58 protein-coding genes and 1 rRNA gene (1 of these 59 running past the window's edge) are annotated in these 57671 nt (G+C 39.6%); 40 read left to right on the forward strand and 19 right to left on the reverse strand.

Annotation, left to right across the window (positions count from 1 at the left end):
• The first annotated feature begins 2 nt into the window (after positions 1-2).
• A 5S ribosomal RNA gene (gene rrf, locus H5120_RS15600) occupies positions 3-117 on the forward strand.
• A gap of 751 nt (positions 118-868) precedes the next feature.
• On the forward strand, positions 869-1462 hold the full coding sequence (locus tag H5120_RS15605; RefSeq protein ID WP_182675455.1) for a hypothetical protein: 594 nt from the start codon (positions 869-871) through the stop codon (positions 1460-1462).
• A gap of 2 nt (positions 1463-1464) precedes the next feature.
• On the opposite strand, the gene H5120_RS15610 is transcribed toward H5120_RS15605, so the two are convergent.
• Positions 1465-1845 carry a hypothetical protein gene (locus tag H5120_RS15610; protein ID WP_002959647.1) on the reverse strand — a complete coding sequence of 127 codons (381 nt, stop codon included), beginning with the start codon at positions 1843-1845 and terminating at the stop codon, positions 1465-1467.
• A gap of 98 nt (positions 1846-1943) precedes the next feature.
• On the opposite strand from H5120_RS15610, the gene H5120_RS15615 reads away from it, so the two are divergent.
• Positions 1944-2384 (forward strand): TerB family tellurite resistance protein, encoded by a 441-nt coding sequence (locus tag H5120_RS15615; RefSeq protein ID WP_002959645.1) that lies wholly within the window; start codon positions 1944-1946, stop codon positions 2382-2384.
• Between the two features lie 21 nt (positions 2385-2405).
• Here H5120_RS15615 and H5120_RS15620 read toward each other — a convergent pair whose 3' ends face one another.
• The gene (locus H5120_RS15620) at positions 2406-2972 is read right to left on the reverse strand and encodes an NADPH-dependent FMN reductase (protein ID WP_008138682.1); all 567 of its coding nucleotides are present in this window, start codon (positions 2970-2972) and stop codon (positions 2406-2408) included.
• A gap of 119 nt (positions 2973-3091) precedes the next feature.
• Between H5120_RS15620 and H5120_RS15625 the strand changes: the two genes are divergently transcribed.
• Entirely contained in the window at positions 3092-3991 is a 900-nt protein-coding gene (locus tag H5120_RS15625) for a LysR family transcriptional regulator (RefSeq protein ID WP_024594709.1), read from the forward strand.
• A gap of 21 nt (positions 3992-4012) precedes the next feature.
• On the opposite strand, the gene norR is transcribed toward H5120_RS15625, so the two are convergent.
• Positions 4013-5569 carry a nitric oxide reductase transcriptional regulator NorR gene (gene norR, locus H5120_RS15630; protein WP_024594710.1) on the reverse strand — a complete coding sequence of 519 codons (1557 nt, stop codon included), beginning with the start codon at positions 5567-5569 and terminating at the stop codon, positions 4013-4015.
• A gap of 279 nt (positions 5570-5848) precedes the next feature.
• Here norR and H5120_RS15635 point away from each other — a divergent pair, with 279 nt between their 5' ends.
• Together H5120_RS15635 and hmpA are read left to right on the forward strand one after the other, a co-directional pair.
• Positions 5849-7081, forward strand: coding sequence for an NnrS family protein (locus H5120_RS15635; protein ID WP_182675456.1), 1233 nt, complete (start codon positions 5849-5851; stop codon positions 7079-7081).
• 21 nt (positions 7082-7102) lie between these two features.
• On the forward strand, positions 7103-8284 hold the full coding sequence (gene hmpA, locus H5120_RS15640; RefSeq protein ID WP_024594712.1) for an NO-inducible flavohemoprotein: 1182 nt from the start codon (positions 7103-7105) through the stop codon (positions 8282-8284).
• A 69-nt stretch (positions 8285-8353) separates the two neighbouring features.
• Here the strand turns inward: hmpA and H5120_RS15645 are convergent, their stop codons facing one another.
• The 3 genes from H5120_RS15645 to H5120_RS15655 form a co-directional block, all read right to left on the reverse strand.
• Entirely contained in the window at positions 8354-8743 is a 390-nt protein-coding gene (locus tag H5120_RS15645; protein ID WP_182675457.1) for a hypothetical protein, read from the reverse strand.
• The gene (locus H5120_RS15650; RefSeq protein ID WP_182675458.1) at positions 8743-10350 is read right to left on the reverse strand and encodes a S41 family peptidase; all 1608 of its coding nucleotides are present in this window, start codon (positions 10348-10350) and stop codon (positions 8743-8745) included. The genes H5120_RS15645 and H5120_RS15650 overlap by 1 nt, the downstream gene beginning before the upstream one ends.
• 100 nt (positions 10351-10450) lie before the next feature.
• Positions 10451-11104 (reverse strand): endonuclease, encoded by a 654-nt coding sequence (locus H5120_RS15655; protein ID WP_029753119.1) that lies wholly within the window; start codon positions 11102-11104, stop codon positions 10451-10453.
• 231 nt (positions 11105-11335) lie between these two features.
• Between H5120_RS15655 and H5120_RS15660 the strand changes: the two genes are divergently transcribed.
• The gene (locus H5120_RS15660) at positions 11336-12304 is read left to right on the forward strand and encodes a DnaJ C-terminal domain-containing protein (protein ID WP_182675459.1); all 969 of its coding nucleotides are present in this window, start codon (positions 11336-11338) and stop codon (positions 12302-12304) included.
• Complete coding sequence (locus tag H5120_RS15665; RefSeq protein WP_182672557.1) at positions 12304-12624, forward strand: chaperone modulator CbpM; 321 nt, start codon at positions 12304-12306, stop codon at positions 12622-12624. Before H5120_RS15660 ends, H5120_RS15665 begins: the two co-directional genes overlap by 1 nt.
• A gap of 62 nt (positions 12625-12686) precedes the next feature.
• Here the strand turns inward: H5120_RS15665 and H5120_RS15670 are convergent, their stop codons facing one another.
• The gene (locus tag H5120_RS15670; protein ID WP_182672558.1) at positions 12687-13412 is read right to left on the reverse strand and encodes a hypothetical protein; all 726 of its coding nucleotides are present in this window, start codon (positions 13410-13412) and stop codon (positions 12687-12689) included.
• 313 nt (positions 13413-13725) lie between these two features.
• Here H5120_RS15670 and H5120_RS15675 point away from each other — a divergent pair, with 313 nt between their 5' ends.
• Positions 13726-14106: a hypothetical protein gene (locus H5120_RS15675; protein ID WP_024595094.1), complete on the forward strand. Its 381-nt coding sequence runs from the start codon at positions 13726-13728 to the stop codon at positions 14104-14106.
• Here the strand turns inward: H5120_RS15675 and H5120_RS15680 are convergent, their stop codons facing one another.
• Positions 14107-14547 (reverse strand): PaaI family thioesterase, encoded by a 441-nt coding sequence (locus H5120_RS15680; protein WP_002959621.1) that lies wholly within the window; start codon positions 14545-14547, stop codon positions 14107-14109.
• Between the two features lie 167 nt (positions 14548-14714).
• Between H5120_RS15680 and lexA the strand changes: the two genes are divergently transcribed.
• The 5 genes from lexA (at position 14715) to H5120_RS15705 (ending at position 19992) form a co-directional block, all read left to right on the forward strand.
• Entirely contained in the window at positions 14715-15332 is a 618-nt protein-coding gene (gene lexA / locus H5120_RS15685) for a transcriptional repressor LexA (protein ID WP_024595093.1), read from the forward strand.
• 484 nt (positions 15333-15816) lie between these two features.
• Positions 15817-16959 carry a cytochrome c oxidase subunit II gene (coxB, locus tag H5120_RS15690; RefSeq protein ID WP_024594300.1) on the forward strand — a complete coding sequence of 381 codons (1143 nt, stop codon included), beginning with the start codon at positions 15817-15819 and terminating at the stop codon, positions 16957-16959.
• Positions 16959-18551, forward strand: a complete 1593-nt coding sequence (ctaD, locus tag H5120_RS15695) for a cytochrome c oxidase subunit I (protein ID WP_182675460.1) — start codon at positions 16959-16961, stop codon at positions 18549-18551. The genes coxB and ctaD overlap by 1 nt, the downstream gene beginning before the upstream one ends.
• Positions 18551-19081, forward strand: coding sequence for a cytochrome c oxidase assembly protein (locus H5120_RS15700; RefSeq protein WP_182675461.1), 531 nt, complete (start codon positions 18551-18553; stop codon positions 19079-19081). Before ctaD ends, H5120_RS15700 begins: the two co-directional genes overlap by 1 nt.
• Positions 19082-19116: 35 nt before the next feature.
• Entirely contained in the window at positions 19117-19992 is an 876-nt protein-coding gene (locus H5120_RS15705; protein WP_182675462.1) for a cytochrome c oxidase subunit 3, read from the forward strand.
• On the opposite strand, the gene H5120_RS20280 is transcribed toward H5120_RS15705, so the two are convergent.
• Entirely contained in the window at positions 19895-20203 is a 309-nt protein-coding gene (locus tag H5120_RS20280) for a DUF2909 family protein (protein ID WP_076915320.1), read from the reverse strand. The two genes, H5120_RS15705 and H5120_RS20280, sit on opposite strands and share 98 nt — an antisense overlap.
• A gap of 14 nt (positions 20204-20217) precedes the next feature.
• Between H5120_RS20280 and H5120_RS15715 the strand changes: the two genes are divergently transcribed.
• The 13 genes from H5120_RS15715 to H5120_RS15775 all read left to right on the forward strand — a co-directional run bounded on the left by H5120_RS15715 (position 20218) and on the right by H5120_RS15775 (position 32301).
• Positions 20218-20958, forward strand: coding sequence for an SURF1 family protein (locus tag H5120_RS15715; RefSeq protein WP_182675463.1), 741 nt, complete (start codon positions 20218-20220; stop codon positions 20956-20958).
• Positions 20948-21442 carry a transmembrane cytochrome oxidase associated protein gene (locus tag H5120_RS15720; protein ID WP_182672560.1) on the forward strand — a complete coding sequence of 165 codons (495 nt, stop codon included), beginning with the start codon at positions 20948-20950 and terminating at the stop codon, positions 21440-21442. Before H5120_RS15715 ends, H5120_RS15720 begins: the two co-directional genes overlap by 11 nt.
• Before the next feature lie 28 nt (positions 21443-21470).
• Positions 21471-22460, forward strand: coding sequence for a heme A synthase (locus H5120_RS15725; protein ID WP_182675464.1), 990 nt, complete (start codon positions 21471-21473; stop codon positions 22458-22460).
• 12 nt (positions 22461-22472) lie between these two features.
• Complete coding sequence (cyoE, locus tag H5120_RS15730) at positions 22473-23402, forward strand: heme o synthase (protein ID WP_024606467.1); 930 nt, start codon at positions 22473-22475, stop codon at positions 23400-23402.
• Complete coding sequence (locus H5120_RS15735) at positions 23399-24016, forward strand: SCO family protein (protein ID WP_182675465.1); 618 nt, start codon at positions 23399-23401, stop codon at positions 24014-24016. The genes cyoE and H5120_RS15735 overlap by 4 nt, the downstream gene beginning before the upstream one ends.
• 151 nt (positions 24017-24167) lie before the next feature.
• Positions 24168-24440, forward strand: a complete 273-nt coding sequence (locus H5120_RS15740) for an STAS domain-containing protein (RefSeq protein ID WP_002959595.1) — start codon at positions 24168-24170, stop codon at positions 24438-24440.
• Between the two features lie 8 nt (positions 24441-24448).
• The gene (locus H5120_RS15745; protein ID WP_002959593.1) at positions 24449-24811 is read left to right on the forward strand and encodes a response regulator; all 363 of its coding nucleotides are present in this window, start codon (positions 24449-24451) and stop codon (positions 24809-24811) included.
• A gap of 10 nt (positions 24812-24821) precedes the next feature.
• Positions 24822-26912, forward strand: a complete 2091-nt coding sequence (locus H5120_RS15750; protein WP_002959591.1) for a chemotaxis protein CheA — start codon at positions 24822-24824, stop codon at positions 26910-26912.
• The gene (locus tag H5120_RS15755; protein ID WP_002959588.1) at positions 26909-27394 is read left to right on the forward strand and encodes a chemotaxis protein CheW; all 486 of its coding nucleotides are present in this window, start codon (positions 26909-26911) and stop codon (positions 27392-27394) included. Before H5120_RS15750 ends, H5120_RS15755 begins: the two co-directional genes overlap by 4 nt.
• A 45-nt stretch (positions 27395-27439) precedes the next feature.
• Positions 27440-29746: a methyl-accepting chemotaxis protein gene (locus H5120_RS15760; RefSeq protein ID WP_182675466.1), complete on the forward strand. Its 2307-nt coding sequence runs from the start codon at positions 27440-27442 to the stop codon at positions 29744-29746.
• A gap of 83 nt (positions 29747-29829) precedes the next feature.
• Complete coding sequence (locus H5120_RS15765; protein WP_182675467.1) at positions 29830-30654, forward strand: protein-glutamate O-methyltransferase CheR; 825 nt, start codon at positions 29830-29832, stop codon at positions 30652-30654.
• Positions 30644-31261, forward strand: coding sequence for a chemoreceptor glutamine deamidase CheD (cheD, locus tag H5120_RS15770; RefSeq protein WP_182675468.1), 618 nt, complete (start codon positions 30644-30646; stop codon positions 31259-31261). The genes H5120_RS15765 and cheD overlap by 11 nt, the downstream gene beginning before the upstream one ends.
• Before the next feature lie 8 nt (positions 31262-31269).
• The gene (locus tag H5120_RS15775; RefSeq protein WP_182675469.1) at positions 31270-32301 is read left to right on the forward strand and encodes a chemotaxis response regulator protein-glutamate methylesterase; all 1032 of its coding nucleotides are present in this window, start codon (positions 31270-31272) and stop codon (positions 32299-32301) included.
• On the opposite strand, the gene H5120_RS15780 is transcribed toward H5120_RS15775, so the two are convergent.
• Complete coding sequence (locus H5120_RS15780) at positions 32291-33328, reverse strand: polysaccharide deacetylase family protein (protein ID WP_182675470.1); 1038 nt, start codon at positions 33326-33328, stop codon at positions 32291-32293. The two genes, H5120_RS15775 and H5120_RS15780, sit on opposite strands and share 11 nt — an antisense overlap.
• A gap of 42 nt (positions 33329-33370) precedes the next feature.
• On the opposite strand from H5120_RS15780, the gene H5120_RS15785 reads away from it, so the two are divergent.
• Positions 33371-34642 (forward strand): MATE family efflux transporter, encoded by a 1272-nt coding sequence (locus tag H5120_RS15785; protein WP_182675471.1) that lies wholly within the window; start codon positions 33371-33373, stop codon positions 34640-34642.
• A 9-nt stretch (positions 34643-34651) separates the two neighbouring features.
• On the opposite strand, the gene H5120_RS15790 is transcribed toward H5120_RS15785, so the two are convergent.
• Together H5120_RS15790 and nfuA are read right to left on the reverse strand one after the other, a co-directional pair.
• On the reverse strand, positions 34652-34921 hold the full coding sequence (locus tag H5120_RS15790) for a hypothetical protein (RefSeq protein WP_002959572.1): 270 nt from the start codon (positions 34919-34921) through the stop codon (positions 34652-34654).
• 9 nt (positions 34922-34930) lie between these two features.
• Positions 34931-35506, reverse strand: coding sequence for a Fe-S biogenesis protein NfuA (nfuA, locus tag H5120_RS15795; RefSeq protein ID WP_002959571.1), 576 nt, complete (start codon positions 35504-35506; stop codon positions 34931-34933).
• Positions 35507-35652: 146 nt separating this feature from the next.
• On the opposite strand from nfuA, the gene H5120_RS15800 reads away from it, so the two are divergent.
• Complete coding sequence (locus tag H5120_RS15800; RefSeq protein WP_182675472.1) at positions 35653-38208, forward strand: M14 family zinc carboxypeptidase; 2556 nt, start codon at positions 35653-35655, stop codon at positions 38206-38208.
• 223 nt (positions 38209-38431) lie between these two features.
• Here H5120_RS15800 and H5120_RS15805 read toward each other — a convergent pair whose 3' ends face one another.
• On the reverse strand, positions 38432-39109 hold the full coding sequence (locus H5120_RS15805; protein ID WP_024596110.1) for a ComF family protein: 678 nt from the start codon (positions 39107-39109) through the stop codon (positions 38432-38434).
• Positions 39110-39183: 74 nt separating this feature from the next.
• Here H5120_RS15805 and bioH point away from each other — a divergent pair, with 74 nt between their 5' ends.
• The 3 genes from bioH (at position 39184) to H5120_RS15820 (ending at position 41179) form a co-directional block, all read left to right on the forward strand.
• Positions 39184-39921 carry a pimeloyl-ACP methyl ester esterase BioH gene (gene bioH, locus H5120_RS15810; RefSeq protein WP_182675473.1) on the forward strand — a complete coding sequence of 246 codons (738 nt, stop codon included), beginning with the start codon at positions 39184-39186 and terminating at the stop codon, positions 39919-39921.
• A gap of 90 nt (positions 39922-40011) precedes the next feature.
• Positions 40012-40320 (forward strand): hypothetical protein, encoded by a 309-nt coding sequence (locus tag H5120_RS15815; RefSeq protein WP_149594701.1) that lies wholly within the window; start codon positions 40012-40014, stop codon positions 40318-40320.
• Between the two features lie 4 nt (positions 40321-40324).
• On the forward strand, positions 40325-41179 hold the full coding sequence (locus H5120_RS15820) for a putative metalloprotease CJM1_0395 family protein (protein ID WP_182675474.1): 855 nt from the start codon (positions 40325-40327) through the stop codon (positions 41177-41179).
• A 72-nt stretch (positions 41180-41251) separates the two neighbouring features.
• On the opposite strand, the gene H5120_RS15825 is transcribed toward H5120_RS15820, so the two are convergent.
• From H5120_RS15825 to greB, 4 genes are all read right to left on the reverse strand, one after another.
• On the reverse strand, positions 41252-43579 hold the full coding sequence (locus H5120_RS15825) for a Tex family protein (protein WP_182675475.1): 2328 nt from the start codon (positions 43577-43579) through the stop codon (positions 41252-41254).
• 168 nt (positions 43580-43747) lie between these two features.
• Positions 43748-44329, reverse strand: a complete 582-nt coding sequence (locus H5120_RS15830; protein WP_024595749.1) for a CBS domain-containing protein — start codon at positions 44327-44329, stop codon at positions 43748-43750.
• Between the two features lie 50 nt (positions 44330-44379).
• Entirely contained in the window at positions 44380-44691 is a 312-nt protein-coding gene (locus tag H5120_RS15835; RefSeq protein WP_024595748.1) for a hypothetical protein, read from the reverse strand.
• Between the two features lie 116 nt (positions 44692-44807).
• Positions 44808-45287 carry a transcription elongation factor GreB gene (greB, locus tag H5120_RS15840; protein WP_002959554.1) on the reverse strand — a complete coding sequence of 160 codons (480 nt, stop codon included), beginning with the start codon at positions 45285-45287 and terminating at the stop codon, positions 44808-44810.
• A gap of 195 nt (positions 45288-45482) precedes the next feature.
• Between greB and ompR the strand changes: the two genes are divergently transcribed.
• Together ompR and envZ are read left to right on the forward strand one after the other, a co-directional pair.
• Entirely contained in the window at positions 45483-46202 is a 720-nt protein-coding gene (gene ompR / locus H5120_RS15845; protein WP_002959552.1) for a two-component system response regulator OmpR, read from the forward strand.
• Between the two features lie 5 nt (positions 46203-46207).
• Positions 46208-47524 carry a two-component system sensor histidine kinase EnvZ gene (envZ, locus tag H5120_RS15850; RefSeq protein ID WP_182675476.1) on the forward strand — a complete coding sequence of 439 codons (1317 nt, stop codon included), beginning with the start codon at positions 46208-46210 and terminating at the stop codon, positions 47522-47524.
• 19 nt (positions 47525-47543) lie between these two features.
• On the opposite strand, the gene H5120_RS15855 is transcribed toward envZ, so the two are convergent.
• Positions 47544-49586 (reverse strand): glycoside hydrolase family 97 protein, encoded by a 2043-nt coding sequence (locus H5120_RS15855; RefSeq protein WP_165724141.1) that lies wholly within the window; start codon positions 49584-49586, stop codon positions 47544-47546.
• A 158-nt stretch (positions 49587-49744) separates the two neighbouring features.
• Here H5120_RS15855 and H5120_RS15860 point away from each other — a divergent pair, with 158 nt between their 5' ends.
• The 3 genes from H5120_RS15860 (at position 49745) to H5120_RS15870 (ending at position 53256) form a co-directional block, all read left to right on the forward strand.
• Positions 49745-50368 carry a plastocyanin gene (locus H5120_RS15860; protein WP_024596788.1) on the forward strand — a complete coding sequence of 208 codons (624 nt, stop codon included), beginning with the start codon at positions 49745-49747 and terminating at the stop codon, positions 50366-50368.
• Positions 50358-51590, forward strand: coding sequence for a hypothetical protein (locus tag H5120_RS15865; RefSeq protein WP_182675477.1), 1233 nt, complete (start codon positions 50358-50360; stop codon positions 51588-51590). Before H5120_RS15860 ends, H5120_RS15865 begins: the two co-directional genes overlap by 11 nt.
• Positions 51591-51654: 64 nt before the next feature.
• Positions 51655-53256 carry a methyl-accepting chemotaxis protein gene (locus H5120_RS15870; RefSeq protein ID WP_182675478.1) on the forward strand — a complete coding sequence of 534 codons (1602 nt, stop codon included), beginning with the start codon at positions 51655-51657 and terminating at the stop codon, positions 53254-53256.
• Positions 53257-53436: 180 nt separating this feature from the next.
• Here the strand turns inward: H5120_RS15870 and speE are convergent, their stop codons facing one another.
• Positions 53437-54300, reverse strand: coding sequence for a polyamine aminopropyltransferase (speE, locus tag H5120_RS15875; protein ID WP_008138747.1), 864 nt, complete (start codon positions 54298-54300; stop codon positions 53437-53439).
• Between the two features lie 199 nt (positions 54301-54499).
• Between speE and speA the strand changes: the two genes are divergently transcribed.
• The 3 genes in view from speA to H5120_RS15890 are tightly spaced (at most 60 nt apart) and all read left to right on the forward strand, a layout consistent with a single transcriptional unit that may run on beyond the window.
• Positions 54500-56380 (forward strand): biosynthetic arginine decarboxylase, encoded by a 1881-nt coding sequence (speA, locus tag H5120_RS15880; protein ID WP_182675479.1) that lies wholly within the window; start codon positions 54500-54502, stop codon positions 56378-56380.
• 60 nt (positions 56381-56440) lie between these two features.
• Positions 56441-57319 (forward strand): acyltransferase, encoded by an 879-nt coding sequence (locus H5120_RS15885; RefSeq protein WP_024604493.1) that lies wholly within the window; start codon positions 56441-56443, stop codon positions 57317-57319.
• Positions 57320-57344: 25 nt separating this feature from the next.
• On the forward strand, positions 57345-57671 hold the 5' end (the start) of the coding sequence (locus H5120_RS15890; protein WP_182675480.1) for an acetyltransferase. Its footprint extends 594 nt past the window's final position; only the first 327 of its 921 coding nucleotides appear in the window; the start codon lies at positions 57345-57347; its stop codon lies beyond the right edge, outside the window.

The raw sequence follows: 57671 nt of genomic DNA on the forward strand, positions 1-57671 counted from the left end.
TGCTTGGTGACAATAGCGTTTTGGACCCACCTGACTCCATGCCGAACTCAGTAGTGAAACGAAACAGCGCCGATGATAGTGTAGCATTTGCTATGTGAAAGTAGGACATTACCAGGCTTCAAATTAAAGAAACCCGTTACAGCAATGTGACGGGTTTTTTGCTGTCTGGGATTTAGTAAATAGCCAAGAGCCCATGCCGAACTAAGTAGTGAAACCAAACAGCTCGAAGGCGAGCCCCGGCCAACGATAGTGTAGCATTTGCTATGTGACTTTCTACCGCTGTGGGCACTACGACATCACAAGGCTTCAAATTGTAGAGAGCCCGACTAGAAATAGTCGGGTTTTTTACGTCTGAAGAAAAGTAAAATGTGCGCAATTAACACACACTCATATCAACATCATCACGCAGGGCGGGCAAGCATAGCGACTCCCGACGCAGAAATCACAACAAAACCCCCTCAATATCTCAGTCGGCCAATAAAGTAGCATTTGTTATGTGACTTTCTACCGCTGTGGGCACTACGACATCACCAGACCTCAAATTTTAGAGAGCCCGACTAAAAATAGTTGGGCTTTTTCACGTCTGCAGAAAAGTAAAATGTGCGCAGTTAACACACACTCATACCAACACCCATCATGTAGGTCGGGTGAGCTTAGCGACTCCCGACGTTAAAATCACATCTAGGAGTGTGTAATTAATATTTATAAAAGTAGGATTGTTAATGAGTGCAGAGATATTTAGTCGTTAATCATTACATAAAATTTTATCTAGTTGTCCTGTTCTCATTTTTATATAGATACTTCTAATAAAGTACTTAAGAAAACTGTACTATTACAGGTGTTTTAAAATAACTATAACGAGAAATATATGAAATTATTAACTGCAGTAACTTTATTACTTGCTTCATCGACAGTCTTTGCACGCCCTGCACCGTTAGTGTCTATTCCTACTCATGATGCCTTTTTTAATAGTATTGCAGCGCATTGCGGTAAAGCTTTTGAAGGTGAAGTAGCGGTAGATAACGCGAAAGGCCCAAGCTCATTTACAGATAAAAAACTGGTTATGCATGTACGTAAATGTAGTGAGACTGAGTTACAAGTACCGTTTCATGTAGGAGGCGATGCATCACGTACATGGATCATAACTAAAACGGGTAGCGGCTTGAGTTTAAAGCACGATCATCGTCATAAAAATGGAACAGACGACGCATCAACTATGTATGGTGGCCATACGCTTGATGCAGGGTTTGCGCAAATGCAGTCGTTTCCAGCAGACCAATACTCTAAAGAGTTATTTGTAAAACAAGGTCTTGCGCAGTCTGTAGGTAATACATGGCAAATGTATATTTACCCAGAAGTATTTACTTATCGATTAATTCGCCAAGGACGTGAATTTAAGGTGGATTTTAATTTAACTAAACCAATTACTCCACCATCAGCACCTTGGGGTTATAAAGACTAAGGTTACTTACCCTTACTTGTATTTTCTTTAGTTTCGCATTGGAGTAAAACACTTAAATCTGGTTGGTAAGCGCGTGGTTTTGTTGGAAAGCGTTCGTACTCTTGCACGCCTTCAAGTACTTTCAACATAAAGGTATTACCTCGGCATAGACGGTCAGCATGACGTAACAAAAATACACTTTGATTGGTAAAGTGTTTGTAATCGTCTGACTGGATTTCTATTTTATAGTTGTCTTCGCCAATTTGTGTTTGGTAGTAATGTACTTTGTTATCAAAGTCGTAGAGCTTCTCGGTTTCGGCTTTTTCAGCAAGTGCAGTATTTGCACTTGAAAGGGCCACCAGCGTAGCGCCTATAAATAAGCGTGGTGTGTTTATTCCTTTCATAAAATGTATCCTTTAATTTGCGAACTTTATACCCATTAATAAGAGTAATAAGGTCGATTTCTTTACGTATTAGTCTAACACCCAAAAGGGAAAGTGTGATGTTCAAACAAATAAAACAACTTTTTGCTGTATTCGATGAACAGCAGCCAAGTATGCAAGAGCACGATTTAAAAACAGCGGTTGCTGCATTATTAATTGAAGTTATGCGCGCAGATACCAAGCTTGAACATGATGAACAACGAACCCTGACTGTAACCTTAAAAAAGTACTTTAATTTAACAGACACTGAGGTTAATGAGCTTACTAATAATGCGGCAAGTAGCTTAGATGATTCGATAGATTACTTTCAGTTTTCAAAGCAGATTAATGAGCATTGTAGCGCGGCGCAGCGAATAGAAATAATAGAGTTATTATGGCGCTTAGCGTATGCCGATGGAGAAATAGATCCCCAAGAAGACTACGTTATACGTAAGGTAGCAGGGCTTTTATATGTAACGCATACCGACTTTATCGCCGCCAAAATAGCAGCGACAAAGTAATTAGTTATTTAGGCGTGCAAGTTATCTTAACTTACTTGCAACGCTTACTAACTGATGAGCGAGGGCTGATACTTTTTCAGCCGTTACAGGTTCATTTATTTGCCCATTTTCATTAAACAATGTGTGCACAGCGGGTACTGCAAGTTGATCGGCAAGTACTAACGATCCAATGCCGCTTAATATATCACGCACATGATTTAAACCGCGTAAGCCGCCAAGCCCACCAGGCGATGCTGCAAACAAAGCAACCACTTTATTACGAAAAGCAGGAACAGCACCTTGCTCTGTACGCGATGCCCAATCAATCGCATTTTTTAGTGCTGCGGTAATAGAGCCGTTGTACTCTGGGCTTGCTAGTAAAATACCGTCGGCTGTACGTAGCTTATCTTTTAAAAGCTGTACATCGCTTGGTGTACCTTGCGCTTCAATATCTTCGTTAAATAGTGGGATGTTTAATTCGTTTAGTTTTATTACTTCTACTTCAGCACCTGTTTGTAGAGCAAAACGTGCTGCCTCATTAATAATTTTTTGATTAAAGCTTTCTTGGCGAAGGCTTCCAGCTAGGGCGATAATTTTTGGTGCTGACATGGTAGTGGCCTTTTAATGTTTTAAGTTACATGACTAATGTAGCAAAATTTCACTTGTAGAAAACCCTAATAAACGCAACACTTGTGTGCGTATATGCACACAAGTAAAAGGTAAGCAGCATGGCGATAAAATTTGAAGATTGGCAAGATGTTAAAGTTGCGTTCGAAGTAGCACGGTTAGGCACGCTAACAGCAGCGGCCGAGGAGCTTAATGTGCACCACAGCACAGTGCTTAGGCGAATTAATAATCTTGAAGAAAACTTAAATGCACGGCTTTTTCATCGCCATGCTCGTGGCTACAAGGTTACTGAAATTGGCACTAAGTTATTTGCAACAGCACAAACAATCCATAGCTCCTTAGAGCAGTTACATAACGATATAGTAGCGGCCGATAGTACCCTTAGAGGTAGTTTGTTGCTAACGACGGTAAGTGGCTTCATGGATGTCCTTGGTGATGTATGTGAGCAATTTCAGGCGCTACATCCACAAGTGCAGCTTGAGGTTATTTTAGAACAAAAAAGGCTAAGGCTCGATCACGGACAAGCACATATTGCAGTGCGTGCAGGCCCAAGACCTGATGAAGGCGATTATATTGCTCAGCATTTGGCGCAGCTTTCATCGGGTTTATACGCTAATAAACGTTACATTAATAAATACGGTATGCCTAAATTATTAATTGATTTACAACAACATAACTTTGTATCGGGCGTGGCAGGTTTTAATGCCCGCGTGCCTTATTTTGCATGGGCTGATGAACATATTCCTGCATCGCAAATAAAGCTGCGAGTATCTGAAACTGCAGAAGCGACTCGTGCAATCATTAAAGGGCTAGGCATTGGCGGATTACAACATGACGTAGCGGCGCAATATCCTGATTTAGTGCCTATATTGCACAGTGAGTTAAGCTGGCCTACCGATGTATGGTTAGTCACGCATCACTTAGTGCATCGTACTGCTAAAGTACAAGCTTTTGCAGGGTTGTTAAAAACACACTTTAGTAAGTTAGCTGCTAATCAATAGTTTTAGCTGTATTTTAAATGATTATAGTATTTTTTTTACTTCTATTCCTAGGCGTTTAGCCAAGCGTACTAAGTTTGCTCTATCTAATTCAAGTACTCTTGCTGCTGCCGACCAGTTGTAGTTATGCTGTTTTAATTGCTCGGTAATTATGTTGTATTGCAACGATTCTACAGCTTGTTTTAAAGGTTGGTTGATTAAGGCGTTCGCTGTACTTCGGCTCTCTGCTATAGGGGGTTGCAGCGCACTCGGTGTTAAATCACAGTGCTCGCTTGTAATGGTTATTATTGGATTTTGCCATTGGCTTTGTTTTGCTTTTAGGGCGCTGCGGCTAATGACATGTTCAAGCTCGCGAACGTTACCTGGCCAGTTGTACTGATTAAGCAATGCTTGCGCTTCGGGGCTTAGTTTTAATTGTTTTATCCCTAATTTACGGGCTGTTTGCTCAATAAAATAACCAGCTAAGAGTGTTATGTCGTGCTCGCGTTTACTAAGTGGTGGCACAGTAATAGGGTAGACACTGAGGCGATGGTATAAATCGGCTCTAAAGCGACCTTGAGCTACTTCTTCTTTTAAATTTCTGTTGGTTGCAGCAACGACGCGTACATCTACGTACTTTGGCGTGTCTTCTCCTACCGTTTGTATTTCGCCACTTTGTAGCACTCGTAATAGTTTACTTTGCATGGCCAGGGGCAGTTCGCCAATTTCATCTAAAAATAACGTGCCGCCATCAGCTAATTGAAATTTACCTTGGCGCGAATTTTGTGCGCCTGTAAAAGCCCCTTTCGCATGACCAAAAAATTCACTTTCAGCAAGGCTTTCGGGAAGTGAGGCGCAATTTAAGTGAATAAGCGGTTGATCTTTTCGAGCTGAATTTAAGTGAATATTACGCGCAACAAGCTCTTTCCCTACCCCTGTTTCACCTAATATAAGCACGCTAAAGTTAGATGCTGCAACGAGTTTAATGTCGTTTTTAAGTGTTTGCATTAGCGGACTTTGGCCAATAATTTCACCGCCGTCCCGTGTTAATGCTTCACGATTTAGTTCTTGTACTAATGCACTTGAGTGCTGTGCATGCTGTTTGTAATGGGCAAGTTCTAAGGCCGTTTTAAAGTGCGCGCTACACAGCGTTTGTAAGGTATTGAGTGTATCAGCGCTTATGCTGTTAAATGCATTGGCGTTAAGGCTATCAAACGTAAGTACGCCAAGTAGCGCGTTTTTATCATAAAGAGGTAAACCTAAACATGCATGTACCGGTATGTCGCCGGTTTTAGCTAATAGCAATCCGTCGTATGGATCGGGTAGTGGGCAGTCGTGCGCAAATTGAAGCGCGAGTGTGCTTTTGCAAATAGCTTCTAGGCGAGGGTGTTCTACTATTTTAAATCGTCTGCCTAAACTGTCGGGCATTAATCCTTTAATTGCCAGGGGTTTTAATTGTTCGCCCTGAAGCACTAATAACGCACTTGCATCACTAGGAATAACCCGCTCAACCGTTGCTAGTAATTGATCAAAGCTATGCTCGTGTAGTGTACTTTGAGCAAGCTCTAGAGCAACTTGTGTAAGGTTGAATTGCTGGTTCACGTCAAAATGACCTATTTGTGTTTTTATGAGTTAATTTATAGTAGGTCATAAAGACTCACACTGTAAAGTGATTTAATTTAACTTGTTGAATTTAATTAATTAAACTTATTGGCACAGTATGTGTAATAGCTAAGTAACGTAGTTAGTTACAGAGATCGCCATGAACACACTAATGCTGAATAATTTAAATAATCAAACACAGTTTAGTTCACTGCATGAGGCACTAGCGTGTGCTGAATACTTTTTTGCTCAGTATGGTGTAGGGCAGGAAATAAAATAATGCGCCCTATAAACTTAACAGAGCCAATGCCAGCACGCGTTGCTATTCATCAAGTATCTCAATGGCCGTTATGGATGCTAGCTTTTAGGCCTTTCTTTTTAGGCGGTGGCTTATTGGCATTTTTGTCAGTGGGGTATTGGCTACTTATTTTAACAGGCCATACAAGTTGGCACTTATCGATACCTGCGACATTATGGCACGCGCACGAAATGCTGTTTGGCTTTGCAGGAGTTGTAGCTGTTGGCTTTTTACTTACCGCAGCACAAACGTGGACAGGCGTGCCGAGCATAAGTGGCAAAGCCCTTATGTGGCTTACGTTTATATGGCTTGCAGCGCGCTTAGCATTTTTTGTAGCACTGCCAGATATTACTCATTTTAATTTATATGCTGCACTTACATTACAAGTTATTTGGTGGCTAGGCGCCATAACCGCGTTGGCTAATATGTTATTAAAAGCCAATAGCAAAAGTAACTATCCGTTTTTAGCTATTTTAGCTGTGCTTTGTGGGCTCAATGTATTGTATTTAATACTTGTTTTACAACAAAACATGCAGCTTGCACTTGGTGTGGTTGATACCGCAGTACTGGTAATTACTTTACTAGTTGGCATTGTTGCGGGCCGCGTTTTACCATTTTTTACCGCTAAAGGTCTAGGTTTAGCCGCACAAGTTCGCACTCCTAAAATAGATAAAGCGGTGATGTATTTATCTATTGTGGCTATCACTTTATTTTTCATCAACAAGTTGTTTTTGAACACGATTAATCCTGCGTTAGTTGTTGCAACTGTTGCTGCGCTTCACCTGCTTAGGGCTGGTTGTTGGTGGGATAGCAAGGTATTGAGAGTGCCGTTGTTATGGTCTTTACATTTTTCCTACTTAGCGTTAGGCGTAGGGTTAATGATGGTTGCATTTAGCTTTTATAGCAGTGCAATGCAATTTAAAGATGCGCTGCACTTAATCACTATTGGCACAATAGGTATGATGATTTTAGCAATGATGACGCGTGTATCGCATGGTCATACAGGGCGTACACTCGCTATTCCTCATTACATGGCTGTTGCTTTTGCACTTGTGTTAGTAGCCGCTATTACTCGCTCATTACTCCCTTTTGTTATTAGGCCTCACCTTGCTTGGCAAATAAGTGCTTTGCTGTGGTTAGTGGCTTTTTCATTATTTTTAATTCACTGCACACCTATATTAACGCGGCGTCGTGTTGATGGGCGCCGTGGTTAGTTTACCTATAGGAAAACACATATGTTATCTGATAAAACCATTGAGATCGTAAAAAGTACTGTTCCGTTATTAGCGCAGGCGGGTACGGTTGTTACCAATCATTTTTATAAGCGTTTATTTAGTCATAATCCTGAGCTTAAAAATATTTTTAATATGGCGAACCAAGATACAGGTCGTCAGCAATTTGCACTTTTTAATGCATTGGCTGCGTATGCACAAAATATTGATAATTTAGCTGTATTAAAAGAAGCGCTAACACGTATTAATCATAAGCATACAAGCTTGAATATTTTACCTGAGCATTACCCTATTGTAGGTGCACACTTAATTGGTACGCTTAAAGAGCTTCTTCCTGAGCAATTTACTCCCGATGTTGAATACGCTTGGCGCGAAGCTTACGGCGTACTTGCTGATATCTGTATAACCGAAGAAGCTGCTTTGTATGAGCACAGTAAAAATAAACACGGTGGTTGGGCGGGAACTCGCCAATTTAAAATAACCAACAAACAGGCTGAATCAGAACTAGTAACAAGCTTTACACTTACGCCAGTTGATGGCGAAGCTGTTATTACACATAAACCAGGACAGTATTTAGGTATTAAAGTTAAGCCAGAGGGCGCTGAATATGAAGAAATTCGCCAGTATTCTATTTCGCAAAAAAGTAACGCTAAAAACTACCGTATTAGTGTTAAAAAAGAGCTACAGCCAAAGCCTGGTATGGTGTCTAATTATTTACACTCATTAGAGCAAGGCACTATTGTTGAGTTATACCCGCCGGCAGGAGACTTCTTTTTACGCAATAACACAAACCCAGCGGTACTCATTTCAGCAGGTGTTGGGCAAACACCAATGCTGGCTATGCTTGAAACGTTATTAAGTGACAACTCTAATCAAGAGATTATGTATTTACATGCCTGCGAAAATAATCAGCAGCACTCGTTTTCAAAATATTTATATGATCTAACAGCACAGAATAACCGCTTGAAAACAATAACGTGGTTTAACCAAGCGGCAGGGGGCGCTGACTTTACTGGGTTAATGAACTTAAGCGTAATAGAAACACAGCTACCATTAAGTAATGGCGACTTTTATTTATGTGGTCCTGTCGGTTTTATGGCATTTATAAAAAACCAGTTACTTGAACTAGGTGTTAAAGACGAGCAGATTCATTATGAAGTGTTTGGCCCGCATGAAGACTTGTAATAACGCTTTAAAATAGAAAAAGGCGTGCAGCGATATGCTGCACGCCTTTTTTATAAACTTTAAAGTGCCTTATAATTCTTTACAGGTCACACCTTTAAGTACTGTAGTAAGCTCTTTTTTAGGATAGTAAAGCTCGCATTGGTTATTACGTAGTTGCAAAATAAACTTCTCAGATTTTATATTATGCGCGCCCATAATTACTCTGCCATCAGACCCTTTACTCATTGCATGATCAATTAGCAGTTCGCTACGTTTAGTAAATACGGAATCGGAAAGTGTTACTAATGCGCCTCCCTTAGCTTGTTGAATTGCCTGTTGTAGTGTTGCAATAACGCTGGGATTAACGCTCGTTAATATAGCGGGTTTAGCGGGTTTAGCGGGTTTAGCGGGCTCACTATTTACACTTTGGCATCCTCCCAAAGCGAATAAGGTAGCTAATGGGAGTAATAATTTAGCCATTACCTTTCCTCACTCAGTGTTGGCCAAGTTAAGTCCATATTACGCTGGGTAAATTGCTCAGGCATATTTAAAGGAATGAGAGATTCACGAGAGCTTGAAAAAGTAGCTGGCTCTGCTTTTGCAGCAGCCGTTCTAATTGGGCAACTGCCATTTTCAACATGAAACAATGCGGTGGCTAAAACGGCCTCGTCACTGTCGCCTAACTGATGATCAAAGTCGTCCTCAATTTCACAACCTTGAACATCAGCATCAAATTGTGGCGTAGGGGTTGGTGTAAAACCCGCAGCGTATTCGCCAAATCCTTTGCTATTTACCCCACTAAATTGAATAGTGTAATAGGTTGTTGCGCAGTTATGAGTTGGGGTAAAGCCATAGGGCTTACCGCAGGTTGTATCGCCAATTAAAATAACTTCTGCGTCTATACCTTTTAAACCATTAATAAAAGCTTCTGATGCCGAACAGGTGCCTGATGTGCTTAATACATAAACCTTCGATAAGTTTAAATCAGGTAGGTTTTCACCTGTGCTAAAAAAAGTAGAGTAATCTATTTCTTCATCAATAAATGGAAAAGGCGAATCAACGGGTTGTTTATCGTTTTGTTGAGTTTGATAATAAAAGCGGTTGTTAACGTTGGCATTACCGGCAACCATATAAGCCAATTGTGCCGACAGTGCTAATAAACCACCACCGTTATATCTAAAGTCGATTACAAGCTCATCAATACCATCGGTTTTAAACTTATTTACTGCATCAATAAGCCCTTCTTGGGCAATGCTTATATGACTATTAAATTGCATGTAACCCACGCTTGAACCATTTGCGGTTGTAATCGTTTTAACATTTTGAACCGGTGTTTGTTCAATATTGCCAGCGGTTACATTAAATGTTTTTTCGGCGCCATCGTTACTGCGTACAACAATAGTATGTGAGTCGCCGTTAGTAGGACTAAATAAGCCTTCGTTAAGCGTATCTACACCCGACTGTGTATTGGTATTAATGCTAACACCGTCAACTGAAAGTACAGTATCACCACGTTGAAAGCCTATTTGGCTTGCAGGTGAATCATCTTCAAGATAAGCGACGCGTAAAATACGGTCGGCTGTATCGCCAATAAACGCCCAATTTATACCGTAACCAGAAGTAACGCCCGATTGCGCTTCTTGAAAGTAATCTTCAGTAGGTTCTGAAAAATGAAAGTTATCTTTTTTTGCCCCTGAGTCGGTAAGCTGCTCTGTTTTTAATTGGGCAAAATAATCGGCTACTGTGGCAAAGCTTTCAGGATCGTTATCGGCAATCTCATCATACCAAAGGTAGGTTTCGTCGCTCCAAGAGCGAAGCCAGAGTTTTTCGTAAAGGGCAGAACCGGCTTGATCTGGGTAAGGCTCGTTGGTATTAAAGGGATCGTTACCCGTACGCGGGGTTTCGCAAAAGTTTTTTAAATCGTTAGAGGGTTCAAATACACCCGCAGTCCATGTTGGACTGCTACTAACAGGTGTTGTAACTACAGGGGCTGAGTCGATGCCGCTACCACCGCCGCCACAACCGGTCAAAGCAAAGCCCGCAAATGCAGTGAAAATGGCAAGCGAGGTTTTATTATTTTTAAACATAGGTAAGGGCTTTTTTGTAAATAAGTTGTTTAAAATATTACAACACTCGCTCGTTTATTCAACATTTATAACTTTGATTTATGTAAATGAGTGTTAAAGCTTAGAGCTTACTCGCACTACTTGTATCTGCGAATGCTTGCTTTTGCCATGCATTAAATAACTTTTGCTGTTTATCAGAGATTTTTAAACCGTATGTTTTTTGCATGTAAGCGTAGGTGTCAGCTATACGTTTTCGTGCATAAACAGGCGGTTCAACTACACGTTGCTTAAAGTTTACTTTTACTTCGCAACGACCATATTGTGTGGCGTTTTCGCTAAGCATACCAAAACGATAATTAGAGCGATCGGCATTAATTTCGCCAATAGCTGGCGCTAAGTTATTTATATCAGCTTCCATTTTTCTAAATTTAGCACTTACTTTACGGCAGTTTTTACGCCCGCCATCTTGCCAGCATTGTAGCTGGTGACCAAATTCCCACGCCGGAACAATGTGCTCCCACTCAATGCGTAGTGCTCGCACATTTACTTTGCCTGAGCGGGTAAGGGTATTTCGAGGAATGTAACCACAGTTAGACGGATCAGGAACGAGTTTTTTGCCTTCTTTTTTAATGTCGCAACCGCAGTAAATGCTTTTGGCGTTGTCAGGTAGGGTTTTAATTAAATGTCTTTTAGCCGTTGAAAAACGGGTAAATTGTTCGGCTGATACCGAAGCGCACACACAACAAGCCAATAAGGCCAGAATAAATCGAGTCATATCCATCACAAATGTGAACTACAGGAATAGGCAGTTTAAAGCCTTGAAGATAAAAGATAAAGTTAACTTAAGGCCTACGCTTATATTACTAAAAAGTGCCTGATTAATTTTTTACTCAAAGTTATTTTCACTATTCATTTATTTCTCACTATTTATCGTATTTTAACCACACAAGGTTACCCGGTAAGGAGTATGCTTAAAGCTTACTCAATATGAGGATTTGGATTGCAAATGAAATTTGTTGATTATTATGCAGTGCTTGGAATATCGCCTGATGCAGATGATAAAGCGGTTAAAGTAGCTTATAAAAAGTTAGCCAGAAAATATCACCCAGATGTAAGCAAAGAGCCTCAAGCAGAAGATAAGTTTAAAGAAATAGCAGAAGCTTACGAAGTCATTCATAACAAAGAAGAACGTGTAAAATACGACGAGTTACGTCGTCACCAACAAAATCGTGCTCGTCAACAGCAAGGCCATTATGGTGGTAACAATGCCTCTTCGCAAAGTAATTACCAGCAAAGCGATCCTCAAACCGACCAAGAGTTTTCTGACTTTATTAATTCAATGTTTGGCGGGGCTGGTGGATTCGATCGTTCCGGGCAAAGCAGAAGTAACGCCGCTCGCGCGCAAAAAGGACAAGATGTGGAAATAGAGTTCCTAATTTTTCTTGAAGAGACTTTAGTTGATACCGTGAAGCCTGTTGAGTTTATGTTACCGCAGCGAGACAGCAGTGGCCGTGTTACTGAAATTAAAAAATCACTTAAAGTGAAAATTCCTGCAGGCTCAGTAAATGGCGAGCGAATTCGACTAAAAGGGCAAGGCGGATTAGGGTCAGCGAATGGGCAAGATGGCGACTTGTATTTACAAATTAGTTTAGTGCCTCACCCATTATTTGATGTTGAGGGTCATAACCTAAATATAGTTGTCCCTCTTGCACCATGGGAAGCGGCTCTTGGTACAAAGCTAAATTTACCTACGTTGACAGGTAATATCCAATTAACTATTCCTTCTAATAGTCAGTCTGGTCAACGCTTACGTATTAAAGGTAAGGGGTTAATGAGTAAAAAAGCTAAAGGTGACTTATTTGCCGTGCTTAAAATTGTTAATCCAACATCTGTTGATGATACCAGTAAAAAACTTTGGGAAGAATTAGCCGAAAAAGCTCACTTTGATCCCCGTAATAACTGGAGCAAGCCATAATGCAAATTATCGTGACACAAAAAGACGATTTACTTACTAGCAAAGAGCTATGTTTGAGCAGTGGTATTAGCGAAGCAATTTTATATGAGCTAGTTGAGCATAATATTGCGGTTCCAATTGAGGGGGATCATGTTACGCAGTGGCAATTTACGGTATCTGCAGTGACCTTAGTTAAAAAAGCGGCCCGTATCCAACATGACTTTTCGTTAGATTGGTCGGCAATAGCTTTAGTTTTACAATTGCTGGGTGAGCGTGATGAGTTGATTTTCGAAAACGAAATGTTAAAGCGACATTTGAGTCGATTTAAGCACTTGGAATAAAATAAGCCCTAGGCTTATTTACTCTTTGATAAGTGGGCGCTAGCTCTCAAAAACCAATATGACTACTTTGATTTATTCTTATTTTTAATTCGGATAAATCGTTTTAGTCGTATATTTTGTATAAGTAGTAATATTCCACTTAAACAAAAAAGTACACTGGTTGCTGAAAAGCTAATAAGCAGTGGATTATTAAAATTCTCTCGCTCATCGTAATCCATAATATGTAACATCCAAAAAAAGTCGAATATTCGCCATAGCGTGCTGCGAACGGTGACAACTTTGCCGTTATTTTCTGACAAGTACAGTGTTGTGTTAAATGTGTCGTCAAATTGGACCTGCCATACATTGGTTTTATATCCGACTTCCCGCGTACCTTGCTTTAGTAGTACAGCGCTTGTTACTTGAGCGTCAATAAGTAAGTGTGCTTTAGCATTTGCGGTAATTTGTATTTTAGTTGGCGGCTCAAATGGTCGGCCTGTTATGCCATTGAAGCTTTGCTGCTCGTTATTACTAAAGACAGTAATAAGTGGTGTAGTTAAGAAGTTCTCAAAAATTATTTGTGTTGGATTAACCACCTGAGAGGCAATATCGTCAAGGGAGGCAACATAATCAGCCTGCGTAAATGGGTTATTAAGAGTACGTGTTGCAAGATGCTCCCCATGAACTTTATCAAGAGGGATTGCACTCATAATTAAACCACCTAGTAACCATGCTAAAATTTGTAATGCTAATAAATAACCTAACCATTTATGTAACTTGCGAGCATGTTTAAATATTTTTTTATTCATGTTTTAGTCTTATTATTTTTAGAGGCTAGTTTATTACATTAATGGGATAAGTTACTGCGACATTTTGTCGCAGTTTAAACTATAGCTTACTGTAATCATTTAAAAATAAAAAAGATTACACTTAAATTCCTAACATGACTTATCTGTTTAATTGAGCTAGATGTTTGATATCCAGCTAGCTTTAAATGCTAAAAAATACTTAAAAGCTGCGAAATATCCATATAAAGTGGTTAATAGAGCATAGTTGATTTGGTATAACGGTAAAACTGCGTTAAAGTTTGCAATGAAATTATTAGAGGATAAATACGAAACGATGTCGGAAATTCAATTTTTAAATGTAGATCTTGAGCTTGAATCAAAGCAAGATATTAGTTTGCTAGTGGCGGACTTGAAAAAAGTCGCGACGATTTTACATTATGACAAAGACGAATACCGTCAACTAGCGCGTATTGAAGCTACAGGTGAGGTGAGCACACCTGATAAAGCCATAAACCATATATGTGAGCTTATTGAATCGTGTTCGCGTAACGCGCTAAAGCAATGGTTAAGCTGTTCACGTAGAACGTTTGATATTGGTTTTGAATCAGGGACTTCTCCTAAGTGCTTTAATCAAGCCTTAGATGCAGATACATTATTGCGTATATCTGCGATTGGTGCGGGTATGGAAATTACTATTTACCCAATCGAAAAGTAACTATCTTCGCTCTACGACTGCTGCGGTCATTTTTGATACGCAGCACAGCTCATTGCGGCTATTTGTAATTTTTATTTCCCACACTGAACTACGTTTACCTATATGAAATGCTCTTGCCGTTGCTGTTAAAGTGCCGTTGCGAGATGCTTTTAAATGACTTGCGCTAATCTCCTGCCCCACGCAGTAAAATTTTGTAAAATCGACAACAAAGTTAGCGGCATAGCTGGCAACTGTTTCGGCAAGTACAACGTTAGCACCGCCGTGAACCATGCCCATTGGGTTATGATGCTCAGGAATTGCCGGCATTGTGGCAACCAAATAATCATCGCCAATTTCTGTGACTTCTATCCCCATAGTTTTCATTAATGTTCCTTGGCCATTAACGCCTTGCTCTAACTGCTTGCACAGCTCTAAGGTGATGGGCTGGTACCAAATACTCATAATGTCTCCTTTGCATTTTTAATCATTTATAAACTTAGCTTTAGTTATATCCCTAAAATGTACACAAGTGAAATTACTTTAGCTATTTTAAGGCTTAATTTAAATTTGCGATTTTTATTTAACTGTATATACTCACAGTTAAATGTACTGTATGGAAAACCAGTTGTATGCGACCATTAACGAACCGCCAAGCTCAAATACTCGAACTAATTAAAGTTTTTATTAAAGACACTGGTATGCCTCCTACACGTGCTGAAATAGCGCAAACATTAGGTTTTAAAAGTGCCAATGCTGCTGAAGAACATTTAAAAGCACTTGCTAAAAAAGGCGCAATTAAAATGAAACCAGGTGCAAGCCGTGGTATTCAATTAATTGAAGAAGAAGAGCCAGAACAATTAGGTTTACCGCTTATAGGGCGTGTTGCTGCTGGTTCACCTATTTTGGCGCAAGAGCACGTTGAAAGTCACTGTAAAATCGATCCATTAATGTTTAAACCGGCTGCAGATTTTTTACTACGCGTTAACGGTATGAGCATGAAAGATATTGGTATTATGGATGGTGATTTACTTGCTGTACATCGTACTCAAACCGCTGAAAATGGACAAGTTGTTGTTGCTCGCCTAGACGAAGACGTAACTGTAAAACGTCTTGAGAAAGCGGGTCGTAAAGTATTACTTCATGCTGAAAACGACGATTTTGACTCTATTGAAGTAGATCTTGAGAATGAGTCTTTTAATATTGAAGGCTTAGCCGTTGGCGTTATAAGAAACGCTGATTGGATGTGACTTTAAAAATAGCTTTTAAATAAGCAGTTTTATAAATGCGTACTAATTAGTACGCATTTTTGTTTTAAAATTTGTACTAAAAAATAGGGCGTAAACAGCCCACTGACTATTTAAGCTGTAAACTTTTTTGCACTTATATTTTCCCCCTCCGAATGCGTTAAACCCCTTTGTTTTGCTCATATTTTGAACTTCCTGTTGCCCAGTTGATTACCGATTTTTTATTAATTATTCAATATCACCTGATTGTTTTTTATACTAAAACTTGCTTGTTGTTCGTTTTTTAGCTAATTGTTAATGTGCTGAGCTAATAATAACTCACAGCTTTTTAGTTTTGAGAACACACAATATACACAAACTCGTTGTTGGCGCAGCAAAACCAATCAATATTAAATAAGATTGGCTAAAAAAATAAAAATAACGAATTGGCGTTTAAGCCGTATGCCTCTTCGCTTTGCATTCGCAATAGCATCAAAGGAGCCGTCACATGGGTAAACTGACCTCTACCTTGTGGCTTATATTATGTGTTTTTTCGCACCCAGTTTTGGCTAACAGCCAATACAATATGCGCAAAGGCGTAACCGATATAAGCAATAATGTATATCAGCTGCACATGACCATATTTATAATATGTTGTGTGATTGGGGTGATAGTGTTCGCAATTATGTTTTGGGCACTTATTCATCACCGTAAATCTAAAGGGGCTGTACCTGCCCAATTTCACGAAAGCACTAAAGTAGAAATACTTTGGACTGCAATTCCGTTTGTTATTTTAATTGCTATGGCAGTACCAGCCACTAAAACCTTAATTGCAATGGAAGATGCCAGCAAAGCTGATCTCACTATTAAAATTACGGGTTCGCAATGGAAATGGCATTATGAATATATGGGCGAAGATGTAGAGTTCTACTCTATTTTATCTACCCCGCAAGATGAAATAGCGAATCTTGCAGATAAAAACCCTAACTACTTACTTGAGGTTGATAAGCCTCTTGTACTGCCAATAAATCAAAAAGTACGATTTTTAATGACTTCTGATGATGTTATTCACTCTTGGTGGGTACCTGATTTTGCAGTTAAAAAAGATGCGAACCCCGGCTTTATAAATGAAACATGGACGAACATAAACGAAGAAGGTACTTACCGAGGCCAATGTGCTGAGTTGTGTGGTAAAGACCATGGCTTTATGCCCGTTGTGGTGGTCGCTAAATCTGAAGCTGATTTTAAAACATGGCTTGCAGATGCAAAGCAGGCTAAACAAAAAGCAGCATTAGCAGATGCCGCATTACTTGATAAAACCCTCCCAAAAGAAGAGTTAATGACTTTAGGCGAACAAGTATATATGGCTAATTGTGCTGCATGTCATCAACCTACAGGCATGGGGTTACCGGGTGTATTTCCTGCACTTAAAGGCAGCCCGATAGTGCTTGGCGATATAAAAGATCACATTGATGTAGTTATCCATGGACGACCCGGTACGGCAATGCAAGCATTTGCCAAACAGTTATCTATAAAGCAATTAGCTGCGGTTATTACTTATAAACGTAATGCGTGGGGTAATGATACGGGTGATGTTATTCAACCGAGTCAAATACAGGCAGCTCTTGATGCCAAAGTGGAGGCGAACTAATGAGTAGCATAGTAGAACAATCTAACGCCAATGAAGCTCATCATGCTCATCACCCAGCTAAAGGTTTTAAACGCTGGCTTTACACAACTAATCATAAAGATATAGGTAGTTTATATTTAATTTTTTCGCTGACCATGTTCTTAATTGGTGGTGGAATGGCCATGGTGATCAGGGCTGAATTATTTCAACCAGGTTTACAGTTGGTCGACCCTCACTTTTTTAATCAAATGACCACAGTGCATGGTTTAATTATGGTGTTTGGTGCGGTTATGCCCGCCTTTACAGGCCTTGCTAACTGGATGATACCACTCATGATTGGCGCGCCAGATATGGCATTGCCAAGAATGAATAACTGGAGCTTTTGGATTTTACCGTTTGCGTTTTTAATCCTATTGGCATCGTTATTTATGCCTGGTGGGGGCCCTGCATTTGGCTGGACTTTTTATGCACCACTGTCTACAACATACAGTAATGATAATACTGCATTGTTTGTATTTGCCGTACATATTATGGGGATTAGCTCAATAATGGGCGCAATCAATGTGATTGTAACCATAGTGAACTTACGTGCCCCCGGCATGACATGGATGAAGTTGCCCTTATTTGTATGGACGTGGTTAATTACTGCCTTTTTATTAATAGCCGTAATGCCAGTACTTGCAGGGGCTGTCACTATGGTACTTACCGATAAGTACTTTGCGACGAGCTTTTTTGATGCCGCAGGCGGTGGCGACCCGGTGATGTTCCAACACATTTTTTGGTTTTTTGGTCACCCTGAAGTATACATTATGATTCTTCCTGCCTTTGGCATTATATCTACAATAGTACCTACCTTTTCTCGTAAAAAACTTTTTGGCTATGCCTCAATGGTATACGCCACATCCTCCATAGCACTATTGAGCTTTATTGTATGGGCTCATCATATGTTTACCACTGGGATGCCGGTCGCTGGCGAGTTGTTTTTTATGTACGCGACCATGCTTATATCGGTACCTACAGGAGTAAAAGTATTTAATTGGGTTGCCACAATGTGGAAAGGCTCAATAACTTTTGAGGTGCCAATGCTTTTTAGTATTGCGTTTATTTTGCTGTTTACCTTGGGTGGTTTTTCGGGATTGATGCTGGCAATTACACCTGCTGATTTTCAATATCACGATACTTATTTTGTAGTGGCGCACTTTCATTATGTATTAGTAACAGGGGCTGTATTTTCGATAATGGCAGGGGCTTATTACTGGCTGCCCAAATGGACAGGCAACATGTTTAATATCACGTTAGCTAAATGGCATTTTTGGCTATCGCTGGTGAGTGTGAACGTACTGTTTTTTCCTATGCATTTTGTGGGGCTTGCCGGTATGCCGCGTCGAATTCCCGATTACGCTCTTCAATTTGCCGACTTTAACGCAATCATAAGTATTGGTGGGTTTGCCTTTGGTTTATCGCAATTGTTGTTTGTAGCTGTGGTAATTAAATGCGCGCGTGGCGGTGATAAAGTGCCTGCAAAAGTATGGGAAGGGGCAGAAGGCCTTGAGTGGGAAGTTGACTCTCCAGCGCCATATCATACTTTTTCTACGCCGCCGGTTATTAAGTAATGACACACGCACCGCTACTCAAACGTTTGGTACTTATTTGCATAGGCATGTTTGCCTTTGCCTTTGCTTTAGTACCTTTGTATGACGTGTTTTGTGATGTAACAGGGCTTAATGGAAAGCCTTCGCTTGAGCAAGCAGAGCAAAGTACACAAATAGTACAAAACCGAGAAGTTGGCGTTAGCTTTACTACTCACGCACAAAGTGGTGCACCGTTTGAAGTTAAATCAAAAGAATACAGTGTAGTGGTAAAACCCGGTGCAATGCGTGAAGTAATGTTTAGTGCTAAAAATAATAGCAATCTGGATAAAGTAATGCAGGCTGTACCATCAGTCTCGCCAGGTAAAGCGGCAAAGTATTTACATAAAATAGCTTGTTTTTGCTTTGATCAGCAACCTCTAAAAGCAGGGGATGAGCTTGAATTTAAATTACTTTTTTATGTTGATACCGCATTGCCAAGCGACATTGAAGAATTAACTTTATCTTATACCGTATTTGATATTAGTGAACAGCTGGTGGCAAGTAATAACTAGCTTTTTAAACTAGTGTGAAACTAGGAGTAAATAAAATGAATCAAGAATATGAGCATTATTACGTACCTGAGCAAAGCCCGTGGCCTATTGTAGGTGCTGTTGCATTGTTTTTTATTGCAGTAGGGGCAGGCTTGACTGTTATGAGTGTAGGTAAAGAAGGTGGTAGCGGGGTTTATCTGCTTAATGCCGGTATTGCTGTGCTTGTGTATATGTTGTTTAGCTGGTTTAAAAATGTAATTAGTGAATCGGACCAAGGTTTGTACTCAGCACAAATGGATCGCTCTTTTAGACAAGGTATGAGCTGGTTTATTTTTTCTGAAGTTATGTTTTTTATGGCCTTTTTTGGTGCGCTTTTTTATGCACGGGTATTGTCGGTACCTTGGCTTGGAGGTGCAGGCAATAATGCAATGACTAACGAGGTTTTATGGCCAACTTTTGAAGCTGTTTGGCCGCTAGTTTCAACACCTGCTGGCGAAACTACTCAGGCTATGGGCTGGCAAGGCTTACCACTTATAAATACCTTAATACTGCTTACTTCCTCAGTTACTTTACATTTTGCCCACGTAGCGATGGAAAACAATAAACGTACTCCACTTAAGGTTTTTTTAGGCGCTACTATTTTATTGGGTGTTTGCTTTTTAGGGCTGCAAGTTGAGGAGTACATGCATGCATATAATGACCTTAATCTAACGCTAGATGCGGGTATTTACGGTAATACGTTCTTTTTATTGACTGGTTTTCATGGCATGCATGTAACGCTAGGAACCGTACTTTTATTTGTAATATTTTTACGGATATTAAAAGGGCACTTTACTAAAGATAAGCACTTTGCTTTTCAAGCAGCTGCTTGGTATTGGCACTTTGTTGATGTGGTGTGGCTGTGTTTGTTTGTATTTGTATATGTGCTGTAGCGTTTATTGGCGAATTATTTGCTTTAATAAAACCAAGTTTAAGCGCTGCAATAACAACAACTAAAACAACGACCGAAAACAATACGCGACGACCTAAAAAGTGAGACATAGGTCGTCCCCCTGTTTTCCCTGACACCATAATAAACAATGCTCTAAATAAGTTAAAAAGTATAAATATTAACAACAGTACGATAATAATTTTAATAATCACTGAGTTGACCCTTTATGCAGTTAGTTTTATGGCACAAACAAAAGCTTAGCTCACTAATCACACTTTGTATGGTTGTGGTTGTTGTACTTGTGTGTGTGCGATTAGGGTTTTGGCAGTTGGAGCGAGGTGAGCAAAAGCAGCAACAACTAACCGCCATAGCTAAGCAACAGACTCGTGGTGTGATGAGCTGGTCTCAATTACTTAACTTGCCTGATAGCTGGAACAAAACTGGTGTATTGGTTGAGTTAAAAGGGCGGTTTGTACAAAACCAATATTGGCTTTTAGATAATCAAGTTTATAACGGACAAGTAGGGTACGACTTACTTGCTTTACTAAAGCCAGATAGCGAAGAAAAAGTGATTTTAGTTAATTTAGGATGGGTAAAAGCGCCTATATCTAGAGATACACTGCCAAAGGTTACTCTGCCTACAGGTGTTTTTATTCTTAAAGCGCAAATAAAAGAAAATAACTTAAGTAGCTTTACGCTTGAAGATAAAACTACAAATAACGACTTACCTACAAGAATCCAATCTATCGACTTGAATATGCTGAGCACTCAAAGCCAGCAATCATTAATTAATTTTATGGCTTACAGACAAGGTACTGGTGATGAGATTGCAACACCTCATTATGAGGCCGTTGTTATGAGCCCTCAAAAGCATAATGCCTACGCTTTGCAATGGTTTTTAATTGCTATTGCATGTGCTGTTGTGGCTATTTTTGCGAGTAAAAAAAGGACACATAATGAAAAATAATCCCCTATTGTTGTTTGTGGGTTGCTGCGCTATCCCATTAATTTTGGCATATGGCGCATTAAAGTTTGATTGGTTGCCTACTGCAATTACTAATAATGGCGAGTTTTTAAGCCAAGAAATAAAACTTAAAAATTGGCCGAAAAATAATCCCAAACAATGGACTATCGCACTTAATTATTCAAACGAATGTAACACCCCATGCAGCGAACAACTCAATGCACTTAATAACTTATATGTGGCACTTGGTAAAAACCAAGGCAAGGTTGATATGGCTGTAATGGGAAGTCCCGACAATAAAAATCTACCATGGAAAATTATTACCGAGCAACAGAGTTTAAATCCTGCAAGTTTATATTTAATTGATCATATGGGGTTAGTGGTACTTGAATATCCCTTTAAGGTCGAGCCACAAGAAAACCGTTTAGTACAAAAAGGGTTATTAAAAGATCTAAAAAAATTACTTAACTATTCTCGTTCTAGCTAACTAAGTTGAGCTTAAGTTGGAGTATCTGATGTATAAAAATTATAAAAACTTAGTATTAATAACAGGATTACTCGCTTTGATTGTAGTTGCTTTAGGTGCATACACCCGCTTAAGTGATGCAGGATTAGGGTGCCCTGATTGGCCAGGTTGTTATGGCTTTTTAACGGTACCTAAGCATGAGGCTGACATAGCCTTAGCAACTCAAAGCTACCCCGATATGATGTTCGAAACCGCAAAAGCGTGGAAAGAAATGATTCATCGCTACTTTGCAGGTGCTTTAGGTTTACTTATTTTAGGTTTATTTGTGTTGGCTTTTTTAAAACGCCAATATCCAACTACGCCAGTTAAATTGCCTTTGGCTTTACTTCTACTAGTGGTGTTTCAGGCTGCCCTTGGTATGTGGACAGTAACCATGAACCTTCAGCCGCTTATTGTAATGGGGCACTTATTAGGTGGCTTTAGTATTTTGTCACTTATAACGCTTTTATATTTACGGCTAACCGCAAAACCTATTATGGGTGGTGATAGCGGCGCAAAACGCTATTTTGGTTTAAGTTTAGTAGCGCTCAGTGTATTAATTATCCAAATTGCACTTGGTGGTTGGCTGGCTGCAAATTACGCCGCTCCTCATTGTAGTGGTTTGCCATTGTGTAATAACGCACAACCGTTTTCATTGAGTAGCGTATTTCAATTACCACTTGAGCATAGTAATTATGAGTTTGGTGTGTTATCGCAGCAAGCGCGTATGTCTATTCATTTATTACACCGCATTTTGGCACTGGTTACTTGCATCGTTCTGGCGCTAATTATGTGGAAAATATACAGCCAAGCGTACTCTAAAAAAATTAAAAATTGCGTGGTGAGCGTATTGCTTACCCTGCTTTGCCAAATTAGCTTAGGGCTTATTTTAGTACATTGGCATATTCCGTTGGGAGTTGCATTGGCGCATAACTTGATGGCTGCCATACTATTATTAAGCATGGTTAGGTTGTGTTATTACCTAAAATCACGCACATAAAGGGGAAATATAATGGCACTTATAATTGATAAAAAAATACTGCTACCCGTTAATGCTCAATCGCTAATTTCGCGTACTCATAATTTGCTGCAAGACTACTTAGCAATTAGTAAATTTAAAGTGGTAGCCATGCTGGTACTAACAGCTTGGGTTGGTTTAGCGCTGGCTCCTGATGTAGGGCGAGGTATGGCTGTACAGTTTATTAGCTTGTTAGGTATAGGGCTACTTTCTGCTGCTGCAGCGGTTATTAATCATGTGGTTGATAGTGAGATAGACTCAAAAATGGCAAGGACTCGTCATCGCCCTGTGGCTAAAGGGCGTTTAAGTAAAACACATGCGCTTAGTTTTGCAGCTGTTATTGGGGTTGCGGGTTTTATTATGCTGATGGTGTGGGCTAATACCTTAACCGCTATATTAACGTTATTTGCATTGGTAGGTTATGCATTTGTTTATACATCATTTTTAAAGCGTGCTACACCGCAAAATATTGTTATAGGTGGGTTGGCTGGCGCAATGCCTCCATTATTAGGTTGGGTGTCAGAAACAAACCAAATGGCAGCAGCCCCTTGGTTACTTGTAATGATAATATTTACCTGGACTCCGCCACACTTTTGGGCGCTGGCTATAGCACGAAAAAGTGATTATGAACGCGCTAAAATTCCTATGTTACCAGTAACCCATGGAATCGACTTTTGTAAAACGTGCGTCGTTGCCTACTCCGTTTTACTCGCTGTTGTTTGCGTATTGCCTTATTTAATTGGTATGTCTGGATTAATATATTTAATAGGTGCGTGTGTATTAAATGCAGTGTTTATATATAAAGCCGTCAAATTAAAGATTGCTGGAAATGATGAGACTGCAATGGACTTATTTCGTTTTTCGATTATTCATTTAATGGTACTCTTTGTAATCTTATTTATAGATAAATGGCTCCCTTTATGAAGCAGTTATGGCTTGGATTAATTGTTGTTTTAGTTTTGTTTTTATCAGCATGCTCAAATGAAAATAGTCCGCCAGATGTAGATGCATTAGTTTACGAAAATGCAAAGCCACTGTCTGATTTTACGTTAAATGATCAGCGTGGTGAATTAGTGACTAAGCAACAATTTGTAGGACAGTGGAATTTAGTATTTTTAGGCTACACAAGCTGTCCAGATATTTGTCCATTAACACTTGCTAAGTTAAATGCTGTTTATAAAAACTTACAGGCAGATTATCCGCTACAAATTTGGTTTTTATCGGTTGATCCAAAACGCGATACACCAGCTAAACGAAAGCAATATATAGATTACTTTAATCCTGACTTTTTAGCTGTATCAGGGGAACATAAACACCTTTTTCCTGTTGTTAGAGAGCTTGGTTTAATTTACGCGATTAGCGATAGTAGTGAATCAGAATATGCAGTTGATCATAGTGCTTCGGTCGCTATGGTTGATCAAAATGGAGCCGTTAGAGCTATTTTTAAACCAGAATTTAAACAAGGTAGAGTGCCATTAATTAACGCGACGATTTTAACGCAAGAGTTTAAAAAAATAGCCGATTACTACAAAAACTAGTTTTTACTTTTTACCAATTTGAAAGGAGCTTTAGGCTCCTTTTTTTGTTTTTTAACGACGATTTAAATTTAATTAAGCATTTTATGGCAATTTTAATAACTAGGGCTAAGCTTTTGTTATGAATTGAATTGACAGGGAATGCACCTACAAAATGCTAAAACTTCCGAGCGAACTTGCTATTACGCAAGTTGAAACACTACATCAAGATTTACTGCACGAACTCAATAGCAACGATGATATCTGTCTTGATATTAACGATGTAATTTCTGCTGATACTGCCTCAATTCAACTTTTATGCGCCTTACAAAAACACCTACTTACCATACAGCACAAAATCATTTGGGTAGGCAGTAGCGAGGCCTTAACACATACAATCAATAAACTTGGCTTAAGCCAATACTTAACAACCGAAAGTAAAAGTTAGGGGTATATATGAAAAGAATTTTAGCGGTTGATGACTCAGCATCGATGCGTCAAATGGTGAGCTTTACATTAAAAACCGCAGGGTTTGATGTAACCGAAGCTAAAGATGGCAGTGAAGCTCTCGCTATTGCCAAGCAGCAAGACTTTGATGCCGTGATCTCAGATGTAAACATGCCAATAATGGATGGAATTACATTAATACGAGAGCTGCGTACTTTGCCTAGTTATAAATTTACACCATTACTGATGCTTACAACTGAGTCGGGTTTAGAAAAAAAAGTAGAAGGTAAAGCTGCTGGGGCAACAGGCTGGATTGTTAAACCATTTAATCCCGATCAGCTACTAGCGGTAATTAAAAAAGTTATTCGCTAAGGAGCGCAGTGTGAGTATAGATTTAAGTCAATTTTTTGAAGTTTTCTTTGAAGAGAGTTTTGAAGGCCTAGATACCATGGAGGCTGAGCTATTAAACTTAGTGCCAGGTGAGGAAGATTTAGAAACTATCAACACTATTTTTAGAGCTGCTCACTCAATAAAAGGAGGCAGTGGGACATTTGGTTTTAGCTCCGTTGCTGACTTTACTCATGTACTTGAAACATTACTAGATCAAATTCGCCAAGGTGAACGAGAACTTAGTACCGAGCATGTTAATTTGTTACTCAAAGCTGTGGATTGCTTACGCGCTTTACTTGCTGCACTTCAAGGAGAACAAGAGCCAGATTTAACCGAAGCAGATTTGTTAAAAGTACAATTTGAACATGTACTTGGAATGAAAAATGAAACACATGAGAATAAACCTCAAAGCTGTGAAGAGCAAACAAGTAGTAATACCTATCAAATAGACTTTAAACCTCATCATCATTTATTTAAAACAGGAAACGAGCCACTGTATATGATCAGTGAGCTTGAAGAGCTAGGTGAGTTAGAAACCACAGTATTTTACGATGAAGTTCCAGAAATCACCGATTTAAGTAGTGATGAATGTTTTTTACATTGGCGCTTTTTTTTAAGCACTAGCCATGATGAAAAAGCCATAAAAGAAGTGTTTGAATGGGTTGAAGACGATGCCGATATAAAAGTTGAATTATGTGGCGGCTTATTTGGCAATGATGAGCCAATTCCACCTAATCAAGATGAGATACCTAAAGCTGTTGAGCTTGAAGAACCCGATTCAATAAAAGTAGCTGAGTTACCAAGTAAGCCACAGCAACCCGTTGCTAATAAAGATAAAAAACCTGCAAGTACACCAGAGTCTACCTCCATTCGCGTTGGCATTGATAAAGTTGATTCGTTAATAAATATGGTAGGTGAACTTGTTATTACACAAGCCATGCTAAATCAACTCAGCGAACAAGAAATCACACCAGCCACAATCACTTTACTACAAGAAGGCTTAGCACAACTTGCACATAATACGCGTGATTTACAAGAAAATGTGATGCGTATTCGTATGCTCCCAATTAATTTTGTATTTAGTCGTTTTCCTCGATTAGTGCGAGATATAGCGCAAAAGCTAAATAAGCAGGTTGAGCTAAAGCTGATCGGAGAGCAAACCGAGCTTGATAAAACAGTAATGGAAAAAATATCTGACCCTATGGTGCATTTAGTAAGGAACTCACTTGATCATGGGTTAGAGACTGTTGAGCAAAGACTGGCGGCAGGTAAAGATCCCGTTGGCACAGTAACCTTAAATGCATTTCATCAGGGTGGAAACATCGTTATTGAAATAATGGATGATGGACAAGGGTTAAATACAAAAAAAATAAAAGAAAAAGCCATCGCTAACGAATTAATCTCAGCTGATAACCATCTCAGTGACGATGAAATAAATGAGCTTATTTTTATGCCGGGCTTTTCGACAATGGATGAGGTAAGTGACTTATCTGGACGTGGAGTTGGGATGGATGTTGTTAAGCGAAATATCCAATCATTAAATGGCTCAGTGGAAGTAACCTCAGCGCCCGGTGTTGGTTCTACGTTTACTATTAGATTACCCCTTACTCTCGCTATTTTAGATGGGCAATTAGTTAAGGTGGCTCAGCATACTTATATTATTCCGCTCATTTCTATTGTGGAGTCACTGCAAATTGATATTGCAAAAGTGAGTCGAGTGGGTAAAAGCCTTGATGTATTGAGGCTTCGAGACGAATACATTCCTATTTTAAGGCTTTACGATATTTTTAATCATAAAAATGCTATTGAATCACTCGATAAAACGCTGCTTGTTGTTGTAGAAACAGATAACCAAAAGGTGGGTTTATTAGTTGATGATTTACTGTCTCAACAGCAGGTTGTTATTAAAAGTTTAGAGGCAAACTACCATAAAGTGGATGGCGTATCGGGAGCCACTATTTTAGGAGATGGGCGTGTATCGCTGATTGTGGACATTAGCGGCTTGATAAAGCTCTCAGGCTTAAAAAAGCCAGGTAGCCAAGAACTAACTATTGAAACGCAAGCCACTTTGGAGGCGTTATGAGCTCAGATCAAAGCCAGTTAAGTAACCAATTAAATCTTCAGCAACAGCAAGGTGTAAAACAGTTTTTAACTTTTATTATGGCTGATGAAGAATATGGCGTTGATATTTTAACAGTACAAGAAATTCGCAGTTGGGAAGAAATTACAGTACTGCCCAATGCACCTGAATTTGTAAAAGGCGTTATTAATTTACGCGGAACAATAGTGCCAATTATTGATTTACGGTTACGCTTTGGATTACCAAGTGTCGACTATGGACCATTAACGGTGGTTATCGTTGTCAAAATAGAATTTGAACTAGGTAGTAAAATTATAGGTGTTGCTGTTGATGCCGTCTCTGATGTTTACAGTATTGCGGAGCAAGATGCTAAAGCAGTTCCTAGTTTGTCTGAATCGAGTAATTGTGAATATGTAGCTGGGTTGGTGAATGTTGGTGAAAAAATGGTAGCGCTAATTGACCTGCAAAAAACAATGAATATTTAGCAAATAGAAACTAAATGAATAATAAACTTAAAGGTGGTGATGAGCATGGGATGGTTTAGTAATCCAAAGCAGTCAAAATCAAGTAATGATTTAATTGTAGACGCATTGAATAAATCATTAGCGGTGATTGAATTTGAACCTAACGGAAAAATAATTACTGCAAATATGAATTTTCTAAACGCGATGGGCTATCGTCTTGAGGAGGTTCAAGGCCAGCATCACTCGATGTTTGTTGACCCAGATGAAGCTCAGGGCAACGATTATAAAAACTTTTGGCAACGCCTGCGTAATGGCGAGTTTATCTCAGATGAGTTTAAGCGTAATGCAAAAGGTGGAGCTGAGGTATGGATCCAAGCAACTTATAACCCAATTGTTGATGAGCAAGGGCAAGTATTAAAAGTAGTTAAGTTTGCCACCGACGTGACTGAGCAAAAGTTAATAACAGCAGAAGCTTCAGGGCAAATTAGTGCTATAAGTAAATCTCAAGCGGTTATCGAATTTAATTTAGATGGCACTATTATTGATGCCAATGATAACTTTTTAAATGCGCTTGGCTATCAACTTAGCGAGATTAAAGGCCAGCACCATAGGCTTTTTATTGATCCCGAACATGCAAATAGTATCGAATATAAAGAATTTTGGGCCAAACTAGGTCGCGGTGAATTTGATTCTGGGGAATATTTAAGAATAGGAAAGCAGGGTCAGGAGGTTTGGATTCAAGCATCTTATAACCCAATTTATGATATGAACGGCAAGCCGTTTAAAGTGATTAAATATGCATCTGATATTACTGAACAAAAAGAGCTTGAAAAAGCATCTCGCAAAGCAGCCGATTTAGCAAATGCGCTTAAAGTTTGCCAAGCAAACGTAATGATTGCTGATGAAAACCTTAAAATAGTATTTGTGAACGACCGTGTTCAGCAAATGCTAAAAGTCCGCGAAAAAGAATTACAAACCGTATTGCCAAGCTTTTCTGTTGATAATTTAATTGGCACCTGTGTTGATGATTTTCATAAGCACCCTAATCATCAACGTGATTTATTAAAAAACCTAGATAAGCCCTATAAAGCCGAGCTACTGTTAGCAGGTGTCACTTTTACCTTGATTGCTTCACCTTGGATCAGTCAAGACGGAAAGCATTTAGGCACCATTGTTGAGTGGGAAGATAGAACCAATGAAGTTGCGCTTGAAAAAGAAATCGCTGAGCTTATTGGTGCTGCAGGTAATGGCGAATTAGATACAAGAGTAGCGGAAGATGGGAAGGAAGGGTTCTTTTTACGTTTGGCTCAAGGATTAAATAGCTTAGTTAAAATAGTTGATGATGCCGTTGCCGACACTGGCAATATGCTCGATGCGATGGCAAGTGGTGATTTATCAAAACGAGTTGAAAAAGAATATAAAGGCTCATTTGATAAACTCAAACGCGATGCTAATGCAACGGCAGATAAATTAACAGAAGTGATTAATCGCATAAATTCATCGGCAACGTTAGTAGCCAGTGGTGCAGAAGAAATTTCTCAAGGTAATGCTGATTTAAGCCAACGTACAGAAGAGCAAGCCTCGTCACTTGAAGAAACCGCTTCAAGTATGGAGGAAATGACCAGTACCGTTCGTCAAAATGCTGATAACGCAAAAGTAGCAAACGACTTAGCAGAAGAAACCTGTGAAAAAGCAATTCAAGGTGGTGAAGTTGTTAATAGAGCAGTTACGAGCATGTCGGCAATTAATGAGTCGAGCAAAAAAATTGCAGATATTATCGGTGTAATAGACGAAATCGCGTTTCAAACGAATTTATTAGCGCTTAATGCCGCAGTGGAGGCAGCAAGAGCCGGTGAACAAGGTCGAGGCTTTGCGGTTGTTGCAGGTGAGGTTCGTAACTTAGCGCAGCGCTCTGCGGGCGCAGCGAAAGAAATTAAAGAGTTAATACGAGATAGTGTAGGCAAAGTAGCTGATGGCTCTCAATTAGTTAATGAGTCGGGCGCTACACTTAAAGAGATTGTTGTGTCGGTGCAAAGAGTGACGCAAATGATTTCTGATATTACAGAGGCATCTGAAGAACAAAGTGCAGGTATTGAACAAGTTAATAAAGCTATTTCTCAAATGGATGAAATGACGCAACAAAATGCCGCTCTAGTAGAGCAAGCCTCTGCTGCTGGTGAGTCTATGGCTGAGCAAGCTAATGAGATGCGCCGATTACTTAACTTTTTCTCAGTAGATCAGCAAGAGATGACAATGATGTCATCAACTATGCGAACCCCTGAAATATCTCATAAGCCGCAAAGTCGTTTTGTGAGTAATAAGCCAAGGGGCGATAACTTTGTAGACTCAGCTGATGAGTGGGAAGAGTTTTAATATTTAGCCTTTTTATGCCTCGTCTAATAAATAGTTACAGCGAGGCACTACTTGTTAGCGTTAGGTTTAATTGAGAGCGAACAATGAAAGAGTTTTTGTGTACCGACCGCGACTTTAAGGAAATTGCCAGTTTAGTTTACAGCGCATGTGGAATTGTATTAGGGGATCATAAGCGAGAGATGGTTTATTCACGCTTAGCAAGACGTATTAGGGAGCGTAAATTAACTGATTTTAAAGCTTACTTAGAGTATCTGAATAGTCATAAAGATCAGGAATTTGATGCCTTTATTAATGCAATAACAACGAACTTAACGTCTTTTTTTCGTGAAATACATCATTTTGAATTTATAAAATCTGAGCTTGTACCGGCTCTTTTAAAGGCCAATAAAAACAGTAAACGAGTAAGAATCTGGTCTGCAGGTTGCTCCACAGGGGAAGAGCCTTACAGTTTGGCGATGACTTTAAATAACGCATTTCCGAGCAATTGGGATGTAAAAATACTAGCAACCGATTTAGATTCTAATGTATTGGCAAAAGCACAAAAAGGTATTTACACCGCGGCGAATGTTAATGGCTTAGATGACGTGCAACTTAAGCGTTGGTTTTTAAAAAGTAAAGATGGTGAAAATTATAAAGTTAGAGATAAACTAAAAGAGTCTATTTCATTCAAGCGTTTAAACTTATTGCAAGACTGGCCAATGAAAGGATCATTTGATCTTATTTTATGTCGTAATGTTGTTATTTACTTTGATAAAGAAACAAAAGATCAGCTTTTTAAGCGCTACGCTAATATATTAAATGAACAAGGTTATTTGTTTTTAGGTCACTCAGAAAGTATGGGTAAAGAGCATTCACAATTCAAAAACTTAGGGAAAACTATGTACCAAAAGGGACAAAATGCACACTGAGTTTAGGCCGGTATTACCTAACTTTGAACACATTAAACGATATTGGGATTCGGGCCGAGGTAGCGTTGTAGCTAAAGTACTTCCGGGTGAGTTTTATGTTTCTAAAAATAATGAACTGATCTCTACAGTTCTGGGTTCGTGTATTGCGGCTTGTGTATACGATGAAGTACTTGGTATTGGCGGGATGAATCACTTTATGTTACCAATTCAAAAGGGAGTAGAACTTAAAAATGCGCATAGTTTAAGTTGTCGGTACGGTAATTGGGCTATGGAGTATCTTATAAACGAAGTTTTAAAAAATGGCGCGTCTCGGTGTAACCTAAAAGTAAAACTTTTTGGCGGGGGGAAAATTATTAGTGCGATGACTGATATAGGGTTGGGTAATATTAGTTTTGCAGCAGCGTATATTAAAGAAGAGGCATTAAATCTAGTTGCCCATGATATGGGTGGACCATGGCCACGAAAAATATTTTTTCATCCGAACACCGGTAAAGTTCATATGAAAAAACTTAAAAACCTACATAATAATACGATTGAAAAACGCGAAGTCCGTTACTTACAAAACCTTAAAAAGCAAGAAGTAGTAACCGATATAGAGCTGTTTTAGGAGTATGCATGATTAAAGTATTAATAATTGACGACTCCCCTTTGATTAGGCGTTTACTCACTGAAATATTACAACAAGCTAAAGACATTACAGTAGTGGGGAGTGCTGAGGATCCCTATGAAGCTCGCGAAATGATAAAAAAACTCAGTCCTGATGTATTAACGCTCGACGTAGAAATGCCAAAAATGGATGGTATTAGTTTTTTAAAAAATTTAATGCGATTAAGGCCAATGCCAGTCGTGATGATTTCAACTCTGACGCAAAAAGGCTCTCCTATTACACTCGAAGCACTCGAATTAGGGGCTGTTGATTTTATAGCTAAGCCTACTAATAACGTAAGAGAGCAATTGAGCCAATATACATCACTTGTCCAACAAAAGGTGCGAATAGCTGCTGGAGCAAGAGTAAGAAGCTATAAAAAAACGGTCGTCACAAATGAGCCTATTAATACTCATTCTCAGTTTTTACTTAATAAAGTAATAGCGGTAGGTGCTTCAACGGGGGGGACTGAGGCTATAAAAGAAGTGCTTATTAAAATGCCACAAAATTGCCCGCCAATTGTAATTACTCAGCATATTCCTCCAGTGTTTAGCGCTTCATTTGCTGAGCGAATGAATCGTACATGCACGATAAATGTGAAAGAAGCTGAACATGGCGATAAGCTTAGCGCGGGCTGGGCTTATATAGCACCGGGTGGGTTTCATTTAAGTATTAAAAAACGAGGTGTTAGCTTGTATTGCCAGCTTGATGATGGCGAGCCGGTGAACAGACATAAACCTGCGGTAGATGTGTTGTTTAACTCATTAGTTGAAACTGGGGCTAAAAACGTAGTTGCAGCCATACTAACAGGAATGGGGAGTGATGGCGCAAAAGGGTTACTTGCACTAAAACAAAACGGAGCACATACCTTGGCTCAAGATGAGTATTCGTCTGTGGTATGGGGTATGCCTAAAGCAGCTGCTGAGCTAAATGCAGCTGACGAGATAGTTGCGCTGGATAAAATAACCCAGCGGCTTTTACATCAGGCTGTTAAGGTTTAGGCGCTTCTATTACCCAAGGCTGCGAAAACCAAAAGTAATCACCAGGGCTTGAAATAGAAGGGGCCGTGCAATTAAAACGAGAACGCCCTTTATTAAGCACCTTTGGTGAGGTTATTTCGACAGTATTTTTAGTTATCCATTTTAAATCTGCTTGGCCTACGCTTGATACATAACAGGCAAATTGGCTCTTATGAAAATCACCCATCTTAAATTCAATTGTGAGCGTGGGTGGATTTTGCTGTGTAACGCTATCTTGATAAGTTAAATTGGTGATATTAAACGCGCGTGAGTTAAGCTTAGTAATAAGGGTTTCTAGTTTGCTGTAAAAGCCTGATGCAGGAAAACGCGGCAAGCGGCTAAAATTAGAACCTTTATTTACAGCGCCTGAGTGCTGGCCAATACCCACAAAACCAAGCTCTGTCACGAGTGCTTGCAGCTCGTTATTAAACTCACCATACGGGTATGCTAAGTATTTATAGTTGTGGCCTATTTCTTCTTTTATACGCTTTTGAGAGCTAAGAATATCTTGCTTAATACGTGATTGCCATTGTGCATCGGTTTCGTTTTCAAGCTTAAGGTGTAAGTAATCATGTTGTCCGCTATGATTGGCTATTAATGCCCCTTTTTTAGATAATTCTTTGAGCTTATCCCACCCCATTACGTAACTCATACCTTCGTCTATTAATTTAGGATTTACAAAGATAGTGTACGGGTAGCCAAACTTTTCTAAAATAGGTGCGGCTTGTTCATAGTTATTGTTATAGCCATCATCAAAGGTGATGGCGAGAGTTTTATCAGGTAAAGTTTCACCTTGTTGAAGCGCGCTAATTAACTCATTAAGAGGAATAACGTTAAAGTTGTGCTCTTTTAAATAGCTTAAGTGCTCCGTAAATGTATTTGCGCTAACGCTCGTGACAGCGGGTAGGGTTTCACTAACATGATGATACTGTAAAATAACGGCTGCTTGAGCCCGCACAGATACACTAATGAGGATAAATAACACTAAATGAAACAATTTCTTATACATAATAAGGCACACCATAAAAGCTTGCTGTTGTTAGCGGGTCCGATGATACTATCAAATATCACAGTGCCGTTGTTAGGAATTGTTGATACTGCTGTAATTGGGCACTTAGGAAGCGCTCATTACTTAGCTGGAATTGCCCTTGGCTCTGCTGTTATATCTATTTTATTTTGGCTTGCTGGTTTTTTAAGAATGAGCACCACGGGACTCGTGGCACAAGCATACGGAAAAAACGATTTAACCCAACTTGCCGCTTTACTTAAACGAAGCCTATTGCTTGCAAGCGCAGTGGCCGTGCTATTAATTGTGTTATCCCCATTAATAAAGCACGCTATAGCTTACCTCTCCGCAGCCAATGGCGACGTACTTAACCAAGCTTATCAGTATTTTAGCATTCGTATTTTTAGTGCTCCAGCAGCATTATGTAATTTAGTGTTACTGGGGTGGATGCTTGGTGTGCATTATGGTCGAGGTCCATTTTATTTATTACTCGTCACTAATATCGTTAATATAGTGCTCGATATTTATTTTGTTGTTTATTTAGATTGGGCAGTTGCAGGCGCTGCATGGGCGTCACTTATTGCTGACTATACTGCACTAGTATTTGCACTGTTTTTGGTGGCTAAACTAGCTAAAAAACAAGACATTGATCTAAATGTACCGAATTGGTTGAGTATTAGCAAAATGGCTGAATTATTGAGTTTGAATAGAGATATATTTATTCGCTCTTTAATACTGCAATTATGCTTTAGTTTTATGACATTTTACGCGGCGCGTATAGGCGAAACCACATTAGCTGCTAATGCTGTCTTACTTAACTTTTTAATGTTGGTGAGCTTTGCTCTTGATGGCGTTGCTTACGCCTCTGAGGCAAAAGTAGGGCAAGCTAAAGGCCAAGGAAGTGTTAAGAATATAGAGCTGTGGGTTAAAATAAGCGTATTTTGGGGGATGCTTTTTGGTGTGTTATATAGCCTATTTTTTGCATTATTTGGCAACACCATAATCAAGCTTTTAACCAATGTGCCAGAGGTTATTCAAGAGGCAACGCATTATTTACCATGGATAATAGTATTACCAATTTTGGCCATGAGCTGCTTTTTGTTTGATGGTGTTTTTGTAGGACTTACGCGAGCAAAGAACATGCGTAACAGTATGATACTTTCAGCTGGAGTTGGCTTTTTTGGTGTGTTTTGGGTGTTTATAGACTTGCAAAATAACGGGTTATGGCTGGCTATGAGCTGTTTTATGTTAATGCGCGGGGTTACATTAATAATTAAATATCACCTCTTAAAAATAAATAATCAGCTATTAGATTAAATAAATGGTTTATTTCCAGAGATCGGGGTCGTGGTGTTTAGGGCCCATATCTTTTAAAACTTGTGAAAAACGATTGGCAAAAATACCGCAGTAGCCCCAACCGGCAAAAAATAATGCGGGGAGTAAAATTATAACGCCAATTATTTGTAAGCTGTAGTGGGTGTAATACCCAATAGATATGAATATCACGGCTAGCACAAACAGTGCTAAGCCGCGAAAAAAGCGCTTTAAGCTCAGCTTAGGATTGCTCCCTAAGCGATAGATAAGCTGCTTTAGCATTTACAAGGCCTAATAGTAAGAGTGATCGCCCGCTTCGTGTTCTGTTATATCAGCAACACCTGTGATTTCTTCAAACTTAGCTATCATTTCTTTTTCAATGCCTTCTTTTAGTGTTACATCGATCATAGAACAACCGTTACAACCACCACCAAACTGAAGTATAGCTATACCTGCAGCTGTAATCTCAACAAGGCTTACTTGACCACCGTGGTTAGCAAGTTGTGGATTTACTTCGGTTTCTAGCATGTGCTGTACACGTTCGTTTAACGATGCATCGTCACCTATTTTACGCGCCTTTGCATTTGGTGCTTTTAGCGTTAACTGAGTACCCATTTTGTCGGTAACAAAATCGATTTCAGCTTCTTCTAAAAATGGCGCACTTTCTGCATCTACAACGGCATCAAAACCGTTAAAGTTTAGGCGAATATCGCTCGCTTCTACAGCGTCTTCTGGACAATAAGACACACCACATTCCGCTTGTGATGAACCAGGGTTTACAACAAACACACGAATATTGGTTTGTTGTGATTGATCTGCTAATAGTTTAGCAAAATGCGCTTGCGCTGTTTCGGAAATAGAAATCATAAAACCATCTATACTTGACTAAATTACTCGGATACTGCGTATCATACTCCGCTCATCGTGTTGCGGCTAGTGTTGAGCGTAAAAAGTTGGCATCTATTTTAAGCAATGGTAGCGTGCAAACAACGAACATTTTTTGAGTGATTTATATGCGTTTGGTATTAACATTAATGGTGGTGTTGCTTAGCTTTTCAAGTGTAGCTAAGCCACTTTCGTATTATTTTGAACAAGATGTAAAATTTGACCCTTCAATTCCTACCCCTGAGCAAGTACTCGGTTACGAAGTAGGAGAGTGGCATGTGAGGCACGATCAGCTCGTACGTTATATGGAAATACTTGCTGATAAAAGCGACCGTATAAATTTTGAAGTGATTGGCCGCACACATGAACAACGCCCACTTGTCATGCTAACAATTACAGCAGCTGACAAGTTATCAAGCATAGAGCAGACACGCCAAGCTCACTTAGCACGCTTAAGTAACGATGGGTCAGATGCTAATTCTACAAAACAGCCTGCCGTTGTATGGATGGGATACAGTGTGCATGGTAATGAGTCATCAGGTAGTAACTCATCTTTGCTGGTGGCATATTACTTAGCTGCTGCACAAGGTGCTGAAATAGATGAGTTATTAAATAACACGGTTATTTTACTCGACCCTTCGCTTAATCCTGACGGACTTGCTCGTTTTGCTAATTGGGCTAACAGTAACCGAGGTATGAACTTATCAAGCGACCCTAAAACCCGTGAACATGTTGAAAACTGGCCAAGTAGCCGTACCAATCATTACTGGTTTGATTTAAATCGTGACTGGTTATTACTACAACATCCTGAATCGCGCGCGCGTATTGCTAAATTTCATCAGTGGAAACCAAATGTCTTAACAGATTTTCATGAAATGGGACCAAACAGCAGTTACTTTTTTCAGCCAGGTATCCCTAGTCGTAAGCATCCTATAACACCGGATGAAAATGTAACGTTAACTAAAGCGATTGCTAACTATCACGCAAAAACGTTAGATGAAAACAACGCACTGTACTTTACCGAAGAAAGCTTTGACGACTTCTATTACGGTAAAGGTTCAACCTATCCCGATGTAAATGGTGGTGTAGGTATTTTATTTGAGCAAGCCAGTTCTCGCGGGCATATCCAAGACACCATAAATGGACCTTTGAGCTTTCCCTTTACTATTAAAAATCAACTATTAACGAGTTTATCTACCTTTAAAGCCGCTGTTGATAACCGCCAAGCATTACTTGATTACCAAGCTAAGTTTTATAATCAAGCTACTGATTTAGCCAGTGATGAAAGCTTTGAAGGTTATGTAATTGAGGGCGCGGATGACAACACTCGTATTAAAGATTTTTTAGGGTTGTTAAAACAGCATCAAATAGATGCTTTTTCGCTTACTAAATCACTCAAGGCAAATGGCAACAACTATACAACCAATAGCTACTTTGTGCCCTTAGCCCAGCCACAGTACCGCCTAATAAAAGCTATTTTTAGCGAGCAAAAAAACTTTGCTGATAACACCTTTTATGACGTATCTGGCTGGACTTTAGCGCATGCGTTTAACTTACCTTTTGCAAAAGTAAAAAGCAGTTGGGGTTTAGAGGTTGCAAGTAAACCGTGGCAAAAAGCGGTAAAACCTTCTTTTGCTTCACTTGAGCAAGGCTATGCGTTTGGCTTTTCGTGGGATGATTACCTAGCACCTAAAATGCTAAACAGCCTGTTAAAGCAAGGTATTAAAGCGCGTGTAGCGCTAAGCCCATTAACAGCCAAATCAAACTCAAGTGAAGTAAGCTTTGATGCTGGTAGTATTATTGTGCCAGCAGGCTTACAAACGAATAATGATTGGGTGGGAATATTAAATAAAGCACAAAACGAGTTTGGAATTGCAATCAAGCCTATTAACTCAGGGCTTACATGCAAAGGAGCCGATTTAGGGTCTCGTACAATGGCGGTTGTTAGCGAGCCAAAAGTATTATTGGTAGGTGGTAAAGGTGTAAGCCAGTACGAAGCTGGGGAAGTATGGTATTACCTCGATCGCTTTGTAGGTGTTGCGCCAACAATTGTTGAAATGGAGCGTTTAAACTCTATTGAACTCAGTAATTACAGCCATATAGTACTTGCTCATGGTAACTACAATAGCTTATCTGATACCGACAAAGTGGCTATAAAAAGCTGGGTAAGAAAAGGCGGCGTTATTTGGGGCCATAAAGGCGGTGCTAAATTTTTAGCTGATCAGCAATTACTCAAAGCAAGCTATCTATCACGACAAGATGTAGCGAGTGCATTTAAAACAAAAGGTTTAAGCTACGCCGATAAGGACCATTTAGCAGGGCGTCAACGCATTGCAGGAGCTATTTTTAATACTAATGTAGATTTAACTCACCCACTTACATTTTCACTTAAACGCAATACATTGCCCGTATTCAAAAACAGTACTTGGTTGCTAGAAGCTTCCGATGCGCCATTCGTAAATGTACTTACCTATACTAAAAAGCCATTGTTAGCGGGTTTTACCGATGCTGTTAATGTTGAGCAAGTTGCTGGTGGTGCTGGCTTAATTGCGCACTCATACGGGCGAGGTACAGTGATAGGTATGACCGACGACCCTGTATTTAGGGGTTACTGGTATGGGACTAGTCGACTACTAAGCAACGCTTTATTTTTTGGCCATACGTTTCGTGCAAATGGCGAATAATACCAATTAGCTTAATTAAGTAATCTATTTTGAGGATGGAAAAACGTGTTGATAGCTAGGCAAAAAATTCGCTAATTAGTTGTTCTCGGCAATTGCTCCTGGATTGCTCTACCTTCTGCATCCATGCAGTCGTAAATGAGAATTTTTTAACACAGGTAGCGACACGTTTAGCCCCGCAAAATGATTAAGTATTATTGCGGATTGGTTTAATACTTTTTAATAATTAAATAGGCGTTAAGCAAGTTGTAAAAGCCCACACTTGTTTAGCGCCTGCTTGTTTTAGTGCACTAGTAGCTGCGTTTAATGTTGCCCCTGTCGTCATCACATCATCAACAATAGCGACTGTTTTACCTGCCATGTCTTGTGTACAAATAAAGGCATTTTTTAAGTTTCTTATACGCTTTGCTTTGGATAGCTCCGACTGAGCTTGTGTTTTTTTATCGCGAATAAGAACATTACTTAGTGGGGCGTAATTAGCTAAACAGGGTTGCCATACTTGGCTTACCTGATTAAATCCGCGAGTAATAAAGCGGCTTTTATGAAGAGGTAAAATAATAAAGGTATCTGGCAAATTAGGGCTTTGCTCAAAAAACTGCGTTAACTGTTTTTGTATAATTTGCTGCAATGCCTTTTTATAATGAATTTGATTATTAAATTTTAGCCTTTTAAGCCAATGCTCAAAGGGAGGTTGATAAAAAGCGCATGCAAATAATTTATCAAACTCGCAATTAGGAAACATCTCAATAATATCAGGTCGATGCAATAAGCTCGTATGCTTACTAAAATCAAACAATGGTAAATCTTCAAGGCAATAATCACATAGCCCTAAAGAGGTCGTAATCGAGTTTTGACACTGCACGCAATAAGAGGGAAATAACCAATTTAAAACGGCTTGTTTCACAGACTCGCTCCTTGCATTGCAATCGCCTTTCTAAACGTTATGATGAGCCTAAGTTTGGTAAAGGTTAGGCAAATATGCAAAATGAGTTAGTGTTATTACATGGTTGGGGAATGAATCAGGGCGTATGGCAGTTAGTACAGCCAGAACTTGAGTTTTTATATTCAGGAAATGTACGTAGCCTTGACCTACCTGGGTTTGGTAATAGCGATGTGTGCCCAAGCCCTTATACTTTGCATGATGCAGCAGAAATTTTAAGTAAGCAATTAAAGCCGAAGAGCATTTTAATGGGATGGTCGTTAGGTGGATTATTTGCACTTTATATTGCTAAGCATTGGCCTGAAAAAGTATCTAAAGTTATTTTAATAGCATCGACTCCTTTTTTTGCTGAGGCATATAACTGGCCTGGAATAAAAGCGAATGTATTGGCGCAGTTTAAAGAGCAGTTAGTTAATCATCGAGAAAAAACAATAGAGCGCTTTTTAGCTATTCAAGCAATGGGTAGCGAGTCGGCGCGTGATGATATAAAGCAACTTAAACAATTGCTAAATCAGTACAGCGCACCCCAAAGCGATGCCCTGAGTGCTGGTTTAGATATTTTACAAAACGACGATTTACGTGACTTATTTACTCATTGCCCAGTCCCTATTAGGGGAGTATTCGGCCGCCTTGATGCTTTAGTACCTTATAAAGCTATTAGCAAAATGTCAGCACTAAATACTGAGTTTGAATATGAAGTACTAGATAAAGCGTCCCATGCACCATTTATTTCTCATAAAAGTGAATTTTTATCTGTCGTTAAATCAATGCTTTAAAATAGAGCTAAGAATAGCGCTGTTTAAAGCTTTATTTTGAGCAGAACCTGAGCGATAATTAAACAACGTTTATTTGGTGGAGGTTTTAATATGCCAATCGGATCAGTATTTAATAGTGGTGTAGAAGGGTTTAATCGCGCTAGCCAAGGTATTGAAAAAGCCAGTGCTGAGATTAACCGTGCTAGTATAGAACAACAAGATGACGCGCAATTAGCGCAACAACGTCAGCTTAGCGCAGCACGCCCTGAAGAAGCCATTACTGCACCAGTAGCACAACCAGCTCGTGTTGATGAGGCGCTTGTTAACTTAAAAGTTGAAGAGTTTAATGCCAAGGCAAACACGCAATCAATTCAAACTGCCGATGATGTACTTGGCACGTTAATCGATATTAAAGTTTAGTATTATGAATATTGTCACGCCATTTCCGTCTATCAATATAAACACCGCAAATGTTTATACGGAAACCGCACGGCGTGACAACCAGCTACGCGAAGTTATTCCTGCTCCCGCTTCAAACAGTGCGAGTAATACTGAAACTAAAGCGCAAAGCGATGCTGAAAAAGCAAAATTGCCAGGCAGTAGCGATGGTGCGACGTATAACGCAACGGGAAAAATAGCAGACGAAAAGTCAGTTCAGCAGCGCGATGGAAACCCAGAAAATCCAGAGGGCACTGAGCAAGAAAGTGAAGCAATCGAGAAAAAAGAATCTGAGCAAGAAGAGCTGCAATTAGAACAAGAACAACAACAAATTACAGAGCTAAAAGCACGGGATACTGAAGTACGAATACACGAACAAGCACACGCTTCTGTGGGCGGGCAATATGCTGGCTCGCCAAGCTATGAATATCAACGTGGCCCAGATGGTACTAACTACGCAGTTGGCGGAGAAGTACAAATAGATGTATCAGAAATTCCGGGTGACCCGCAAGCGACTATAGAAAAAATGCAAACGGTACGCGCTGCCGCATTAGCGCCTGCAGAGCCTTCGGGAGCTGATCGCTCTATTGCTGCAGATGCTACGCAAAAGCTAGCAGCGGCTCAAGCTGAGCTTGCACAACCTGAAAAAGAAGACGACGAAGACGCAAAAAGTAAACTTGAAGCGTCATTCTCTAGCGATGAAAGCAGCGATACAAAAACAGCTAAAAGTGATGAGCAAACACGTGATGCCGATGTTGAGGCACGGGCGGGGCGTATTGCTAACTTTTATCAAATGGCTACATCGCCAGCGAACCAAAGTAGTTTTTCAGCGTTAAGTTAATAATTTAGCAAAACATAACCACAAAAAAACCGCTTACGCGGTTTTTTTCGTTTTAGCTTATTTGTACAAGTATTATTTTTTTACTTTAGCATTAGCGAACGCATCGGCAAATGCATTGCCCATTAACGCATTACCGTTGTCACGTTTAGGCTTTGCAGCGCGAGGTTGCGAATTATTAGCACGTGCTTGTGGCTTTTGCGTAGCTGGAGCTGCTGACTTATTACTTGTGTCAATATCGTCATCTAAGCGCATAGTAAAGCTTATGCGTTTACGTGCAGCGTCTACTTCAACAACTTTAACCTTTACAATATCACCAGCTTTAACAACTTCACGCGGATCTGATATAAATTTATTCGTGATTGCTGAAATATGCACTAAACCATCTTGGTGAACACCTACATCAACAAACGCACCAAAATTAGCAACGTTTGAAACCACACCTTCTAAAATCATACCTGGTTTTAGGTCACTAATTTTTTCAACACCGGCTTTAAACTCAGCTGTTTTAAATTCAGGGCGAGGATCTCGACCAGGTTTATCAAGCTCAGTAATAATGTCGGTAACGGTTGGTAAGCCAAACTTTTCGTCAGTGTAATCGTTAGCAGCAAGTTTAGTTAAAAAGTCGCTGTTACCAATTAGGTTACTGACATCTAAGCTATTGCGTTCACAAATACGTTTAACAACAGGATAAGCTTCAGGGTGAACTGATGAGTTATCTAGTGGATCGCTACCATTGTTGATACGTAAAAAACCAGCCGCTTGTTCAAATGCTTTTGGCCCTAAACGCTCAACCTTTTTAAGCTCACTACGTTTAGTAAATGTGCCGTTAGCATCGCGATAATTAACGATATTTTGCGCTAATGTTTTGTTTAAACCAGATACACGTGTAAGTAGTGGTACCGAGGCCATGTTTAAATCTACGCCTACTGAGTTTACACAGTCTTCAACTACTGAAATAAGGCTCTGGCCTAATTGGCTTTGCGATACATCATGTTGGTATTGGCCAACACCAATTGATTTTGGCTCAATTTTAACAAGTTCAGCAAGAGGATCTTGAAGGCGGCGTGCAATAGAGACAGCCCCTCGTATAGAAACATCTAAATCTGGAAATTCATTAGCTGCAAATTCAGAAGCTGAGTAAACCGATGCACCTGCTTCGCTAACCATAATTTTACTAAGTTTAAGTTCGCTGTTTGCTTTGATAAGCTCTGCAACCAACTTATCTGATTCGCGTGATGCAGTACCGTTACCAATCGCAATTAGCTCAACTTTATGCTGACGGCAAAGTTGCTCTAACGTACGCACAGATTTATCCCAATGATTTTGTGGTGCATGAGGGAAAATAGTTTGTGTAGCTAGTAATTTACCTGTGCTATCAACAACGGCAATCTTACAGCCAGTACGTAGGCCTGGATCAAGACCTAAAGTAGTACGAGGGCCTGCAGGTGCAGCCATTAATAAATCTTTTAAGTTTTTAGCAAATACATCGATTGCACCGGCTTCTGCTTTTTCGCGCATTGCTGCAAAAAACTCATTCTCTAGGTGTAACCCTAGCTTAACTTTCCACGCCCATTGAACAACGTTTAATAACCAAGGACTTGCCGCTTTATATTTAATATCTAAACGGTAATGCTCAGCAATCATGTTTGCACATAATTGTGCTGAATTTTCAGCACTAGGTTCAGGGTTTATATTTAACTGAAGTACACCTTCATTTCGGGCTCTAAGCATTGCAAGCGCACGGTGAGAAGGTACTTTTTTAAGAAGTTCTTGATGCTCAAAGTAATCACGGTATTTTGCACCGGCTTGCTCTTGGCCTTTAATCACAGTACTTTCAATTGCGCCATTTTGGCTAATGTGGCTTCTAAATTTAGCAAGTAATTTTGCGTCTTCAGCAAAGCGTTCCATTAAGATGAATTTAGCGCCTTCAAGTACCGCTTTTGTATCTGCAAAACCTTTTTCAGCACTTACAAACTGCTCTGCTTGTTGCTCTGGGTCAAGGTTAGCATCTTTAAATAGTGCATCTGCAAGAGGCTCTAAACCAGCTTCAATTGCTATTTGGCCTTTAGTGCGGCGCTTAGCTTTATATGGTAGGTATAAATCTTCAAGTTCTGTTTTACTTTGTGCATTAGTTATATCGGCACTTAGCTCTGGCGTTAGTTTATTTTGCGATTCGATTGTCGATAAAATAAAACTACGGCGCTCTTCTAGTTCACGTAAATACGATAAACGCTGCTCTAAAAGGCGTAATTGGGTGTCGTCTAGGCCGCCTGTAACTTCTTTTCTGTAGCGGGCAATAAAAGGAACAGTTGCGCCTTCATCAAGTAACTTTGTTGCAGCAACAACCTGTTGCTGCTGTGCGTTTAACTCACCGGCTAAACGTGCAGAGATATCGCTCATGCAAAAACCTTTTTATACAATAAAATAAGACCAGAAGCGTGTTACTGGCGCTGTTAATTGCTTGAATAATATCACAGGAGGTAGTAATGAAAAGCTCTTAAAGCAAGCTATTTTACTTGCTTTAAGATGGTTGGGTCGGGAGCAAATCAATTCAACTAAAAGAGCGCCCTAGTGAGGGTGCTCAATGTTTTCTAATACCTCACTGAAAGAGTGAGCAATAGGTGAGATATGTACAGGAATATGTAATGTTTTAGCTATTTGGCGAGCTGAAATTAAACCACAAATTTCGTTACTCGCTGTTGTAACTAATAAAAACATTGTGCCCTGATGCTCCATCGTTTGCAGCGCATCACCAATGCATGCGTAGCTTAAGCTTTGCATACTTACACCTGTAAGGCGGCTAACTGGTGTCATAATGTCACGTAAGCTTACTTCGCTTCGTTGCATATTTAAGCGCTCTGCAATAATAGTAATTTTAGAGCTTTGTAAATCGGCGCTAGAAACTAGGCCAATTAATTTTTGGTGTTCGTCTGTTACTAAAACAAAGTCAGATTGTTGTGCACTTACTTGTTTAAGCGCATCTGTAATCGTTGTTCCATGCTCTGCACGAATAGGTGTTTTTTGAGTAAAGTTATTCACCATTTTTAGCGCTGGAGAAGATAAATCGATTAATGGTTGATCATCTGCAAATGTGCTAGCAATAACGCCATGAGAAATATTTTGGGTACGTAATTCTTTAAAGTTAGACATAGTAGTCACCTTAGTAGTTATAAAATTTAATTAAGTTGTAAAATAATGAATTAAATTAAATAGCTAGGTGGTCCGCGTTGGTATGCAGTGCTAAAAGGTCTGTTTAGATTAGTGCTCTTATAAAAAGAATCTACGACATTAGGAAGTGGTTGAGGCGACCTATAGGTAATAGTGTTAACGTGAGAGTCCACGTCAAAATCGAGGTTTGCTTGGTCAGGAATATCACAAGTAATAAAGTGATTAGATAGTTTAGCGTTATCAAGGTTTACGTCAGTGTTGCTGGCATGCAGGGTCAAACTTACACTCATTAAAAGTGCAAACAATACGGCATTACTAAATATGCGCTGTACTATGTTTGACATAATCACGACCTTAATTAACTGCTTTCAAATTAAACAAATCAACTTGAATAATTCAGTTATAGCTTATTGCTTTAATTTACACAATCAAAAGTTAACATGATCTGAATCAAAACTTTTTATTTCTTTTTTTGGTAATCGATACTGTTTACATACCACTGCTTTTTTCCCTGAGGAGTGGTCACTTCAAATTCGTCGTCCACTTGTTTTTTAATCAACGCACGCGCCATAGGTGAGTCTATTGATATGTAATCTTTACGGTCGTAAATTTCATCAGGACCTACAATTCTGAACTTTTTAACTTCACCTTCTTCGTTTTCAATTTCAACCCATGCACCAAAAAATACTTTTCCATCTTGCACGGGAGAGTAGTCAATAATTTTTAAATCAGGTATGCGCTTGCGTAAGTAGCGTACCCGGCGGTCAATTTGGCGCAGTAAACGCTTATTATACTGATAGTCTGCGTTCTCAGAGCGATCTCCGAGGCTGGCTGCCCAGCTAACTATTTTTGTTACTTCTGGGCGTTTTACGTTCCATAGTTGATCGTGTTCTTGTTGTAATTGCAAGTAACCTTCGCGGGTAACTAAATTTGTTTTCATGGCCAATTCTTTATTAACTCTAATGGTGTGCACGTTATTAAATTTGCCAAAATTTGTCGAGCGTAAAATTTAATAAAGTACGAGTAAGGAAGCTTTGAAATGTTCAGTAACAATCTAAGCAAGTAATTAGTTTTTGATTATTAAGTTTTTCATTTATATTAACTAGTAATTGGATATAAAAATAAGAAAGAGATTATGGGACACGAGACCACAAAAGTATTAGTTGTTGATGACGATATGCGCTTACGCAGTTTGCTTGAACGTTACTTAGTAGAGCAAGGCTTTATTGTTAGAACCGCAGGAAACTCGGAGCAAATGGATAGACTCCTAGAGCGTGAAAACTTTCACTTAATGGTTCTCGATTTAATGCTTCCAGGCGAGGATGGTTTATCTATTTGCCGCCGACTACGCCAAAAAGAAAATGAAATTCCTATTGTTATGCTTACTGCAAAGGGCGACGAAGTAGATCGCATTATTGGCCTTGAACTTGGCGCTGACGATTACATTCCAAAACCATTTAATCCACGAGAGCTACTTGCTCGCATAAAAGCCATTTTACGTCGCCGCGCAAAAGAAGTGCCAGGCGCACCTGCTGCTGAAGAAAACTTAATCGCTTTTGGTAAATTTACGCTTAATTTAGCAACGCGCGAAATGAGTGAAGGGGATAAAACAATATCGCTTACCAGTGGTGAGTTTGCAGTGCTTAAAGCGCTTGTTTCGCATCCACGTGAGCCACTTAGTCGCGATAAGCTAATGAACTTAGCGCGTGGCCGTGATTACAGTGCGCTTGAGCGAAGCATTGATGTGCAAGTGTCGCGACTTCGCCGCATGATCGAAGTAGATGCTGCTAATCCACGATATATTCAAACCGTTTGGGGTTTGGGATATGTGTTTGTTCCCGATGGTGAAAAGTAATATTTATGGGTTTTTTTCCGCGTAGTGCGTTTGGGCAAACTGTATTTTTAGTGGCAGCGTTGCTGCTGATCAATCAAATAGTGTCGTATGTTACGGTTAGTTTTTATGTTGTAAAACCAACTATTGAGCAAGTTAACTTGATGCTTGCTAAGCAAATTAAAACAGTATTCATTGACTGGGAAGATGGCGTTGAAATAAACGACGAAGTATCTGCGAAGTTTTTTGAAATCACTGGCATTGAGGTCATGACTCAGCGCGAAGCAATGCGTCAAGGACTTGGGCAAAGCCGCGAATATTCTATGCTATCGCGTAGCATGACTGAGCAACTTGGTGGTTATTCTCGTGTACGTATTAGCCAAACTGATCCATTGATTTATTGGGTTGAAGCACCGCAAGCGCCAGGTTATTGGGTAAAAGTGCCGCTTAAAGGCTTTAAAGAGAATAACTTAGAGTTTTTAACTTTTTACTTATCAAGTATTGGCTTTTTAAGTGTGCTGGGTGGGTGGTTGTTTGCAAGGCACCTTAATAGGCCATTAAAAGCACTGCAACAAGCTGCAGTGAAAGTGGGTAAAGGCGATTTTTCTACCAAATTAGAAGAAGAAGGCTCAACAGAAGTAATAGAAGTAACGCGTGCGTTTAATCAAATGTCACGCGGAATTGCCGCACTTGAAAACGACCGCCGTTTACTAATGGCTGGTGTATCGCATGATTTACGTACGCCGCTTACGCGTATCCGTTTAGCCACCGAAATGATGGTTGATGAAGACGACTATCTTCGTGAAGGTATTATTTACGATATAGAAGATATGAACGGGATTATCGATCAGTTTATTGAGTATTTACGCCACCATAAACGTGAAGAACTAAGTTGCGAAGATATAAATGCTTTAGTTGCCGAGGTTGTCAATTCTGAGCTTCAGCATCAACGTACTATTACGTTTAAAAGTAATCCAAATATAGGCAATATACCGTTAAGCTCTGTGGCTATTAAGCGTGTAATTACCAACATGATTGGTAATGCACTGCGTTATTCTGAGGGCGATATTGAAGTACTTAGCTACTTTAATTCAAACAAAAAGTATGTAGTTATCGCTGTAAACGATAGTGGTCCTGGGATCCCTGAAAACGAATTAGAGTCTGTGTTCGAGCCCTTTAAGCAAGGCGATGCTGCACGTGGCAGTGAAGGTAGTGGCTTAGGCCTTGCCATTATTAAACGCATTGTTGATATGCACGACGGTAAAGTAAAACTAGAAAACCGCCCAGAAGGCGGTTTAAGTGCACAAGTATATTTGCCAATCAAGGTATTAACCCCTGCACAATAAATACAGGGGTTTTATTGTATTAAAGTGCTTTAAAACGAATAGCTGTACCGCCACTAGTGGCTAATTTAAGCGTTAGTTTATCGTTTGCAGTTACAATTCGTTTTTCGATAGCTATATCGTACGGATTGTTTTTCCACTCTGCGTTTTTACCATCTTTATAAATTTGCGCTTCAAACTTTTTGCCCTGCTCTAAAAAGTCGAGTTTCACCTCAATTGTTCTGGCTTTCTCGTCAGTAACAGCACCTAGGTACCAATCGTTTCCTGAGTATTTAGTGCTTTTACGTTCTTTACGAGCGAATACAATAAAGTCGCCTACTTCACCATCAATAGCAATACTTTGCTGCCAATCTGTTGGTACGTCCTGAATGAATTGAAACGCATCGGGCTTAGCCAAATAGTTTTTAGGTAAGTCGGCAGCCATTTGAATTGGGCTATACAAAACAACATAAAGTGCGAGTTGTTTGGCAAGTGTAGTTTGTGGGCGGTTTGTATCGCCTCCTAAACCATTAAAGCTCATATCAAAAATACCTGGCGTAAAGTCCATTGGTCCTGCAAGCATGCGGGTAAAAGCAAGCATTGGTACATGCTCTGGTGGATTAGGTGGTGAACCCCATGCATTATATTCTTGTCCGCGTGCGCCTTCGCGCGCAATCCAGTTTGGATAAGTACGGCGCAGGCCTGTATCTTTAATTGGCTCGTGAGTATTAATGCTAATTTTATGTTTAGCTGCAAGTTTTACGTTATAAAGGTATTCGTTAACCATAAACTGGCCGTCATGCCATTCGTGGCGAGCAATACCGTTTTTGTCTATACGTTTTATATTTCCGCCATCGGCTACATAACCTGTTTTTACTTGGCTGACGTTTGATTTTTCGTAAAGTGTAAAGGCATTTTCCATTTGGTCTCGGTAGTTGCTTACATTGCCTGATGTTTCGTGATGGCCAATGAGCTGTACGCCTTTTTCTTTGCCGTATTGAGTCAGTGCTGCTATATCAAAATCATCGTACGGTTTGGTAAAGTTAAATACATCGCCATTAAAGTACCAATCGCCATCCCAGCCAATATTCCAGCCTTCAACGAGTACGCCATCAAAACCATACTGCGCTGCAAAATCCATATAGTATTTTGTGGTTTGCGTAGTGGCGCCGTGTTTTTTACCGCTACCCCAAGTTTGCGTGTTTATATGCATACCCCACCAAATACCGACGTATTTGCCAGGTTTAACCCACGACACGTCACCGAGTTTATTAGGCTCGTTTAGGTTTAGTATTATATCTGAATTAACTAAGCCAACAGCGCTGTCGGCTATTTGAATGGTGCGCCATGGTGTTTTAAAAGCGCCTTGCTTTTTAACGGCAATACCATCTGACCAAGGGGTTAAGTCGGCTGTAAATGTGCCTGGACGGCGCTGATTAAGCACCATACCCGCGTAATCAACAAGAGCGGCTTCATGAATACTAATATGAGTACCGTCACTTGTTTTAAACGTAAATGGTGTGTGGGCTAGTGGAGCTTCGTTAAGCGCGGTGGTGTTATAAACATATTCGTAGCGGTTCCAGCCACGAGCAGGTATCCACCATGCTGTTGCATCATGGCTATTGTTTATTGCAAATTCAGTTAACTCTTTAGTTATTTCTGTATGTTCGAAGCCGGTTTGTTGTGGCACTTCGTATCTAAAACCTACACCACTATCAAATGCTTTAAATCGAATAGTGTAGGTACCTTTATTTGGCTCGTTTTTTGTAAAGGTAACGGCTACTTCGTTATATTCGTCAACAACGTTTTGGCGTTCGCCCCAAGGTTGTTGCCACTGCGAGTTAACGCTTTGTTGTTCAATGCTTTTAATTTTAAAGCCATCGCTAAAAGCTGCTTGTGTTTTAAATTCAAACCCCAGTAAAGATTTGTTTATAACCGCTTTGTTTTTAAATTTTATGGCGTAGCTTGGCGTGTTGTTTTCGTCAGAGATGCTTACTGTTATTTGTGTGTCTGGCGATTTTAGCTCTACAGTTTGTCCGTAGCTATTACTAGCAAAGGCTAAAAGCACAAGTGCAGGGATTCTCATGGTGTGTCCTTAGATGAGTCGGTGGTGACATTTAAGGATAATGACTGTTGATGATTAATACGACTGCCTACATACGTATTCAATGTTTTAAAAAATAGAAAGAATTTAGTGGTTTAATCGGTCTATAATGTAAACAAATTGATAATAGCGACAAGAAAATGATAAAAAGCTTACTTTGTGTATTTTTACTAAGTGTTAGTACTGGAGTTTTTGCAGCAAATATAACAATTAAAAATGCTAATAATGACCCATTACCTAATGCTGTTGTGTGGCTAACTGCAGGAGATTCCTCTAGCGTTATTCCTCCAGAAGCACCTTATGCGATGACCCAGCAAAATCGAGAATTTAAGCCGCGTATTTTAGTTGTCCCACAAAATGCAAAGGTAGAGTTTCCGAATGCGGACTCAATCATGCATCATGTTTATTCATTTTCTAAAGCTAAAACATTTGAATTAAAGCTATATAAGGAGCACCCAAAAGCGCCCATTACTTTTGATCAAACAGGGGTTGTTGAGCTTGGCTGTAATATTCATGATTGGATGTTAGGTTATATTGTGGTGGTCGATAGTTCTATTTTTGCAATCACTGATGAAAATGGTCATGTTGATTTAAATGCCAATGCAGGCGAATACACGTTAAGTGTTTGGCATTCTGGGTTTAGTGATATTAGTAAGGTTGAATCTCAAACTATTACTGTGGCTACTAACCCGATCACTTATAAAGTAAAGCAGGAAATTGCGGAGCAAATTGACTTTGCTACGGATGAATTTGATGACTATTAATCGTTTAACGAGGCTGATATTTTTAGCCGGTGCTTTATGTTTTAGTAATGCATTGTATGCACAAGTAAAAGGCTTGATACAAATTAGAGCCGTGCAGGGTGACGATACACGTAGCTTCCAAGAGGGCGGCCTTGGGCTATATCGGCACGATACTAAAAGCGACGAACTTATTTTATCCCAAGGTATTTTAGATTTTAATGTTGATTTAGCATCTAGTTGGTCGGCTCATGGGGTGTTAAATGCGAATCAAGATCCTGACGTTGGCCTTGGTTTTACGCAAGCTTATATAAAGTATCAGCCGCTATCTAACAGCAACTATAAATGGCATGTGCGTGTAGGGGGCTTTTATCCACTTATGTCGCTTGAAAACCCTGATATAGGATGGACTTCTCCTTATAACTATACAAACTCAGCTATTAATAGCTGGATAGGCGAGGAAGTACGCACTGTTGGCGCAGAGGTAACTATTAAGCGCCCAGCAAAACGTTTTAACAGCGCTCATAGCTTTAGTTTTGTAGGTGCTACATTTAAAGGCAATGACCCTGCCGGTACTTTACTTGCTTGGCGTGGTTTTGCATTACACGATAGGCAAACTACATTTAACGAAAGTGTTAAATTTGCGCCTGTAGCGGCATTAAATACGTATGAATTACGCTGGCAAGCTAATCAGGTTTTACCGTTTGAAGAAGTAGACGGACGTTTTGGCTATTACGCTGGCGTACACTGGGATTACTTAAAAAAATCACAATTTCGAATTTATTATTACAACAATAACGGTGACCCAACCACACTTAATATTAGTACAGGGCAGTATGCTTGGGATACTCGCTTTACAAGCGCCGCTTGGCTTTATAAGTTTAATAATAAAACCCGCTTTATAGCACAGGTACTTAATGGTAAAACCGAAATGGGCGCTAATGCTTTAATAGATAATGCCTTTTACAGCCATTATTTAATGTTAAGCCATAAAGAAGGCAAGCATCGAGTTTCTGTACGCTACGATTACTTTAAAGTGACAGATAACGACACTACTGCGTTTGATCCTAATGCAAGCAATGGGGAAGGTTTAACCGTAACATGGCGCTACCAGCTCACTAATAAACTACAAATAGGGGTTGAAGGTTCTGCACTTAAAAGTGTTGCAAAAAATAGAGAGCCAATTGGATTTAATGAACGAATCTCGCAGCAGCAAATAACGCTAAACGCTCAATGGCGATTTTAGGTTTTATAAACTAGATTTATTATCAAAAAGGTAGGTATTAAATATGTTTTTTTTGGAGTAATTAATGAATTTGAATAGTATCCGCGTCAAAGTCTCTTTTCCTATTGTTATTTTAGGTATTGCTATCTTGTCGTTAATTATTGGGTATTCATACTTAATTAACTTACAAAAAAATGCATTAGATGTGCAATCCGATAAATTTATTAAGGCTGTGTCTCTTGCTTTGAGTGCCGACAGGGATTTGTATCAAGCAAAGGTTGCTGAGTTAAATTTAGTCGCACATAACGACAATAAAGAAGCTTATTTGCAAAAGCATAAAGAAAATGCCGAGCAAGTAACACAAAGGTTAGAGCAGTACTTAACTTTGTTATCGGATTATCCAAAAGCTATAAATGGGCTTCGCGGTTTTGATGGTGCTTATAATACTTGGTTAAACGCTTCACTGGCCTATATGAATGATAAAACAAATCTAAAAAAACAGTCTCAATCAGAAAAAGCATTTGACGAATTAAGAGCTACGCTTGATCAAGCTGGTGAATTAGCAGAGCAAACATCGGTTGAAGAAGTTCAAAAACTATCAGACACAATTGCTTCAACTAAGTTAACTATGCTTATTTTCGTCATATTAATTTTATTAGTGGCGTGTTGGTTTAGTTACCTTATTCCTAAGCAATTAACACAGCAAATTAACTATGTAACTTCTCGTATTAACGATATAGCCTCTGGTGATGGCGATTTAACTGGCAGGATCGCTATAACGTCTAAAGATGAATTTTCTGAACTTGCAACGCAGTTCAATCGTTTTCTCGACAACTTACAGCAATTAATTCGCGATATTTTAGAGCAATCAAAAGAACTAAGTGAATTAGGAGGTGAGTTAAGTCAGGTTGCAAATAAAAACAATGCTGTAAATCAAACGCTCAGCCAAGCCTCTGAGTCAATAGTAAGTGCAGTGCATGAGATGAGTGTAGCAAGTAGAGAAGTTGCAGGTGTTGCTCAGCAATCATCAACAGAAGCTGATAAATCGTTAAATTTAGCTCAGCAAGGACTAACAGCGGTTGCGCACTCTAGTTCTCGTATTATTTCTTTGTCGCAAAATATGGAGCAAGCTATGGCGCGCTCTACAGAGCTACAACAAAGTTCTGATAACATTGCCAAAGTACTTGAGGTTATTCGTGCAATTGCAGAGCAAACAAATCTGCTGGCGCTTAATGCTGCTATTGAAGCCGCGCGAGCTGGTGAATATGGCAGAGGTTTTGCTGTGGTAGCAGATGAAGTAAGAACATTGGCTACACGCACGCAAGTAAGCACAAACGATATTCAAAAAATGATAGAGCAATTTGCAACGAGCGTAGAACAATCAATTAAAGCGATAGATGAAGGTAAGCAATTTGCAGATGATGCGGTTGGCTCGTTTAGTCAAACTAATGATGTGCTTAATGCAATGCAAAGCTCGTCTACTAAAGTAAATGATATGGCGATGCAAACAGCGCAAGCGACTGAAGAGCAGACAACGGTTGCAGATGAAATAAGTCAAAACCTATCATCATTAAACGATCAAACTTTAGAAGGGGGAGCGCTTGCTCGAACTACTGAAGATGTATCTAAAAACATGGAACAATTGACAGATGAGCTAAATCACTTAGTGCATCGATTTAAAGTTTAAATAAGCTGATTATCGGGTTAGATAACTCTTTAAGGTTTTGAAATATAATTGTATTTATATTATTTGCTAGCTAGAGTTCAGCTTGAATCGTCATTATAAAAATAAAAAGGGACTTTAAAAGTCCCTTTTTTAATGCAATTTTAACCTTGAGAAGTCAACAAAGCCTAAAGTGCATTAGTATTACTTTTTATCAAAAGCGCGTTTCATGTAGTTAGGTGTAGCGAGTGCACCATGATGAATACCGCTGTTGTAGTATTCACTTTGCTCAGCTATTTGTGCTGCGCCGTCTTCTCTAAAACCGTCAAATGCTTGTGATTTACGCGCAAGTGTTACTGACCATAAGCCGCTTGGGTAAATTGGTTGCGGGAATGGCAGTGTTTGTAAATCGTTAAAGCCTACGCTTAGCATTGCTTCGCGCATTTCAACTAATAATGGCATATGCATAAGAGGTGATTCGCTTTGTTGTACTAAAATACCACCTGGGCGCAGTGCATCTAAACAGCTTGTGTAAAACGCATGATTAAATAAACCTTCACCTGGACCCACCGGATCGGTGCCATCAACAATAACCACGTCGATAGATTCGCCAGCGGCTTCGCGCATGTATTTAATACCGTCGTCAAACATAACCGTTGCACGGGCGTCGTTGTTAGATTCACAAAGCTCTGGGAAGTATTTTAACGACATTTGCGTTACTACTTCGTCTATATCTATTTGCGTTACAGTTTCTACGCCTGGGTGTTTTAATACTTCGCGTAAAGTTCCGCAGTCGCCGCCGCCAATAATAACGACGTTTTTAGGGTTTGGGTGCGCTAAAAGTGCAGGGTGGCTGATCATCTCATGATAAAAGAAGTTTTCGCGGGTTGTTACCATAGTACACCCGTCGATGATCATTAAATTACCAAAGTCTGTGGTTTCAAACATTTCTACCTTTTGAAAAGGAGACTGTTTTTCATCTAACTTTTTATTAATACGTAATGAAAATGCGCTGCCATCGCGGTCGCTAATTTCAGTAAACCACTTACTTTGATCTAAATTTGCCATAGTTACTATTACACTTTTTTAGGTTGAGTATGAAAAAGGGGCAATTCTGCCAGTGCTTGGCGTTTTGCTCAATGACATTTTAACTGATTTGACGAATAAAGTTAGTTAGGAGTGAGTGAAAGTTCAATTTTTGTTAGCCTAGTGGATAGTGACGTATTAAAATGCGCCTTTATACCTAATTGACTAAAGAAGAGTTGCCATGACCTGGGGTTTAGAAACAGCACGCGCCACTTATAACGTTGCTCATTGGAGTGATGGTTATTTTGATATTAACGCACAAGGCGAACTGGTGGCTTACCCAGATGGCGACCAAACAAAACCGGCCATTTCTTTAACGCAATTAACTGAGCAGTTTAAACAACAAGGTTTAACGTTGCCGGTTTTAGTACGCTTTACTGATATTTTAAAAAATCGTGTAGACACCCTTACTAACGCGTTTACGCAAGCGCGAGCAAATCGTGAATATAACGGAAAATACACCTGTGTTTACCCAATAAAAGTAAATCAGCAACGTTCTGTAGTAAGTAAGCTATTAGCGCATCCAAGCGGGCTTGTTGGCCTAGAAGCAGGCTCCAAGCCAGAACTTATGGCTATTTTGGGCGTAGCAAAAGAGCCAATCACAATAGTGTGTAACGGCTATAAAGACAGTGAGTTTTTACGCTTAGCATGTATTGGTCAAGCAATGGGCCACAGCGTAAAAATTGTGGTAGAGAAGCTTTCAGAACTAACCACACTACTTGAAGAAATAGACAACCTAGGCATTGAACCTGCTATTGGTATTCGTATTCGCCTAAATTCAGTAGGCAAAGGCAAGTGGCAAAACACGGGCGGCGAAAAAGGCAAGTTTGGTTTAACGGCAGGCCAAGTACTAAGTGCTGTTGAAGTGCTGAAAAAGCATAATAAGCTGCACTTAATGCAAATGGTGCATTTTCATATTGGTTCTCAAATTGCCAACATTCGTGATATTCACCGTGCTTTACGTGAATGTGCACGCCACTTTGCTGAGCTTACACAATTAAACGTACCGTTAAATACCGTTGATGTGGGCGGCGGCTTAGGCGTTGATTACGAGGGCTCTGGCTCGCGTAGTGCTTGTTCAATGAATTACACCGTAGAAGAGTATGCGCGTAATGTAGTGAATGCATTTGCAGAAGTGTGCGATCAGCATAACCTTACGCATCCGGCCATTATCACCGAATCGGGGCGTGCTTTAACCGCTCACCATGCGGTATTAATTACCGATGTAATTGACGTAGAAAAAGCGCCCAATCATTTAAATCCAGAGCCACCGCTTGAAAATAGCGCGTTAGTGCTTGATGAAATGTGGCAGTGTTTACAGCGTTTAAACCCGCGTATGGCACTTGAGATTTATCACGACGCTATGCACTTATTTAGCGAAGCGCACGATCAGTACGTGCATGGCTTAGTAAGCATGCTAGAGTGGGCGAAAATAGAGCAGCTTTACTTTACTATTTTACATCGTGTACGTGCATCGCTTAGTAATAACGCGCGCGCGCACCGTGAAGTCCTCGACGATTTAAACGAAAAGCTTGCCGATAAACTCTTTGTTAACTTTTCATTATTTCAGTCATTGCCTGATGTATGGGGTATTCAGCAGTTGTTTCCGGTTATGCCAATCGAAAACTTAACTCAACCATTGACTCAGCGCGCGATTATTCAAGATATTACCTGTGACTCTGACGGTCAAATCCGCGAATACGTTGAAGGCGCTGGTATCGAAACCAGCCTACCAATACCAGAATATAAACACGGCGAGCAATACCACATTGCTATGTTTATGGTGGGTGCATATCAAGAAATTTTAGGCGATTTACATAACCTATTTGGTGACACTGATTCAGTGCACGTAGAGCTTAACGATGAAGGTTATGTGTTAACCAATGCTATAAAAGGTGATAGCGTTAAGGATGTATTAAAGTTTGTTGACTATGATAGCGCCATTTTAGCTGACAACTTTGCGTACCAAGTTAATAAACTTGATATATCAGCGCAGTGTAAAGAAGGTTACTTAGCTGAGCTTAATGCAGGCCTTGAAGGCTATACCTATTTTGAAGATTAATTTGTAAGCAACTGAAAGCGCAGTATTAGTGGCTGCGCAATGTTTAAAGGAATGGAAGTAATGTCAGTTATTCGCGGTGTATTTAGTATTATTTTTTACACAATAAACACACTTTTTTGGTTTGTGCCTATTTTTATTTGTGGGCTTATAAAGCTTATACCTATTAAGCCTCTACAAAAGGTTATGAGCTGGGCTGCAAAGCAATTTGCAACTATTTGGGTGACCTTTAATAGCTTAAATCAAAAGTTATTTACGCCAACTAAACTTAATGTAACTGGCCTTGAAGACCTTAAGCTAAAGGATTGGTACCTAGTAATTGCAAATCACCAAAGCTGGGTCGATATTTTAGTATTGCAGCGCGTGTTTAACCGTAAAATTCCATTTTTAAACTTCTTTTTGAAAAAAGAGCTTATTTACGTGCCTATTCTAGGTTTGTGTTGGTGGGCGCTTGATTTTCCGTTTATGACTCGCACGAGTAAAAGCCAATTAAAAAAGAATCCAAAGCTGCGTGGCAAAGACTTAGAAACCACGCGTAAAGCCTGCGAAAAATTTAAAGAGATGCCAGTAAGTGTGGTTAACTTTGTAGAAGGCACTCGTTTTACTACACAAAAGCACGCGCGCCAAAATAGCCCGTTTCCACATTTATTAAAACCAAAAGCGGGCGGTATTGCTTTTGTAATGCAAGCGATGGGCGAGCAAATTACTAAAGTGGTTAACGTTACCATTCATTACCCTGATGGCATTCCTACATTCATGGATTTTGCAGGTGGTAAGGTAAAAAATATCAACGTACACGTGGATGTAAGGCCTGTAAGCGAAGAGCTTATTGGTGACTACACCGGCGATTCTGAATTTAGAGTACGCTTTCAAAGCGAGCTAAATCGTTTATGGGAAAATAAAGAGCAAACATTACAATCGCTCGAAAAACACCCCAAATAAAAGGCAAAAATATGAGCTTACAGTTATGCTAAAAAAGTGGTTACCAAATTGGCTTAACGGCTTAATTGTGGGCTGCGTATTGTTTTCTAATGTAATGCTTTTTGGCTCACTAGTATTTGTACTAGGGCTTATTAAGTTATTACTGCCTTTGTCTGTTGTTAACTCTTTATTGCACAGCGCTTATCGAGGGTGGTGTAATGGCAATCGGTTTGGCTTGTGGCTAGGTTGTCCTAATATTGTGGTTGATATAAGTGGCGATTTAAATTCAAAAAGTTGGTATTTACTTATATGTAATCACTCGAGTTGGTTAGATATAACCGTGCTTAGCTCATTACATGCATTACCAGCCCCT

The organism is Pseudoalteromonas sp. SR43-2 (assembly GCF_014163885.1).
GTDB classification, from domain to species: domain Bacteria; phylum Pseudomonadota; class Gammaproteobacteria; order Enterobacterales; family Alteromonadaceae; genus Pseudoalteromonas; species Pseudoalteromonas distincta.

Bases quoted from the DNA above. Each gene is read 5' to 3' on its own strand.
- H5120_RS15765 (WP_182675467.1), top strand. From the start codon at position 29,830: ATGAAAGAGTTTTTGTGTACCGACCGCGACTTTAAGGAAATTGCCAGT.
- H5120_RS15670 (WP_182672558.1), bottom strand. From the start codon at position 13,412: ATGAATAAAAAAATATTTAAACATGCTCGCAAGTTACATAAATGGTTA.
- H5120_RS15610 (WP_002959647.1), bottom strand. From the start codon at position 1,845: ATGAAAGGAATAAACACACCACGCTTATTTATAGGCGCTACGCTGGTG.
- lexA (WP_024595093.1), top strand. From the start codon at position 14,715: ATGCGACCATTAACGAACCGCCAAGCTCAAATACTCGAACTAATTAAA.
- nfuA (WP_002959571.1), bottom strand. From the start codon at position 35,506: ATGATTTCTATTTCCGAAACAGCGCAAGCGCATTTTGCTAAACTATTA.
- H5120_RS15675 (WP_024595094.1), top strand. From the start codon at position 13,726: ATGTCGGAAATTCAATTTTTAAATGTAGATCTTGAGCTTGAATCAAAG.
- H5120_RS15855 (WP_165724141.1), bottom strand. From the start codon at position 49,586: ATGAGAATCCCTGCACTTGTGCTTTTAGCCTTTGCTAGTAATAGCTAC.
- H5120_RS15625 (WP_024594709.1), top strand. From the start codon at position 3,092: ATGGCGATAAAATTTGAAGATTGGCAAGATGTTAAAGTTGCGTTCGAA.
- H5120_RS15660 (WP_182675459.1), top strand. From the start codon at position 11,336: ATGAAATTTGTTGATTATTATGCAGTGCTTGGAATATCGCCTGATGCA.
- speE (WP_008138747.1), bottom strand. From the start codon at position 54,300: ATGGCAAATTTAGATCAAAGTAAGTGGTTTACTGAAATTAGCGACCGC.
- H5120_RS15655 (WP_029753119.1), bottom strand. From the start codon at position 11,104: ATGACTCGATTTATTCTGGCCTTATTGGCTTGTTGTGTGTGCGCTTCG.
- H5120_RS15745 (WP_002959593.1), top strand. From the start codon at position 24,449: ATGAAAAGAATTTTAGCGGTTGATGACTCAGCATCGATGCGTCAAATG.
- H5120_RS15725 (WP_182675464.1), top strand. From the start codon at position 21,471: ATGTATAAAAATTATAAAAACTTAGTATTAATAACAGGATTACTCGCT.
- H5120_RS15615 (WP_002959645.1), top strand. From the start codon at position 1,944: ATGTTCAAACAAATAAAACAACTTTTTGCTGTATTCGATGAACAGCAG.
- H5120_RS15870 (WP_182675478.1), top strand. From the start codon at position 51,655: ATGAATTTGAATAGTATCCGCGTCAAAGTCTCTTTTCCTATTGTTATT.
- H5120_RS15705 (WP_182675462.1), top strand. From the start codon at position 19,117: ATGAATCAAGAATATGAGCATTATTACGTACCTGAGCAAAGCCCGTGG.
- H5120_RS15735 (WP_182675465.1), top strand. From the start codon at position 23,399: ATGAAGCAGTTATGGCTTGGATTAATTGTTGTTTTAGTTTTGTTTTTA.
- H5120_RS15720 (WP_182672560.1), top strand. From the start codon at position 20,948: ATGAAAAATAATCCCCTATTGTTGTTTGTGGGTTGCTGCGCTATCCCA.
- H5120_RS15645 (WP_182675457.1), bottom strand. From the start codon at position 8,743: ATGGCTAAATTATTACTCCCATTAGCTACCTTATTCGCTTTGGGAGGA.
- H5120_RS15860 (WP_024596788.1), top strand. From the start codon at position 49,745: ATGATAAAAAGCTTACTTTGTGTATTTTTACTAAGTGTTAGTACTGGA.
- H5120_RS15755 (WP_002959588.1), top strand. From the start codon at position 26,909: ATGAGCTCAGATCAAAGCCAGTTAAGTAACCAATTAAATCTTCAGCAA.
- speA (WP_182675479.1), top strand. From the start codon at position 54,500: ATGACCTGGGGTTTAGAAACAGCACGCGCCACTTATAACGTTGCTCAT.
- envZ (WP_182675476.1), top strand. From the start codon at position 46,208: ATGGGTTTTTTTCCGCGTAGTGCGTTTGGGCAAACTGTATTTTTAGTG.
- cheD (WP_182675468.1), top strand. From the start codon at position 30,644: ATGCACACTGAGTTTAGGCCGGTATTACCTAACTTTGAACACATTAAA.
- H5120_RS15650 (WP_182675458.1), bottom strand. From the start codon at position 10,350: ATGTTTAAAAATAATAAAACCTCGCTTGCCATTTTCACTGCATTTGCG.
- H5120_RS15800 (WP_182675472.1), top strand. From the start codon at position 35,653: ATGCGTTTGGTATTAACATTAATGGTGGTGTTGCTTAGCTTTTCAAGT.
- H5120_RS15715 (WP_182675463.1), top strand. From the start codon at position 20,218: ATGCAGTTAGTTTTATGGCACAAACAAAAGCTTAGCTCACTAATCACA.
- H5120_RS15740 (WP_002959595.1), top strand. From the start codon at position 24,168: ATGCTAAAACTTCCGAGCGAACTTGCTATTACGCAAGTTGAAACACTA.
- H5120_RS15780 (WP_182675470.1), bottom strand. From the start codon at position 33,328: ATGTATAAGAAATTGTTTCATTTAGTGTTATTTATCCTCATTAGTGTA.
- greB (WP_002959554.1), bottom strand. From the start codon at position 45,287: ATGAAAACAAATTTAGTTACCCGCGAAGGTTACTTGCAATTACAACAA.
- H5120_RS15620 (WP_008138682.1), bottom strand. From the start codon at position 2,972: ATGTCAGCACCAAAAATTATCGCCCTAGCTGGAAGCCTTCGCCAAGAA.
- H5120_RS15665 (WP_182672557.1), top strand. From the start codon at position 12,304: ATGCAAATTATCGTGACACAAAAAGACGATTTACTTACTAGCAAAGAG.
- H5120_RS15865 (WP_182675477.1), top strand. From the start codon at position 50,358: ATGACTATTAATCGTTTAACGAGGCTGATATTTTTAGCCGGTGCTTTA.
- H5120_RS15680 (WP_002959621.1), bottom strand. From the start codon at position 14,547: ATGAGTATTTGGTACCAGCCCATCACCTTAGAGCTGTGCAAGCAGTTA.
- ompR (WP_002959552.1), top strand. From the start codon at position 45,483: ATGGGACACGAGACCACAAAAGTATTAGTTGTTGATGACGATATGCGC.
- H5120_RS15885 (WP_024604493.1), top strand. From the start codon at position 56,441: ATGTCAGTTATTCGCGGTGTATTTAGTATTATTTTTTACACAATAAAC.
- H5120_RS15605 (WP_182675455.1), top strand. From the start codon at position 869: ATGAAATTATTAACTGCAGTAACTTTATTACTTGCTTCATCGACAGTC.
- H5120_RS15760 (WP_182675466.1), top strand. From the start codon at position 27,440: ATGGGATGGTTTAGTAATCCAAAGCAGTCAAAATCAAGTAATGATTTA.
- H5120_RS15825 (WP_182675475.1), bottom strand. From the start codon at position 43,579: ATGAGCGATATCTCTGCACGTTTAGCCGGTGAGTTAAACGCACAGCAG.
- cyoE (WP_024606467.1), top strand. From the start codon at position 22,473: ATGGCACTTATAATTGATAAAAAAATACTGCTACCCGTTAATGCTCAA.
- H5120_RS15830 (WP_024595749.1), bottom strand. From the start codon at position 44,329: ATGTCTAACTTTAAAGAATTACGTACCCAAAATATTTCTCATGGCGTT.
- H5120_RS15790 (WP_002959572.1), bottom strand. From the start codon at position 34,921: ATGCTAAAGCAGCTTATCTATCGCTTAGGGAGCAATCCTAAGCTGAGC.
- H5120_RS15785 (WP_182675471.1), top strand. From the start codon at position 33,371: ATGATACTATCAAATATCACAGTGCCGTTGTTAGGAATTGTTGATACT.
- bioH (WP_182675473.1), top strand. From the start codon at position 39,184: ATGCAAAATGAGTTAGTGTTATTACATGGTTGGGGAATGAATCAGGGC.
- hmpA (WP_024594712.1), top strand. From the start codon at position 7,103: ATGTTATCTGATAAAACCATTGAGATCGTAAAAAGTACTGTTCCGTTA.
- coxB (WP_024594300.1), top strand. From the start codon at position 15,817: ATGGGTAAACTGACCTCTACCTTGTGGCTTATATTATGTGTTTTTTCG.
- H5120_RS15820 (WP_182675474.1), top strand. From the start codon at position 40,325: ATGAATATTGTCACGCCATTTCCGTCTATCAATATAAACACCGCAAAT.
- H5120_RS15815 (WP_149594701.1), top strand. From the start codon at position 40,012: ATGCCAATCGGATCAGTATTTAATAGTGGTGTAGAAGGGTTTAATCGC.
- H5120_RS15635 (WP_182675456.1), top strand. From the start codon at position 5,849: ATGCGCCCTATAAACTTAACAGAGCCAATGCCAGCACGCGTTGCTATT.
- H5120_RS15835 (WP_024595748.1), bottom strand. From the start codon at position 44,691: ATGTCAAACATAGTACAGCGCATATTTAGTAATGCCGTATTGTTTGCA.
- H5120_RS15775 (WP_182675469.1), top strand. From the start codon at position 31,270: ATGATTAAAGTATTAATAATTGACGACTCCCCTTTGATTAGGCGTTTA.
- ctaD (WP_182675460.1), top strand. From the start codon at position 16,959: ATGAGTAGCATAGTAGAACAATCTAACGCCAATGAAGCTCATCATGCT.
- H5120_RS15700 (WP_182675461.1), top strand. From the start codon at position 18,551: ATGACACACGCACCGCTACTCAAACGTTTGGTACTTATTTGCATAGGC.